This window comes from Pseudanabaena sp. UWO310, from assembly GCF_006861605.1.
GTDB lineage: Bacteria > Cyanobacteriota > Cyanobacteriia > Pseudanabaenales > Pseudanabaenaceae > Pseudanabaena.
Genome location: NZ_SELU01000037.1, coordinates 1 through 55,034 on the forward strand (window position 1 = coordinate 1; position 55,034 = coordinate 55,034).

Annotated in this window: 49 protein-coding genes; 18 read left to right on the plus strand and 31 right to left on the minus strand. The window is 43.7% G+C overall.

Going from position 1 to position 55,034, the window contains the following annotated elements; translation table 11 throughout:
• Positions 1-1,282: 1,282 nt before the first annotated feature.
• From PseudUWO310_RS13310 to PseudUWO310_RS22955, 3 genes are all read left to right on the plus strand, one after another.
• Positions 1,283-2,962 carry an APC family permease gene (locus PseudUWO310_RS13310; protein WP_142602039.1) on the plus strand — a complete coding sequence of 560 codons (1,680 nt, stop codon included), beginning with the start codon at positions 1,283-1,285 and terminating at the stop codon, positions 2,960-2,962.
• A 96-nt stretch (positions 2,963-3,058) separates the two neighbouring features.
• Positions 3,059-3,436, plus strand: coding sequence for a P-II family nitrogen regulator (locus tag PseudUWO310_RS13315; RefSeq protein WP_142602042.1), 378 nt, complete (start codon positions 3,059-3,061; stop codon positions 3,434-3,436).
• 108 nt (positions 3,437-3,544) lie between these two features.
• Positions 3,545-3,697, plus strand: coding sequence for a hypothetical protein (locus tag PseudUWO310_RS22955; RefSeq protein WP_190316018.1), 153 nt, complete (start codon positions 3,545-3,547; stop codon positions 3,695-3,697).
• A 96-nt stretch (positions 3,698-3,793) separates the two neighbouring features.
• Here the strand turns inward: PseudUWO310_RS22955 and PseudUWO310_RS13320 are convergent, their stop codons facing one another.
• From PseudUWO310_RS13320 to PseudUWO310_RS13340, 5 genes are all read right to left on the minus strand, one after another.
• Positions 3,794-5,068: a cation:proton antiporter gene (locus PseudUWO310_RS13320; protein WP_142602044.1), complete on the minus strand. Its 1,275-nt coding sequence runs from the start codon at positions 5,066-5,068 to the stop codon at positions 3,794-3,796.
• A gap of 109 nt (positions 5,069-5,177) precedes the next feature.
• The gene (locus PseudUWO310_RS13325; protein ID WP_009628955.1) at positions 5,178-5,771 is read right to left on the minus strand and encodes an ATP-dependent Clp protease proteolytic subunit; all 594 of its coding nucleotides are present in this window, start codon (positions 5,769-5,771) and stop codon (positions 5,178-5,180) included.
• Positions 5,772-5,827: 56 nt separating this feature from the next.
• Entirely contained in the window at positions 5,828-6,529 is a 702-nt protein-coding gene (locus PseudUWO310_RS13330) for an ATP-dependent Clp protease proteolytic subunit (RefSeq protein WP_040689568.1), read from the minus strand.
• Positions 6,530-6,686: 157 nt separating this feature from the next.
• The gene (locus PseudUWO310_RS13335; protein WP_055077685.1) at positions 6,687-7,454 is read right to left on the minus strand and encodes an amino acid ABC transporter ATP-binding protein; all 768 of its coding nucleotides are present in this window, start codon (positions 7,452-7,454) and stop codon (positions 6,687-6,689) included.
• 143 nt (positions 7,455-7,597) lie between these two features.
• Entirely contained in the window at positions 7,598-9,439 is a 1,842-nt protein-coding gene (locus tag PseudUWO310_RS13340) for a DUF1565 domain-containing protein (protein WP_190316019.1), read from the minus strand.
• Between the two features lie 485 nt (positions 9,440-9,924).
• Between PseudUWO310_RS13340 and PseudUWO310_RS13345 the strand changes: the two genes are divergently transcribed.
• Positions 9,925-11,043, plus strand: a complete 1,119-nt coding sequence (locus PseudUWO310_RS13345; RefSeq protein WP_223805656.1) for an iron-containing alcohol dehydrogenase family protein — start codon at positions 9,925-9,927, stop codon at positions 11,041-11,043.
• Positions 11,044-11,078: 35 nt separating this feature from the next.
• On the opposite strand, the gene PseudUWO310_RS13350 is transcribed toward PseudUWO310_RS13345, so the two are convergent.
• From PseudUWO310_RS13350 to PseudUWO310_RS13375, 6 genes are all read right to left on the minus strand, one after another.
• Complete coding sequence (locus PseudUWO310_RS13350; RefSeq protein ID WP_142602050.1) at positions 11,079-11,519, minus strand: SufE family protein; 441 nt, start codon at positions 11,517-11,519, stop codon at positions 11,079-11,081.
• A gap of 148 nt (positions 11,520-11,667) precedes the next feature.
• Positions 11,668-11,970, minus strand: coding sequence for an HNH endonuclease (locus PseudUWO310_RS13355; protein ID WP_263363441.1), 303 nt, complete (start codon positions 11,968-11,970; stop codon positions 11,668-11,670).
• 111 nt (positions 11,971-12,081) lie between these two features.
• A complete protein-coding gene (locus tag PseudUWO310_RS13360) occupies positions 12,082-12,498 on the minus strand; it encodes a hypothetical protein (protein ID WP_190316020.1) in 417 nt (138 codons plus the stop codon).
• 93 nt (positions 12,499-12,591) lie between these two features.
• The gene (locus tag PseudUWO310_RS13365; protein ID WP_223805657.1) at positions 12,592-12,951 is read right to left on the minus strand and encodes a hypothetical protein; all 360 of its coding nucleotides are present in this window, start codon (positions 12,949-12,951) and stop codon (positions 12,592-12,594) included.
• A gap of 448 nt (positions 12,952-13,399) precedes the next feature.
• Positions 13,400-13,735, minus strand: a complete 336-nt coding sequence (locus tag PseudUWO310_RS13370) for a type II toxin-antitoxin system PemK/MazF family toxin (protein WP_142602052.1) — start codon at positions 13,733-13,735, stop codon at positions 13,400-13,402.
• The gene (locus PseudUWO310_RS13375) at positions 13,732-13,986 is read right to left on the minus strand and encodes an AbrB/MazE/SpoVT family DNA-binding domain-containing protein (RefSeq protein WP_142602054.1); all 255 of its coding nucleotides are present in this window, start codon (positions 13,984-13,986) and stop codon (positions 13,732-13,734) included. Before PseudUWO310_RS13375 ends, PseudUWO310_RS13370 begins: the two co-directional genes overlap by 4 nt.
• A 275-nt stretch (positions 13,987-14,261) precedes the next feature.
• Here PseudUWO310_RS13375 and PseudUWO310_RS13380 point away from each other — a divergent pair, with 275 nt between their 5' ends.
• From PseudUWO310_RS13380 to PseudUWO310_RS13405, 6 genes are all read left to right on the plus strand, one after another.
• Complete coding sequence (locus PseudUWO310_RS13380; RefSeq protein ID WP_142602057.1) at positions 14,262-14,576, plus strand: hypothetical protein; 315 nt, start codon at positions 14,262-14,264, stop codon at positions 14,574-14,576.
• A 424-nt stretch (positions 14,577-15,000) separates the two neighbouring features.
• On the plus strand, positions 15,001-15,597 hold the full coding sequence (gene clpP / locus PseudUWO310_RS13385) for an ATP-dependent Clp endopeptidase proteolytic subunit ClpP (RefSeq protein ID WP_009629573.1): 597 nt from the start codon (positions 15,001-15,003) through the stop codon (positions 15,595-15,597).
• A 383-nt stretch (positions 15,598-15,980) separates the two neighbouring features.
• Complete coding sequence (glmM, locus tag PseudUWO310_RS13390; protein WP_142602060.1) at positions 15,981-17,363, plus strand: phosphoglucosamine mutase; 1,383 nt, start codon at positions 15,981-15,983, stop codon at positions 17,361-17,363.
• A gap of 606 nt (positions 17,364-17,969) precedes the next feature.
• The gene (locus tag PseudUWO310_RS13395; RefSeq protein WP_142602063.1) at positions 17,970-19,985 is read left to right on the plus strand and encodes a PAS domain-containing protein; all 2,016 of its coding nucleotides are present in this window, start codon (positions 17,970-17,972) and stop codon (positions 19,983-19,985) included.
• A 332-nt stretch (positions 19,986-20,317) separates the two neighbouring features.
• Entirely contained in the window at positions 20,318-20,752 is a 435-nt protein-coding gene (locus PseudUWO310_RS13400) for a response regulator (protein ID WP_142602066.1), read from the plus strand.
• Positions 20,753-21,019: 267 nt separating this feature from the next.
• Entirely contained in the window at positions 21,020-23,362 is a 2,343-nt protein-coding gene (locus tag PseudUWO310_RS13405; protein ID WP_223805658.1) for an EAL domain-containing protein, read from the plus strand.
• A gap of 84 nt (positions 23,363-23,446) precedes the next feature.
• Here PseudUWO310_RS13405 and fabD read toward each other — a convergent pair whose 3' ends face one another.
• The 4 genes from fabD to arsB form a co-directional block, all read right to left on the minus strand.
• Positions 23,447-24,328, minus strand: coding sequence for an ACP S-malonyltransferase (gene fabD / locus PseudUWO310_RS13410; RefSeq protein ID WP_142602070.1), 882 nt, complete (start codon positions 24,326-24,328; stop codon positions 23,447-23,449).
• Between the two features lie 116 nt (positions 24,329-24,444).
• On the minus strand, positions 24,445-24,939 hold the full coding sequence (locus tag PseudUWO310_RS13415; protein WP_009628763.1) for an HNH endonuclease: 495 nt from the start codon (positions 24,937-24,939) through the stop codon (positions 24,445-24,447).
• Positions 24,940-25,242: 303 nt separating this feature from the next.
• Positions 25,243-25,635 (minus strand): arsenate reductase, glutathione/glutaredoxin type, encoded by a 393-nt coding sequence (gene arsC / locus PseudUWO310_RS13420; protein WP_142602072.1) that lies wholly within the window; start codon positions 25,633-25,635, stop codon positions 25,243-25,245.
• Entirely contained in the window at positions 25,632-26,726 is a 1,095-nt protein-coding gene (gene arsB / locus PseudUWO310_RS13425) for an ACR3 family arsenite efflux transporter (RefSeq protein WP_223805659.1), read from the minus strand. Before arsB ends, arsC begins: the two co-directional genes overlap by 4 nt.
• Before the next feature lie 88 nt (positions 26,727-26,814).
• Here arsB and PseudUWO310_RS13430 point away from each other — a divergent pair, with 88 nt between their 5' ends.
• Positions 26,815-27,132, plus strand: a complete 318-nt coding sequence (locus tag PseudUWO310_RS13430; protein WP_142602074.1) for an ArsR/SmtB family transcription factor — start codon at positions 26,815-26,817, stop codon at positions 27,130-27,132.
• A 155-nt stretch (positions 27,133-27,287) separates the two neighbouring features.
• On the opposite strand, the gene PseudUWO310_RS13435 is transcribed toward PseudUWO310_RS13430, so the two are convergent.
• Entirely contained in the window at positions 27,288-27,752 is a 465-nt protein-coding gene (locus PseudUWO310_RS13435) for a DUF2214 family protein (protein WP_142602077.1), read from the minus strand.
• 181 nt (positions 27,753-27,933) lie between these two features.
• On the opposite strand from PseudUWO310_RS13435, the gene PseudUWO310_RS13440 reads away from it, so the two are divergent.
• Both PseudUWO310_RS13440 and PseudUWO310_RS13445 read left to right on the plus strand, forming a co-directional pair.
• Entirely contained in the window at positions 27,934-29,175 is a 1,242-nt protein-coding gene (locus PseudUWO310_RS13440; protein ID WP_142602079.1) for a hypothetical protein, read from the plus strand.
• A gap of 57 nt (positions 29,176-29,232) precedes the next feature.
• Positions 29,233-29,646 (plus strand): DUF2358 domain-containing protein, encoded by a 414-nt coding sequence (locus tag PseudUWO310_RS13445; RefSeq protein WP_142602115.1) that lies wholly within the window; start codon positions 29,233-29,235, stop codon positions 29,644-29,646.
• Here the strand turns inward: PseudUWO310_RS13445 and PseudUWO310_RS13450 are convergent.
• From PseudUWO310_RS13450 to PseudUWO310_RS13465, 4 genes are all read right to left on the minus strand, one after another.
• Positions 29,643-30,443, minus strand: a complete 801-nt coding sequence (locus PseudUWO310_RS13450; RefSeq protein WP_142602081.1) for a TlyA family RNA methyltransferase — start codon at positions 30,441-30,443, stop codon at positions 29,643-29,645. The two genes, PseudUWO310_RS13445 and PseudUWO310_RS13450, sit on opposite strands and share 4 nt — an antisense overlap.
• A gap of 293 nt (positions 30,444-30,736) precedes the next feature.
• Positions 30,737-31,399, minus strand: coding sequence for a TMEM165/GDT1 family protein (locus PseudUWO310_RS13455; RefSeq protein WP_142602083.1), 663 nt, complete (start codon positions 31,397-31,399; stop codon positions 30,737-30,739).
• 570 nt (positions 31,400-31,969) lie between these two features.
• The gene (locus tag PseudUWO310_RS13460; RefSeq protein WP_009628928.1) at positions 31,970-32,998 is read right to left on the minus strand and encodes a 30S ribosomal protein S1; all 1,029 of its coding nucleotides are present in this window, start codon (positions 32,996-32,998) and stop codon (positions 31,970-31,972) included.
• Between the two features lie 322 nt (positions 32,999-33,320).
• Positions 33,321-34,673 carry a 16S rRNA (cytosine(967)-C(5))-methyltransferase gene (locus PseudUWO310_RS13465; protein ID WP_142602085.1) on the minus strand — a complete coding sequence of 451 codons (1,353 nt, stop codon included), beginning with the start codon at positions 34,671-34,673 and terminating at the stop codon, positions 33,321-33,323.
• Positions 34,674-34,961: 288 nt separating this feature from the next.
• On the opposite strand from PseudUWO310_RS13465, the gene mraY reads away from it, so the two are divergent.
• Positions 34,962-36,065: a phospho-N-acetylmuramoyl-pentapeptide-transferase gene (gene mraY, locus PseudUWO310_RS13470; protein ID WP_009628930.1), complete on the plus strand. Its 1,104-nt coding sequence runs from the start codon at positions 34,962-34,964 to the stop codon at positions 36,063-36,065.
• A 79-nt stretch (positions 36,066-36,144) separates the two neighbouring features.
• Here mraY and PseudUWO310_RS13475 read toward each other — a convergent pair whose 3' ends face one another.
• The 5 genes from PseudUWO310_RS13475 to PseudUWO310_RS13495 form a co-directional block, all read right to left on the minus strand.
• Positions 36,145-36,597: a pentapeptide repeat-containing protein gene (locus PseudUWO310_RS13475; RefSeq protein WP_142602117.1), complete on the minus strand. Its 453-nt coding sequence runs from the start codon at positions 36,595-36,597 to the stop codon at positions 36,145-36,147.
• Between the two features lie 530 nt (positions 36,598-37,127).
• Positions 37,128-37,238 carry a photosystem I reaction center subunit VIII gene (locus PseudUWO310_RS13480; RefSeq protein WP_071590184.1) on the minus strand — a complete coding sequence of 37 codons (111 nt, stop codon included), beginning with the start codon at positions 37,236-37,238 and terminating at the stop codon, positions 37,128-37,130.
• A 108-nt stretch (positions 37,239-37,346) separates the two neighbouring features.
• Positions 37,347-37,820 carry a photosystem I reaction center subunit XI gene (locus PseudUWO310_RS13485; RefSeq protein WP_009629213.1) on the minus strand — a complete coding sequence of 158 codons (474 nt, stop codon included), beginning with the start codon at positions 37,818-37,820 and terminating at the stop codon, positions 37,347-37,349.
• A 271-nt stretch (positions 37,821-38,091) separates the two neighbouring features.
• Entirely contained in the window at positions 38,092-38,748 is a 657-nt protein-coding gene (gene nth, locus PseudUWO310_RS13490; RefSeq protein WP_142602087.1) for an endonuclease III, read from the minus strand.
• A 310-nt stretch (positions 38,749-39,058) separates the two neighbouring features.
• The gene (locus tag PseudUWO310_RS13495; RefSeq protein ID WP_142602119.1) at positions 39,059-39,730 is read right to left on the minus strand and encodes a response regulator transcription factor; all 672 of its coding nucleotides are present in this window, start codon (positions 39,728-39,730) and stop codon (positions 39,059-39,061) included.
• 519 nt (positions 39,731-40,249) lie between these two features.
• On the opposite strand from PseudUWO310_RS13495, the gene PseudUWO310_RS13500 reads away from it, so the two are divergent.
• On the plus strand, positions 40,250-40,987 hold the full coding sequence (locus PseudUWO310_RS13500; RefSeq protein WP_142602089.1) for a phycobilisome rod-core linker polypeptide: 738 nt from the start codon (positions 40,250-40,252) through the stop codon (positions 40,985-40,987).
• 436 nt (positions 40,988-41,423) lie between these two features.
• Entirely contained in the window at positions 41,424-44,105 is a 2,682-nt protein-coding gene (locus PseudUWO310_RS13505; RefSeq protein WP_142602091.1) for a PAS domain S-box protein, read from the plus strand.
• Between the two features lie 300 nt (positions 44,106-44,405).
• On the opposite strand, the gene PseudUWO310_RS13510 is transcribed toward PseudUWO310_RS13505, so the two are convergent.
• Both PseudUWO310_RS13510 and PseudUWO310_RS13515 read right to left on the minus strand, forming a co-directional pair.
• Positions 44,406-46,103, minus strand: coding sequence for an NAD+ synthase (locus PseudUWO310_RS13510; protein WP_142602093.1), 1,698 nt, complete (start codon positions 46,101-46,103; stop codon positions 44,406-44,408).
• A gap of 248 nt (positions 46,104-46,351) precedes the next feature.
• A complete protein-coding gene (locus PseudUWO310_RS13515) occupies positions 46,352-46,969 on the minus strand; it encodes a CPP1-like family protein (RefSeq protein ID WP_142602096.1) in 618 nt (205 codons plus the stop codon).
• 533 nt (positions 46,970-47,502) lie between these two features.
• Here PseudUWO310_RS13515 and PseudUWO310_RS13520 point away from each other — a divergent pair.
• Together PseudUWO310_RS13520 and PseudUWO310_RS13525 are read left to right on the plus strand one after the other, a co-directional pair.
• Positions 47,503-48,495 (plus strand): sodium-dependent bicarbonate transport family permease, encoded by a 993-nt coding sequence (locus PseudUWO310_RS13520; RefSeq protein WP_009626426.1) that lies wholly within the window; start codon positions 47,503-47,505, stop codon positions 48,493-48,495.
• Positions 48,496-48,594: 99 nt separating this feature from the next.
• On the plus strand, positions 48,595-48,906 hold the full coding sequence (locus PseudUWO310_RS13525) for a P-II family nitrogen regulator (protein ID WP_142602098.1): 312 nt from the start codon (positions 48,595-48,597) through the stop codon (positions 48,904-48,906).
• Positions 48,907-49,028: 122 nt separating this feature from the next.
• On the opposite strand, the gene murJ is transcribed toward PseudUWO310_RS13525, so the two are convergent.
• The 4 genes from murJ to PseudUWO310_RS22960 all read right to left on the minus strand — a co-directional run bounded on the left by murJ (position 49,029) and on the right by PseudUWO310_RS22960 (position 54,790).
• Positions 49,029-50,738 carry a murein biosynthesis integral membrane protein MurJ gene (gene murJ, locus PseudUWO310_RS13530; RefSeq protein WP_142602100.1) on the minus strand — a complete coding sequence of 570 codons (1,710 nt, stop codon included), beginning with the start codon at positions 50,736-50,738 and terminating at the stop codon, positions 49,029-49,031.
• Positions 50,739-51,117: 379 nt separating this feature from the next.
• Positions 51,118-51,420 (minus strand): 2Fe-2S iron-sulfur cluster-binding protein, encoded by a 303-nt coding sequence (locus tag PseudUWO310_RS13535; protein ID WP_142602102.1) that lies wholly within the window; start codon positions 51,418-51,420, stop codon positions 51,118-51,120.
• Positions 51,421-52,365: 945 nt separating this feature from the next.
• Positions 52,366-54,492, minus strand: a complete 2,127-nt coding sequence (gene glyS / locus PseudUWO310_RS13540; protein WP_142602104.1) for a glycine--tRNA ligase subunit beta — start codon at positions 54,490-54,492, stop codon at positions 52,366-52,368.
• A 148-nt stretch (positions 54,493-54,640) separates the two neighbouring features.
• Complete coding sequence (locus PseudUWO310_RS22960) at positions 54,641-54,790, minus strand: hypothetical protein (protein WP_190316021.1); 150 nt, start codon at positions 54,788-54,790, stop codon at positions 54,641-54,643.
• Between the last annotated feature and the right edge of the window lie 244 nt (positions 54,791-55,034).

The window sequence follows — 55,034 nt, forward strand, 5'->3', positions numbered from 1 at the left end:
TGTCCCACCAGTTCATCATTTTTCTTCCCTACTTTTACTTGCTTTTTACTACTTTAACCCCATCCGTACCATCTACCTGAAACCCCCTTCTCGTTTACCTTTCAAAGATGACGTGAAAAGTAAGAAATAAAGTCAGTTCGAGTTAAGCTGGCAAATTGTAAAAAGCCCAAAGGTAAAAGCCTTGCGTAGCAAGGCTTTTACCTTTGGGCTTTGAGAAAGGGTTGGCGTAGCCAACCCTTTCTCAAAGCCCGTTTCAAATTATCCTGAACTGACGTTAAATAGATAAGGATGGGCGGCTTGCCGCCCATCCTTATCGCTTAGATTTAATACCAATTCACGAAAGTGTGACAACATTTTTGTGAATTAAACAGCAAATCCAGTAAGGTTTTGAGATTCCCAAAATGGCATTGCCATTTTGGGAATTGGTATAACTGGGGAATTCTATAGGTTTAGAAACAAACCGTAATATTAGTTTGTAACTTTAACAACAATCTTTAAATTCTTAAAGTCGCAATATTCATATCTATACATATAGAAATAAATATTTTTTCTTAGTTAAGCCTCACCGTAGGGCTTGAATAATGTGATGTTTTAATCTAAAAAACTCTTAGTTTTGAAGCTATAGGAATAGATGGAGATGTCTCTGGGTGTTATTTACCATTTAAGAGATTTGTATCTTAGTTTTGATTGTATTGATAACTACAAACAGACTCTAAGTACCTCAGCATAATTAAAATCCAGATCTAAAACCTGCGGCGCATGCGCAGCGTGCGCCGCAGGTTTTAGGGTTTTATATTTAATTAAGCCCACTTACTTATTAGTATCGAAACTATCTTAATTAAGTATTACTCATGTCAAAGTTAATTCTTGGTTTTTCAAGGATTTTCTGAGGATTGACATGACATTGCCAATTACCTGCCTGAATGCGCTTTCTAAGTCTGTTGGATTAGTAGCAGTTTATAAATCCGCTTTTCTTAAGAGTGATTTGTGATTGCTCGATATCTTCTTTGAGAAGCGTTATCACCTTGTTTTCGTTACTATAAATAGCTCAAAAAGATTGAAATTTAATTTCTTGTGAGTCTATTGTAAGGATGACATTAGGAATAACCTCAATCATAACTAAGTAGTTCGGCATAATTAAAAACTAAAACCAGCGAGCATACCGCCCGCTACGCAGGCAGTATGCTCTTCTAGGTTTTAAGTTTACTTATGCCTAGCTACTTATCACTTAAGTGACTACTTCTCAAGAACTAAATGCTGTATAGATATTTTAAGGTGAACTATGTCTGATGCCAATCGTTCTGGAGGTGGAGAACTCAAGCCAACTCTAGGTTTAATTGGTGTAACAATTAACGCGATGGCGCTAATTGCACCAGGAGCATTCCTATGGACGACCTATCAGCTCCAAGCTCCCAAGGCTTCTGCACCAAATATGTGGGCATCAGTTGCGATCGCCACTGGAATTGCCTTACTTACAGCCAGTTGCTTTGCCACTCTCTCCAAAGCCTATTCCGCTGCTGGTGCTGGAAGTTCCTACTATTATGCTGAAGCAGCCATCATAGCTAAAGAGGAACACAAACACTTCCGATTTGCTCGCATCGTCAAATTTCTTGTGGGCTGGTCATCGCACCTCTACTACTGGGTCTACCCAGGAGTGATGGTTGCCTTCATGGGTACTCTAGTCATATATATCGGTCAGCTATTCAATCCTAGTTTTGCTTCGACTGGAGCATGGCAGGTTGCTATAAGCGTCTTATTTGCTATTTTTGTCGGCATCATTGCTCTTTTTGGTGTAACGGGTTCGACCTTAATCAATATTATTATTAATATTATTCAGATCGTCTCCTTGGTAGTTTTGGGACTTCTATTCATTATTTTTCGATTAGGGCATCCAGAATTCCAGTACGAACATGCTAATGCCCTTAGCGTCGTTTTACCCCATGATTTTCCAGGCTTGATCTTCCAAGTTAGCATCGCAATTTTACTTGTGGTGGGATTCGAGTCAGCTACCGCTTTAGCAGGAGAAGCAATCAATCCCAAACGCGACGTACCAAGAGCCGTTATTCTCTCCTTAGTCATTCAAGCCTGTATCTGCTACTTCTTTGAATATTTTGGAGCTAACTTCTTTATTAGCAATGCCTATGCTGGCGTTATTAATAAGGCTGGCGAGCAAGCCTCCTTTACGGCTGGCTTAGATCCTAAGATTACTAATTTGGGTGAGGCAATCAAAGCTTTGAGCCTTGACGCATCTAAATATGAGGGAGGAAGCATCTTGACTGGTTTTGATGCGGCTGCTCAATCAGGTGCGCCGATTGGCGATATGGCAAGGATCTTAGGAGATACCCTGTTGGGTGGGCATGGATTCGCCCTCGTCCTGATTATGGCGATTTCCGTACTTTTAGCACTGGTTGGTACGACTTTATCTTCTCTTTCAACGGGCGTTCGTATTACTTATGCTATGGGAATCGATGGAGAACTCCCAAGTATATTTGGTAGATTACACAGAAAATTTCGGACTCCCCATATCGGTATAATTTTCTTGACATTGATTTCCGCAGGAATCGGCGGTTATGGCGTACTCAATGTCAATAATTTGACTCAAGTAACGTTGATGTCAAACATAGGCACTTTCATCTTTTATGGACTCACCTGCCTAGTTACCCTAGTCGCTACTTTAGATCATCTACTGGAAGAACAAACCAATCCCATCACAACTGTAGTTATTCCCATCCTTGGCACTATTTTAAACTTTGCCATGCTGTTTGCTGTATTTTACTTTGGGTTTACGGCGGGCGGTGATTCGGCAAGGAACTCCCAGATTGCGATCGGAACTGGTATTGCCTTCTTTGTAGTTGGGTTTGCGTATATCTTGATTCAAGGAGCGGTGAGCGGCAAATCTATTTTCTTGCCTCCTGATATCAGCCATCCTCTCCGTGAAGAACCATCGGAAACTCGCCGCTAATGTAACTTCTATCTAGCTGTGACAAATCTTGCTACGGCTATATTCATCATGCCTATCCTTTCCATTCCCACTATTTAGAAATCAAATCCAAAATCTATGGACTTAATCATTGCGATTATTCAGCCTTCCAAACTTGATGAAGTAAAAGATGAGTTAGTCAAAATTGGCGTTCAAGGCGCAACTGTGACGGGCGCTAAGGGTTTTGGTAGGCAAAAAGGTCGCCCTTTGGCATTCTTGGGACTTCAGGGATTCGATCGCCAACCTTTCTCCGTAGACTTTATCCCTAAGATCAAGATTGAGATCGTGGTCTCTAGCGATATTACCGATACAGTTGTCGATACTATTGTCAAAACTGCTCATTCTGGGAAGATTGGTGATGGCAAGGTATTTGTCATACCTGTAAAAAGAGCGGTACGAATTCGGACTGGCGAAGAAAATGAAGAAGCCCTTTCTCTAGAAGAAGCCCTCGCCTAGATCGAAGAATATCCTGAAAGCAATGACTTATTGCAGCAAGAAGAAGATGTCCCAAAATGGCACATCTTCTTCTTGGGTTTATTTATTATTTATTCAGTATAAGCAGCCATGAAAAAATGGGAAATACAACCCAATCGATGGAATAACTTAACCTTGAGGCAACAACAAAAAATCTATAAATCTGGCTTGCGCCTATCGATCAAGGTGATGTTTGGCATCACAGTTGCCAGTCTTTTAGTTGAAACTATTCTTGGAAAATAGGGTTTTCAAGTTAAGAAATGGCTACGCCATTTCTTAACTTGAAATACCGCCCGCGTAGCGGGCGGTATCCTCTTCTAGCTACTTACCGAAATTTGATTATGTCTTGGCTGGAATGGATAGGATATTAATTAATGGCGAACACATTAAAGTCGTTACGATCGCCATAATTACCATGATCGTAAATAGGGTAGGTGTGATTAATCCCTGCTCCAAACCGATATTTAAAATAATTAATTCCATCATTCCCCTTGTATTCATCAAAGCGCCCACGGTCATCGAATCACGCCAACTTTCACCCGACCACCTCGCGGCTACAGTACAGGCAAGCCCTTTACCCAAAACAGCGATCGCAATGATCAGTAGCGTAATCATTACCAACTGGGGCGTATTTAGCAAGCCTAGCTGCGTATTTAATCCCGAAAACACAAAGAAAATTGGTACGAGTAGAGAAGTGGTCAGGTACTCCAAATGGTGGTGTACGGATTCGGCAAAATGTCCGCGAGGCATCACCGTGCCAAGGATAAAGGCTCCAAAGATGGCATGAACGCCAACAAAATCGGTGTAATAAGCACAGAGCATCATGATGATGAAGACAAAAGTTAAGGTTTGGATTGTCACTTCACCATCGCGGCGCGTCCAGTAGCTAAATACCCGTAGGAATCTCCTACCCACAAACCACATAAACAACACATAGGCTAAAGTGCCGCCGATCGCAATAATGGCAACATTAATAGAGCTTTTAATACTGGCTAGCACTAAAGCAAGGAGACACCAAGCGATCGCATCGTCCAAGGAGCCTGCGGCGAGTACCAAAGTGCCGAGCTTAGTCTTAATTAATCCCCGTTCATGCAAAATCCTTGCTAGCATCGGAAAAGCGGTAATTGACATGGAGGCTCCCATATAGAGCGCTGCTGCCCAAGGGGTAGTCGTGGGACTAAATAAACTGCCCCCATCATGCAACATAAAAGCTGCGATCGCGCCCAGACTAAATGGGGCAATGATCCCCGCGATCGAGACAATGCCCGCACTTCTAGCCCGATTTTTTAATAGATCTGTATTTAGCTCCAAACCTACTAAAAACATATAGATCATTAGCCCAACTTGGCTCAGAGCATACAATACCGACATTGAGGGATTAGGAAATAGATGCATGGCATCAGCAACTATCGGAGTTTTGGGAAATAGCCACTGTTGCACATTTGGTGCGATCGCCCCGAATAGGGAAGGACCAAGCATGATCCCCGCCAACATCTCTCCCACCACATCGGTTTGTCCTAAATAACGTTTACCGATATATGAAACGCCTCGGCAAACTGACAAAATCACAGTCAATTGCAACAGCAGCTTAAGCAGTAATTCCGAATTTGTCATAAATCCCTGCAATTTTGTATGGCTCAGACAATAAAAAAAGTATCCTTGTGCAAGGATACTTGAATCATACAAAAAAGCAGCGAGGGTTCTTGATTCCCTCTTTGTTTTTTTATTGCGGCGAGTCAAGTACGCGATCGATTAATCCATACTCAAGCGCTTCCTGTGAAGACATGTAATAATCACGGTTCATATCCCGTTCGATCTTTTCTAAGGGCTGTCCAGTACGTTTAGCATACTCAGAATTGAGCTTTTGACGAATCCGAATAATTTCCCTAGCCTCAATCTCGATATCTGAAGCTTGACCTCTCGTCCCACCCGATGGTTGGTGAATCATGATGCGGGCATTGGGCAGCGCATAGCGCTTACCCTTTGCACCAGCCATCAGTAAATACGAACCCATAGATGCAGCTAGTCCGACGCAAATAGTGGTTACATCAGCCTTAATATGCTGCATCGTGTCAAAGATCGCCAATCCTGCGGAGACAGAGCCCCCAGGAGAGTTGATATACATGTAGATATCCTTGGTTTGATCTTCCGAATCAAAGTACAGCATACGGGCAATCATCGAATTTGCCATCCCATCTGTAACTTCGCCACTCATAAACATAATGCGTTCTAGTGACAAACGTTCGTAGATATTGATCCACTGCGTGTAGGAATCACCAGGATAGCGATAGGGAACTCTAGGAACACCGATAGGCATGATTTTGAAATTGGTGGTTGATGGTTGGTGATTGACTTTAAGCTAATAGCTTTTAGCTAAACAAGAGCTGGAACGGCTTTCGGTAGGTCTTTGGTACTTTCAAGTACGCGATCGATCAAGCCGTATTCTTTTGCTTGTTCGGGAGTCATATAAAACATGCGATCCATATCCTTAGTGAGGACTTCGGATGATTTTCCTGTAGTACGGGACAGGATTTTTAACATCGATTCGCGATTGGTCAGTACTTCCTTTGCCTGAATCTGTAAGTCAGAGGCTTGTCCTCTAGTCTGACGACGGGCTTGGTGGAGAACAATCGTGGCATTGGGAAGGCTAGCGCGGAAACCTTTAGTTCCACTGGCGAGAATCATTGCTGCTGTTCCCATCGCCTGTCCGAGACAAATAGTATGGACGGGGGGCTTAATATAGTTAAGGGTGTCACAAATGGCAAAGGCTTCGGTTTCAAAGCCGATCGCATCACCTGTGTACCATGATGTGCCTGTAGAGTTGATATACATGAAGATCGGTTTTTCAGGATCTTCGTATTGTAGGTAGAGAAGTTGAGCGATGAGCAATTCTGTAACATCGACTCCAAGCTGCTGTTTGTATTCGTCGGGAGATACAAGAGGCAACCCAAAGTAAATAATTCGCTCTTTTAATAATAGCGAAGGCAAGTCAGGCGGCGGTGTGCGTCCGTATGACGAATCCCCTGAATAGGCGGCTTGTGCGGCTTGGGGAACAGAGCGAGAAGGTCGATCCATGTTTATTCGTGTTAATGACACTAACATTGCTAGCTTATCACAGCGATCCCACTGCATTTGGAAACAATAGCCAAGTTTGAGGTAGGGTTAGCCGTCTAATCGCCATCAAGCCAGCGGCTCATTGCGTAACTGCTATCGCCGCTTAGCTACTTAGCCGCTATAAAATTTGGGACAAGAATTTTTTGGTGCGTTCTTCTTTGGGATTTTGAAAGAATTCTTCAGGGGTTGCCTCTTCAACAATTATGCCGCCATCCATAAACACGATGCGATCGGCAACTTCACGGGCAAAGCCAACTTCGTGAGTAACGACGACCATAGTCATTCCTGAATCGGCGAGCGATCGCATTACATCTAGAACTTCGCGCACCATTTCGGGATCAAGGGAAGAGGTCGGCTCATCAAAGAGCATAACCTTGGGCTGCATTGCCAAGGCTCTGGCGATCGCTACTCGCTGCTGCTGTCCGCCCGATAGCTGTAGCGGATATTTGTGAGCCTGTTGCGAAATCCCAACCCTCTCTAGTAATTGGATGGCTACCTCTGAAGCTTTGGTCTTTGACCACTTGCGTACCCATGATGGCGCAAGGGTGATATTTTGCAAAACCGTAAGATGGGGAAATAGATTAAATTGCTGAAATACCATGCCAACTTCGCGTCTGATCGCGTCGATATTGCGATGATTGGCAGGTGACAACTCAAATCCATCCACGAAGATTTTGCCCTGTTGATATTCCTCTAAGGCATTAAAAGTTCGGGTAAATGTCGATTTCCCCGAACCAGAGGGACCCATAATTACGACGACTTCCCCACGGTTTACCGTCAGACTCACCCCTTTAAGAACGTGAAAACTGCCATACCACTTATGTACGTCTTGAGCAATAATCATCGGCTCGGTCATGGATGGCTTGGAATCTATTGTTTCTTGCATATTGTTGTCACACTTTCGTGAATTGGTATTAAGTGCTAGGAATAAATAAACTTAAAACCTAGAAGAGCGTACCGCCCGCACAGTGGGCGGTATGCTTTCTGGTTTTGGTTTTTAATTATGCTGAACTACTTATCTCATGAGGGCTAAAGGTTGCCTTGGTAAACTACACGGGCATCTACACCGATCGCCGATCGCATTAGTGTCTTTAATACTTCAGCCCGATCGCGATCGGGATAACCTTGCACCATAATAATATTGCCAAATCGTGAAGGAATAATTCTGGCACTAGGGACAGCACTGCGTACCCGATTGAGAATCTCATCGTCGGCAGAGGGAATCACAACTAAATAGGGGGTCGTATCCTTTGCTGGTGGCGGCACTAATGCGGCTAGTTTGGCATTGTAGGGAACTGGGTAGGGAACTGGAGTTTGGATGACGGTAGGCGTGGTAGGCGTAACGGGGGGAGTTTGGGCTGGTGGATCGTTAGGAATAAATTGCGATCGCGGCGGGGTAACTGGTTGAGGTGGAATGACGGGGATCGGATCGCGATCGATCAGTATTTCATTGGGGTTTTGAGAAATCTTGGATGATGGAGTTACGGTTGCCTTGATTGAATTATTGCTTGGAGGAATGGTCGTCGCGCTTTGATCTGGGGGCGTTTGCGCTGATGTCGTCTGAGTAGAGGTGAGTTGACTAGAAGTGACTGCTGGTACTTCTGGTAAAGGCTCAATGAAGATACTGCTCTTGGATGGGGCTAGGGCAGTCGGGGGCGTAACGGGACGATTAAAACTAGGTTGGGGCGATCGCGTGATTTCGACGCTATCGAGCCCCGTGTTACCATTACTGCTGCCTGTATTGGTAGTAGCAGTCGGATTAGTAATAGCACTGTTGCCATTAACGCTCGGTAATGCTGATGTAGTCGCAGGGACAAAGGGCTGAGTCGGCGTTTGTGGAGCAGGGGTAGTGGGGGCTTCTCCGACAAAAGCAATATCGCCAGCAATTTTAGTAGGATCGAGTTCGTTCCCCACCGCCACTTGTGTAACTCCAGAGTTATTATTCAAGTCTTTCCCAAGGTTATTGCGAAAGATATTTTTGCCGAGGCTGGTCGAAGTACCTAAGTCGGGCGTGGGATAGCCTTTACGATCTTTGAGGATCACCACTCCATTCCGCTGACTGTCAGTAATTAAGTTATTGCGTAGGGTGGGAGCCGATAGATTAGAAATAATAATTCCATCGGTATTATTGAGAATATTGTTATTGCTCACGGTTACCTGTGATTTCTGACCGATCGCCAGTCCAAACCCCGTACTCTCAAACGTATTATTGCGGATATCGCCCGTACTACTACCCACAGCCGAGAGTCCATTTGCCCCATTTTTCTTGAAGAGGTTATTGTCAACGATCGCCTCGGCATTTCCCGTTAAAAATACCCCTTCGCGATCGCTATTTATAAAAGTATTATTACTAACTGCTACCTGCTTACTCGATTCAACCCAAACTGCTGTTCCCCTAGTATTAGGATTCGTAATCGTTAACCCTTCAATACGCGCACCATTGTCCGTAAGCACCGTAATATTTTGACTGGCAAAGGATGGACTAATAAATTTGCCTCCTCCCTTAATTACAGTATTTATACCCCGCACCGTTGGTTCACCCCGAAGGGTTACACCTGCGGGGATTCTCAAAGGAAACTCTTCCCCAGTCTCGGCACTGTAAACTCCCTGTTGTAGCTGAATTACTGTACCCGCGATGGGTTTATTGGCTAAAGCTGTGGTAACGGATGAGTAGGGATTATTGGACGAACCATCTCCCTTAGGATTGGGATTGGGTGAGACATAGATTAATGGGGTTGTCTGTGGTAATGGGTTGCCGTCCTGTTGACTGATTTTCCAAGCAGGAATCGGCAATGGATATGCTGGTGGCAATATGACCAACCCCGTTATGCTTGTGGCGATCGCGCTGAAGAAAATAGGCTTGCATCGCATACAGAATATCCTCATTAACCAACAGATAAAATCACATCAAAAATCACATCAAAAATATGTGATTTTGCCAATCAAAATACACGAAAATTCAACTACTTGCAAAGTTATGGCTGTCGCCAAGTTTACCAGATCAAAAAGCCAAGAATTGATGGGCGGCGCTTTGCGCCGCCTATCAATTCTTGGCTTTTTAGTGCAGAGCATAATTAACACCCAGTATCAAAACCTGTAGCGCACGCGCAGCGTGCGCTACAGGTTTTGGGGTTTTATATTTGATTGTGCCTAGCTACTTATACCAATCCCCAAAAGTGTAGCTACACTTTTGGGGATTTAAAACCAAACCCAGTAAGGGTTTTAAAATCACAAAATGGCGTAGCCATTTTGTGATTTGGTATTAGCTGCGGAAGCGAAGATCGAGCGATCGCAGGAATGCAGATTTAGAAGCAGAAGAGATAGAATAGGATTTATGTTTACCATGTCTTAACCTAATGTCAGACACACTTATGGTGGAAGCATTGCCGAGCCTATTGCCGATCTTGGCGATCGCGCCAGCCCAATTATTACGGGGAAATGGAATTTTATCGCAGCTCCCACAATATCTATCTCGCTACGGGAATAAAGCTTTAGTAATTGCAGGGGAGAAAGCGAAGCAAGCCACCGCCAGCCATTTCGGAAACACTACTCTAGAAATCATCTATGCACCTGCGATCGCCGATTGTACCGATGCAAATTTAGCAATATTGCGCCAAATCGTTCAGCAGGAAAAGCCCGATGTGATTGTGGGTATCGGTGGTGGCAAGGTATTAGATACGGCAAAATTGATCGCCCATCAGCATCAATTACCGATCGCGACCGTTCCCACTACGGGTGCAACCTGTGCCGCATGGACAGCGTTGAGTAATGTCTATGACGAGCAAGGAGCCTTTGCCTACGATGTAACCCTCGATCGCTGTCCCGACATCATGTTTGTGGACTACGACGCGATCGCGACTGCGCCTAAGCGCACCCTCGTTTCAGGAATTGGCGACGCGATCGCTAAGTGGTACGAGTCATCGGTCAGCAGCGGCAGCAGCCAAAAAACCATGGTGATTGCGGCTGTTCAAGAAGCAAGAATTCTCCGCGATATTTTGTTTCAAAAGTCAGCCGAGGCGATCGCTAATCCCCACGGTGGCGCATGGCGAGAAGTTGTCGATGCTTCCGTATGTTTGGCAGGAGCGATCGGCGGTATTGGGGGCGCAAGCTGTCGCACTGTGGCGGCTCATGCGGTTCACAATGCCCTCACCCATCTCCACCAAACCCACGGCACATTACATGGTGAAAAGGTTGCCTATGGCATTCTCGTCCAGCTTCGCTTAGAAGAATTTCAGGGCAATCAACTAGCGACAACATCTCGCCATCAATTGCTTAAGTTTTATGAAGAAATCGGTCTGCCAACCTCTCTCGCTGATCTGGGCTTGAGCCAAGTTACCCTCGCCGAATTAGAGCAAATTGCCGCGATCGCCTGTCAGCCCAATTCTGATATTCATCGTTTACCCTTCACCGTTTCCCCCAGTCAAGTTCTGGCAGCGATGGTTTCCACAACCAGTCCCATTACCGCCACCATTTAAAGCAAAAGCCTCGCCAAGCGAGGCTTTTGCTTTGTTTAGCGAAGGCTGGGTAATTCAATAGCGATCGCCTGTTGCTGCATTTTTTTGAAGACGTTATAAAAGCCATTGGCACGGGATGGCGTGAGGCTAGCGACTAAACCTGTATCCTTAATGAAGTCGGGGGTAAGCAACTCAATTTCCTTTTGCGTTAAGCCACCCATACAGACCGATAGCAAGCCGACAAATCCTTTACTAATCAACGCATCCGAGTCCCCTGCAAATAGGACTCGTTCGTTGGCATCTAGTTTTGCTACCACATATACCTGTGATACACAGCCCTGTACTTTGTTTTCAGGGGTTTTGAGAGTTTCGGGAAACGCCTCGAGTTTCTTCCCGTATAAAATCAGTTGTTCATAACGTTGCTTCGGATCGGAAAGCCTGTGAAATCGCTGGACAATGCGATCGATGGCTTCAGGTAAATGGGTCGGGCTTGACATTAGCTTTGGAAATATTTGGAGATGATTTTCAAGATTTAGACAGAAAATCTTAGAGCTATTCCAGTTTAAAGGATCTGATCGCATCTTGTGGGGCGATCGCCTAAATCCATCATCACCAATTAGCAAGGCGATCGTAGTTGATGTAAATCTAAGGGTAAAGTTTCTGCAACATTAAAGCTTGTCTGATCATTAAACGCTTGGGTTCATTTAGCTTCAATAAAAATATTGTAGTTCTGCCAATAGTAGTTTTTCCTAAAATATAGCCTTGATCGATTTGAAAATGTTCATTCCATTCGTGCAATCGAGGGTTAAATAGAACCATAATTTGTTTGGTAATTGGATCGATGCTGGTTAAATCTGAACCTTTATATCGATTACATGGCAGGCAAGCCAGTACTAAATTTTCTTCGGTTGATAAGCCGCCATGCTTGACTGCTGTGGCATGATCCACTTCATGACTATAAATGGAAAATGGAGAAATTTTGATGGATTAGACAATATTCGCATTTCCCATCTGCGCGATCAGTTACTAATTGTCTAAGCTGATTGGAAATATAGGAGGTCATGCTGAATGCGAAACACTGGAATTTTTAGTTTGTATTGCGGTATAGGATCGGATTTTTAGCATTGTCATTAAAACATCAAGCTGTTCGTAGAGATTAAGTTCAGCTATTTCAGAGGGGAGCAGATTTGAATCTCGATTCTTTTGTAGAAGTTCCTGTAGGCGAGTTTGCGATCGCTCGGAAACTTTGAAGTTAGCAATCTGTTCGGATGTGGGACGATTTACTAAAAAGTCAATAATTTCTAGATAGGTTGGGAAGTCAGTGGGTAAACGATTGCTGGGCAATTCAAGACTATCTATAGCTTTGTTGAGGAGTGAGGCATTAATTAGACGCGCAAAAATTTCTGAGATTTGATTTTGATATGGGGCTAGCCTTTGGGCTAATTCGTCTGGAATGTCAATGGTTAGCTGTGCCATTTGTTTGTTTTGGGCTGCAATGGTTACATTATAGGCAAATATCTTAATGGGGTGATCGCCTAAATCCATCATCACTAATTAGCAAGGCGATCGCTATTTAGATTTTGAAGATCTAAGGCGTTGTTTTGCAGAATCATAGGCGGGATCATGTTCGTCAAAGCTAATGATTCTAACGGTTTTAGGAAAAGGAGATTCAACTACTCGATAAATTAGTCGATATGCACAGTCTCCCCAATCAATCTCTAGCGCTCGATAGTTTGCCAAATCCCCTTTTAATGCGTGATTGGGAAAATATTGATTTGTTTGTAATGGATTTGTCGATAGAAGTTGTTTGAGACTGGGATACAAGTTCTGTATTTGCACTGGCAGCTTTTGGATATCCTGTTGAATTACCAGTTGATTTTCCTGAATTGCGTAAAGAGACTTCGCTTTGCGTTTTTTGTTTTTTCCCACTAGCTTTGAAAATACTTATTTGTTGCTGCAAATTATCTAGATCTATTTCTTCGCCTCTTTCAAGAGTTGTTACCCACTGAGAATCATCAGCTTCTAGCGGAAGCCTTTGAATTGCTTTGCCTTCAGCCGAATAGGGGTTAAGCTTTGCTAGTGATGAATTTATAGTGGTTTTCATATTCATAACTTTGTGGTGCTGTACAAGTATTCTATCAGAACGTCATATAGCTTAATAGCGATCGCCTATACCCATCACCACGAATTAACAAGGCGATCACTGAGGTCTTTAATCGTAATGCCCCCCAATGGACTTAGGGAAGAATAAGACTCCTGCTATGGCGATCGGGCTATATCATCGACCGCTTTCCATGCTGGAGTTGCTCTCACTACGGGGCTTTAACTCCCTCACGATTTAACTGACCAGTGCCCATTATTAGAGATCGCAAAATTACTAGGGACTAAATAGAGTAACAATCCTAGCCAAAACATCATCAACGATCGCGTCTGGAAGACTCTCCAACCTTCGAGCCTTACGCGCAGATAAATCAATAGGACGGGGTTGATCGCAACGAACTAAACCTTTAGTGCGGGTTCCCGCAGAATCTAGAGAAACAGCAAAACCTGCGGTTCTTGCAAAACTTCCACCCGATGTAATTGGAACCACGATTGGAACTTTGGTTAAAGCATTGAATTTATCGGGAGAGACAATCAGAACTGGTCTAGTACCCTGTTGCTCATGTCCTTCCGTTTGGTCAAGGGAAACAAGATAAATATCACCACGTTTCATAGTTCATTTCCCACAGGCTCGACATCTAGCCAAATGCGATCGTCTTCCGTTATCGGAGCATTCGGATTGCATTTTGCCAAAAGCTCATCCAGTGAATATTGTGGTTTCGGTTGAGGTTCAATAATCAGTCTGCCATTGTCAACCGCAACCCCCACAGTTGTACCTGATTGCAGATTCAAAATTTCGAGAATGGCGGGAGGAATCGCCAACATAATTGAGCCACCGACTTTACGAAGATTTGTGGTGTGCATAATTTCTCCGTTAGTTATATTTAAATATAACATTATAGCTACAGTCACTTGACTTAGGACAAATCAAACCCCAAGAATTGACTGGCGGCGCGAAGCGCCGCCAGTCAATTCTTGGGGTTTATACCCTAGTACAATTGGCGACAGCTATAGCAAAAACCTTAAGCCTCATTACAGCCCCAAAAATAACTTGAACCTTTTGGCTAGGAGCAAATGTCTAAACCAGCGTAAAGCGTTAAACATTCGATTTAAGGCGATCGCTAAAGGTAGGTAATATTATGAAAAGCTTGATTCTGCCCATTCTTGCCATTACTTCTGTAGTCAGCACCCTCAGCCTAGTCAATCCCAGTTCCGCCTCCGCAGGCACAATCTATAATCGCGAAGTCAATCAACAGGAACGCATTTATAAAGGCGTGCAACAAGGCACAATCAGCCAAAGCGAATACAAAAATTTAGAAAAACGTGAAGCGCGTATCGAAGCCCAGCGTCGTAATTATCTCAGTGATGGACATTTGAGCCGTCAAGAAGCAGCCCGTCTCACCCGCGAACAAAATCGCGTTTCTAACGCAATTTATCGCGATCGCCATAATTAAGAAACCATTTAAGAATTACTTTCTGCGGTCAAAAACTCTAAAAGATCCCCCTCAATCCCCCTTAAAAAGGGGGAAGAATTTAATTCTCCCCCCTTTTTAAGGGGGGCTGGGGGGGATCTATCCAATTCTTAAATGGTTTCTAACGTCAATTCTGGATAATTTGAAACGAGCTTTGAGAAAGGGTTTGCTACGCAAACCCTTTCTCAAAGCCCAAGAATAAAAGCCTTGCGTAGCAAGGCTTTTATTCTTGGGCTTTGCAGATTTGCCAGCTTAACCCGAACTGACGTTAATTAATCAAAAAAGCAGTACTTGGTACTGCTTTTTTGATGAGATTGCTACACGGGGTGAAATCCGAATAGAGACAGAGGTTAGCGGTGATTACATATCAGTACAATAGACTGAGAGTAAACCGTAAAGATAAACTATGATCCCAACCGTAATCGAACAGTCTGGTCGTGGCGAAAGAGCCTTTGATATTTTTTCGCGCCTACTGCGGGAGCGGATCGTATTTTTGGGGCAACAGGTTGACGATAGTATTTCTAATATCATTGTTGCTCAGTTGCTTTTCCTTGAAGCCGACGATCCCGAAAAAGATATTTTCTTGTATATCAACTCTCCTGGGGGATCTGTGACCGCAGGTATGGCTATTTACGACACGATGCAGCATATTCGTCCCGATGTTTCGACAATTTGTGTAGGGCTAGCGGCAAGTATGGGTGCTTTTTTGCTCACTGGTGGCGCAAAGGGCAAAAGGCTATCATTGCCGCACACAAGAATCATGATTCACCAACCTCTTGGTGGCGCTCAGGGGCAGGCAACGGATATTGAAATTCAAGCGAAGGAGATTCTCTACCATAAGAGCCGTCTCAATGAATTGATGGCTTTCCACACAGGGCAGCCGATCGATCGCATTGCTGAAGATACCGATCGCGATTTCTTTATGTCTCCCTACGAAGCGAAAAATTATGGACTGATCGATGAAGTTGTTACTCAACGCCCCAAATTTGAAGTAGCAGCATAATCTTTTAAAAAAATGGCTCAAATTTTGAGCCATTTTTTTGAGTTATTTTTTTGAGTTATTTTTTTGAGTTATTTTGAGAGCTATAGCAGTAGCCAGTTATGTTCGGACAAAAACAAAACCCAGAAGATTGTTGCGGCGCTTCGCGCCGCAACAATCTTCTGGGTTTTATGTCTTAACTTATTTGGCTATAGCTATATTTTATTTTTGATTTTATTTTTGATTTTATTTTTGTAAGTAGCTGAGCATAATTTAAATCCAGATGTAAAGCCTGCGCCGCAGGATTTAGGATTTTATATTTAATTGCGCCCATTGGTATAAGAATAAAGCACAAAATAGCGTAGCCTTTTTGTACTTTGGTATAAGGTGTGAGTGGAGTAGAGTTTATGAAATTGTTTGGTACAGATGGCATTCGCGGTCATGTCGGTGATTTTCTCACAGCGACATTGGCTCTTGAAGTCGGTATTAGTGCAGGCAAAATTTTAAAGGAACGGGTCGAACAAGATTGCGCAGATCTCGCGGATCAAGCCCATGCGATCGCAATAGGGCAGGACTCCCGAACTTCAGGAGATATGCTATCAACAGCGATTTCCGCAGGATTAACCGCCGCAGGTTGGGATGTTTGGCATATTGGGCTATGCCCCACCCCTGCGGTAGCTTACCTAACTGCGAATTCCCCTGAAATTTTTGGCGGTGTCATGATCTCAGCTAGCCACAATCCACCAGAGGATAATGGCATTAAGTTCTTTGGGGCAAATGGGACAAAACTTTGTAGCGAAACTCAGAAGGCGATCGAGGCAGTTTTAGAATCGCGAGACCATGCCAATCTATCTCAGCCCTCTCAGGATTGGGGTAAATATCAGGAAAAATCCCATTTAATCGATCGCTACCAAGAGTCTTTACAAACCTCGATCGCTACAGATTTAAGCGGGTTGAAGGTGGTGCTCGATCTTGCCTATGGTTCGGCAACCCTTGTATCGATGCAAGTATTTCGGAATCTGGGAGCGGAGGTTATTTGTTTGCACCAAGATCCCGATGGCGATCGGATTAATGTGAATTGCGGTTCTACCCATCTTGAACCCTTACGCGCAGCCGTGAAAGAACATCATGCGGATATGGGCTTTGCCTTTGATGGCGATGCCGATCGCGTTTTGGCTGTTGACCGTCATGGTCGGATCGTCGATGGCGACTATATTCTGTACCTATGGGGACAGGAGTTGATGGAAAAAAATCAACTGCCCAACAGTGCGATCGTGACCACGGTAATGGCAAATCTGGGCTTTGAAAGAGCTTGGCAAAAACTAGGTGGTAACTTAGTACGGACAGCCGTTGGGGATCAGTATGTTCACGCGGAAATGGTGCGATCGGGAGCCATGCTGGGCGGAGAGCAGTCGGGGCACGTGCTATGCCGTCACTATGCAGTTAGTGGTGATGGTTTGCTAGCAGCACTACATCTCGCCGCTCTTGCGAAACAAAAAGCCCCCCTCGACGAACTAATGGATCGCAGTTTTCATCCTTTTCCCCAATTACTCAAAAATGTGCGCGTGGAAGATCGCGACCAGCGCCGCAATTGGCAATCCTGCGATGCCCTAGTCCAAGCGATCGCCTTAGCCGAGCAAGATTTAGGCGATCGGGGCAGGATTTTAGTTCGTGCTTCTGGTACAGAACCACTGATGCGTGTAATGGTCGAGGCAGAAACCTTCGACTTAGCAAATCATTGGACAAATAGTTTGGTCGGGTTGATTGAGAAACAATTTGTTAAGGCTTAAAAAAACAAGCGAAGAATGGCGGCGCGTAGCGCCGCCATTCTTCGCTTGGGCAAACGTTTCTAAGTAACGTCAGTTCGGGTTAAGCTGGCAAGTTTTAAAAGCCCAAAAATAAAAGCCTTGCGTAGCAAGGCTTTTATTTTTGGGCTTTGAGAAAGGGTTTGCGTAGCAAATCCTTTCTCAAAACTCGTTTCAAATTATCTCCAACTCACGTTATATAGCTGTCGCCAATTGTATTAGGACATAAACCCCAAGAATTGACTGGCGGCGCGAAGCGCCGCCAGTCAATTCTTGGGGTTTGATTTGTCCTCATTCAAGTGACTGTAGCTATACCAAAACACAAAATGGCGTAGCCATTTTGTGTTTTGAAAATCCTTACTGGGTTTGGTTTTTAATTCACAAAAGTGTTGTCACACTTTCGTGAATTGGTATTAAATATAAAGAATAAAATAATTAACAGAATAAAATCCGATCCTTTGCTGATCGTTGCATGGGAAATACCCGTTTTTTTCGCTACCTTTTTATAATCAAAAGAATCATAGGATTTTTCAACTAGGGCAATGCATTGTAATTAACAGTCTTAAATCATCTTCACGGAAGGCTAGCCGAATGAGTCATGCTGAAGTATCCATCCATAAATCCGATCCTCTGCACAATCAGATTTGCGATCGCATTATGGATAACCTTGATGAGATGATTTGGTCGTTAGCTTTACCTGACTTAAACCCAATTTATTTCAATGCAGCGGCTATCAATTTTTTCCAACACTCTCCCCAAGAGTTAATGGAGCATCGACATCTTTGGCTAGAGGCGATCGCGACTGAGGATCGTCGCAAAATACAACAAGAGCTTGAAAAAGAACAGAAAACAGATTTATCCATATTTACCTTTCGCATTCAGCTTCCTACAGGGAAATTACGTCACTTCCATGCTCGTTTAAAAGTATTTAAGGATTCTTCAGGTTTGCCTATAAGGCTAGATGCGATCGCCTATGCAGTCCCCTCTAGCGAGAATGCCTCAGATAGAGATTTACTTGATATCCCTCAGTCAAATATCGATCTAGAAATTGATCTAGAAACCGATCTGGAAATCGATCTGGAAATTGATAGAGAACAAGTCGATTTGACAAGTGATTTAACTTTACTCAATGAAGAATTAGAACGGCAGATCGGGGAGAGCGATAGAAATTTACGCGACAAAGAAAGCCGTAATCTGTCCATTCTCCATGCCTTGCCAGATTTGCTGTTACTACTAAAGCCCGATGGAACCTGCATAGAATGCATCATTCCTTCGGGTTGTGACAAGGCAAAATATTTGCCCATTCAGCATCATATTTCTGAGGTCTTACCCCCTGAGACTCTAGCCGCCCAATTAAAGCTCTATGATCAAGCGATCGCTACGGGAGAAGTGCAAATCTATGAACATCAACTCTTCAAATTTGGCAAACTTGTCCATGAAGAAGTCCGCATTGCTCCCTACTGTAAAGACGAGCTAGTGGTAATCGTTCGGGACATTACGGAGCGGAAGGAAACCGAACAACAACTGCAAAATCTCACCGATCGCCTAACTCTCGCGCTAAAGTCTGCGGCGATCGGCATATGGGAAAGGGATCTCGTCCGCGATCAATTAGTCTGGGATCGTGGCATGTATGAGCTATATGGAGTAAGTCCCGAACAATTTACAAATAACCGTCTGACTTGGTTAAATTATGTATATCCTAGCGATCGCGAAATCATCGAATCGGCATCGCAACTAGCCTTGCAAGGAAAGAAGGATTACGATATCGAGTTTCGGATTGTCTTACCGAATGGAAGCATTCGCTACATTCAAGCCTATGCTCTCCTCCAACGTGATGGGGAGGGAATCCCTCAACGCTTCATTGGTATTAACTTTGATATTACCGAGCGCAAGATCGCCGAAACCAAAATCATCCAAACAGCCCGTCAGCTCGCCAATACCAACCATGAATTGGAGTCCTTTAGCTATTCCGTTTCTCACGATCTGAGAGCGCCATTACGACATATGAATGGGTTTGTGATGGCTTTGCAGCAGCAACTCCAAAAACATGAAGCTTTAAACGACCCTAAAGTAGAGCATTACTTACAGGTAATTGCCAAAAGCAGTCAAAAGATGGGACATTTGATTGATGGATTACTCACCCTCTCACGCTATGGGCGAAGATCCCTAGAATCGACCCAGATCCCCGTGCGCGTTTTAGTTGATGAAGCAATCGCCATCCTGCGTAATGAGCCAAGTTATAACCCGATGGTCAAATTTTCAATTGGTGACTTACCCGTTGTGATTGGCGATCCGATCCTCCTCCAACAGGTCTTTTGCAATTTGATTGGGAATGCCGTGAAATTTAGTCGTACCCGTGCTAATCCCCATATCATAATCGACAGCTTGCCCGACCAGACCATTAGAATTCAAGATAATGGTGTGGGTTTTCAAATAGAATATGCGGAAAAGCTCTTTGGAGCTTTTCAAAGACTGCATAATGAAAGAGAGTTTGAGGGCACTGGTATCGGCTTAGCGATCGTGCAAAGGATTGTGCAAAGGCATGGTGGATCGATCTGGGCTGAAGGATATCCCGACCGTGGAGCCACATTTTTCCTTAAGATTTAGGACTGTCCTAGAAAATTATATCTACAGTCACTTAAATGAGGACAAATCAAATCCCAAGAATTGACTGGTGGCGCTTCGCGCCGCCAGTCAATATACACTTGGCGACAGCTATAACATTCTAAAATCCAGATCTAAAACCAATTCACGAAAGTGTGACAACACTTTTGTAAATTAAAAACCAAACCCAGTAAGGGTTTTCAAAACACAAAATGGCGTAGCCATTTTGTGTTTTGGTATAAAACCTGCGGCGCAGGCTGCCCCTGCGCCGCAGGTTTTAGGGTTTTATATTTAATTTAATTAAACCCACTTACTTAGTTACTAAGTCTAAATATATGGAACCCACTAGAATTTTGCTCGTAGAGGACGATCCTAACGATGTCGAGCTCATCCAAATTGCCTTAGATAACTATAACTTTGTTAATAAAATTGATGTTGTATCAGATGGCGAGCAGGCTGTTCACTATCTATTTGGTCGTGACGGACAGCCGCCGACTCAGCCCTTACCCAAGCTCGTACTCCTAGACTTAAAACTACCTAAAATTAATGGCGTACAGGTCTTAGAGAGAATTCGCAAATCTCCCCTTACTCGAAATCTCGTCGTTGTTGTCATGACTTCTTCCGCAGAGAATAACGATTTAAAAGCTTGTTATGATTTAGGGGTGAATAGTTATATTGTTAAACCTTTAGACTTTCAACAATTCGTAGAAATGTCACAAAAAGTAGGGTTTTACTGGATGATGCTCAACAGACTTCCACCTCTTGATTGAGCCTAAATACCTCAGCACAATTAAAATCCAGATCTAAAACCTGCGGTGCAAGCGCAGCCTACGCCGCAGGTTTTAAGGTTTTATATTTAATTAAGCTCACTTACTTAACTTGTTTTCATTTACCTTGAAATACTGTTAATTTAAGTAATTTTTTATATATACTTTGTTAGATGCTGAGTATGTAGTCGCGGTTAAGCAAATAGTTTTAGATAGTTGAGAATAACTATAAATACCAACTCTAAACCTATACTTTTACGTTTGTAAACCATGGGAAACTTGATGCCAGAGTTTGGAAAATTTGCAAAATTAGAGGAGCAACGATCGTCACAATCGCTGAGAATTTTGATTATCGAAGATGTTGTTGCTGATGCTGAATTAACAATATTGGTTCTCGAATCATCAGGGCTATGCTTTACCTGCGACATCATCGCCACGGAGATCGAATTTCAGAGATATCTCCAAGACAAATACTATGATGTGGTTCTGTCAGACTATCGACTACCTAGTTTTAATGGTTCACAAGCTTTTGATTTTCTCAAACAATCTGGACAAGATATTCCCTTTATTTTGATTACGGGAAGTCTTGGAGAAGAAGCGGCGGTTGAATGTATTAAGGCTGGGATGACTGATTACGTTTTAAAGGATCGGTTATTTCGTCTGCCTAGCGTTTTAGAAAGAGCCTTGCAAGAGTTTGCTTTGCGGCGGCAGCAAAAAATGGCGATCGCCCAGATCGAGCAACAAGCATGGCGGGAGACGATCATCAATCGTATTGTCCAATCGATGCGGGAGACCCTCGTCTTAGACGATGTATTACAAACAACGGTGGATTTGCTGTACGAGGCTTTACAGGTGAGTCATTGTTTGATCTTTCAGCCAGACAATGCGCAGCAAATGCGGGTATGTTACACCAGTAAAAATAATGCGGCTTGTAGTGAGGATGTAATTGGTCTGTCCTGCGATTTTTATGCTCATTTTCGCGACGAGTTGATCCAAGGAGAGCAGATCCCACTGCATCGCATTACTGACGATCTCCCAGAGGGAATCAAGGATTTAGCCACAAGGTATAGCATTCATTCCCTTTTGATTACTTCTCTGTGTTACCAACAGACCTACTTAGGTGGAATTAGTCTCTACCAATGCGATCGCGAACGAGTATGGTCGGACAATGAAATTTCCTTAGTTAAGGCGATCGCCGATCAATGTGCGATCGCCATTCATCAATCAGCACTCTATCAAAGTGCCCAATCAGAATTGTCGGAGCGCAAGAAAATGGAGGCTCAACTGCGGCACGATGCCTTCCATGACACTTTAACGAACCTCCCTAATCGGTCTTTGTTTCTAGATCGCCTCAACCATGCCTTACAACTATCTAACCGTCGCCTGTACCTAAACTCAGACAATTCTCCCGAACTGTTTGCCGTCCTGTTTTTAGACTTAGATCGCTTTAAGATGATTAACGATAGTCTCGGACATTTGGCAGGAGATCAGTTGCTCAAGATTGTTGCCAAGCGTTTAGTGGCCTGTTTAAGGGGAGGAGATACCGTTGCCAGACTAGGGGGCGATGAGTTTGTGATGCTACTCGAAGAAATTGAAAATGTTAACGATGTGATTGAAGTTGCCCAAAGGATTCAAGATTCGCTAAAAGTGCCAATCTCGATCGATGGCAATGAAATATTTATCAGTACGAGTATTGGCATTGCCCTGAACTCTGCTGGCTATACCCAGCCCGATCAATTGCTGCGTGATGCCGATACTGCCATGTATCGAGCGAAAGAACAGGGGCGCGAGCGCTACGAAATCTTTAACCCTGCCATGCATACGGAAGCACTGAAAAAACTAAGGCTAGAGAACGATCTACGGCGAGCGATCGAGCGGCAGGAGTTGTGTTTGCATTATCAACCAATTGTCGATTTGCAGTTACATAAAATCATCGGATTTGAAGCCCTCGTGCGTTGGCAACATCCAGAGCAGGGCTTGATTGCTCCTGCGGACTTTATTCCATTAGCCGAAGATGTCGGATTGATTACAGCAATTGACTTTTGGGTATTGCATGAGGCTTGTCATCAATTAACCCAATGGCAGTCGCAATTTCCCATAGTGACAAAGCTGACGATGAATGTAAACCTATCGGCAAAACAATTTACGAAGTCCGATTTACCCAATCAAATTGAGAAAATTCTTCAGGGATTTAACCTTGATAACAGTCGGCTCAAGATAGAAATCACCGAAAGTATTCTCATCGAAAAAACCTCTTTAGCCTCGCAAATCTTAAGCGAACTCAGCGAACGCAATATTCAAACCTGTATTGATGATTTTGGAACGGGTTATTCTTCGTTGAGTTATTTACATCGATTTCCAATTCATACTCTCAAGATCGATCGCTCGTTCGTGGCGCGATTAAATCAAAATCCTGAAGATGGCGAAATTGTGAAAGCGATCATTATTTTGGGGATAAATCTAGGCTTAACTGTAATTGCTGAAGGGGTAGAAACTCTCGACCAGTTAGAATTTCTGAGAACTCATCACTGCCATGCAGGGCAGGGATACCATCTATATCAACCATTAGCATCGGATGCGATCGCGACATTAATTAGCTCGCTAAGTACGTGAGCTTACTGCGCTTTGCGCTCAAACCCTGAAACCTGCGGCGCACGCGCAGCGTGCGCCGCAGGTTTCAGCTCTGAATTTTAATCATTAAAAAGCGATCGCCTGTTCTAAGGTACTGATATTAACAAGGGCTAAGCTAGGAGCCGATCGCTTGACCAGTCCCGTTAATACCTTGCCAGATCCCACTTCGATCACCTGTTCATATCCCTGCGCCGCCAGATACAAACAGATTTCCCGCCAGCGTACGGGGGAAGTCATCTGTTGGCAAAGGCGATCGCGGAGTACCTGCCCAGAGGTCGTTGCATCATTTGGTTCAACGTTAGAAATAACCGAGATTTCGGCATCATTAAAAATTGTCTGTTCCAGCACCTTGGCAAACTTTGCTGCGGCTTCAGCCATCAATGGTGAATGAAACGCGCCACTTACGGCTAGCGGAATTGCTCGTTTGACCTTTACTTGTTCGCAGATAGATTTGACAGCGGCTACGGTTCCTGAAATTACCACTTGGTCAGCGCTATTGTCATTTGCCAGAATTACATTTTCAGTTGCGGCGATTTCTGTTTCTAGGGCATGGCGATCGAAACCAATCAGGGCGGTCATCGCACCACCACTCGCTTCAGCCATCAATAGCGATCGCTGCTTCACCAATTCTAAACCCGTGGCAAAGTCGATCACTCCCGCACAGTAGAGGGCATTGTATTCACCCAAACTATGACCTGTGACCGCATGAGGGCTTAAACCCTTGGTCTTTAATATATCCGTTAGAATTGCGGAAATCACGTATAGGCAAGGCTGGGTAAACTGAGTTTTGGCAAGTTCGGCGGCATCGGTTTGCACCTTTTCTAAAACCGACCAGCCTAAAATTTGTGCTGCTTTTGCAAACTTATCCTTGCCGACTGTCTCAAGGTCTAAACCCATTCCTACAGCCTGAGAGCCTTGTCCAGGAAATATCCATACATTTTTGGTCATTTTTATTAAATATTTATTTGTTTAAATAATTTTGTGTTTTCAAAGTTTACAGCGCTTTGCGCTGCATCAAAAGCATGTTAATTAATCGAAAAGGCTTGCAAAGCAAGCCTTTTCCGTTAATTAATAATATATTTTTGCCACTCGTCATGATTGCCCGATCGCAAATATTTAGTCACCTCAAAGTGCAACCCACTATGGGGGCGGCGGGGCTGCTTGCGTAGAGGCATAGCCGCTTCCTTGGGGGTGCGATTGCCCTTTTTGACATTACATCGGACACAGGCGGTAATAATATTGTCCCAACTATCAACACCACCCCGCGATCGCGGTAACACATGATCGAGGGTTAGGTCATCACCTGTATGCCCACAATACTGACAGGAATGGGCATCACGGTGGAGGATATTACGACGGGTAAGCGGAATTTCTTTGTAGGGAATACTGATATATTGCAGCATCCTAATCACAGTGGGCAAAGGCATTCCAGGATAGATCATCTTGCCATTATGTTCGACCTGTTCGGCTTTGCCTTTTATGAGCAAGACAATAGCTCGCTGCCAATTGGTAATGTTCAGCGGCTCATAGGATGCGTTTAGTACTAGGACTTTTGCCATTACTATCCAGCGAACTTACATGAGATGCTAGCACAGCTAACTCAAATCAGCCACAAAAATGTTTAGCGATCGCAATTTATCGCAATTTATTGCCGCTTTAAACTTTTTTATAAGTAGCTAGGCGCAATTAAATATAAAACCCTAAAACCTGCGGCGCACGCTGCGCCGCAGGTTTTATATCTGGATTTTAATTATGCTGAGGTACTTAGCGATCGCCACTGGTGTTAGGAAAACATAAAAAAAGAAAAAAATAAGAAGAGAAGAGCGTCGCTCTTCTCTTCTGGAGGTAATTGCAAAAGATGTTTAATTGAGGGAATTAAGCAATTTTTGTACTCTTTCCTTTAATTCGTCACGCACTCTAGGGAAAATTGCGGGGTTTTCCGCAGGATCATCTAATTCCCAATCTTCAAATACCTCTCTAGTCCACCATCGAGGTGGTAAAGATATGCCGCAACCACAGAGGGAAACGACGATATCGAAGTCTTCATAATGAAAGTCACTCAGGGCTTTAGAAGTGTGGTGGCTGATGTCAATGCCGACTTCTTGCATGGCAGCGATCGCTTCGGGGCGAATTTGACTGGCTTCTAACCCAGAACTCGTTATCTCAAACTTCTCACCACCCAAAGCTTTAGCGAATCCCTCAGCCATTTGCGATCGGGCTGAATTTTTTTTACAGACAAACATAATACGTTTCATGATTTATGCTCTTGAATATCTTGAATGTTTTTTTGAATGGAATTAGGATCAAAGTAATTGCGCTTGAACCAAAACGCTAAATTTACGAGGCTAATTAATACAGGCACTTCGATCAAAGGACCAACCACAGCGACAAAAGCGGCCCCAGACCTAATGCCAAACACACCAACTGCAACGGCGATCGCGAGTTCAAAATTATTGCCTGCGGCGGTAAAGGCAACGCTGGCGGCTTTGTCATAATCCGCCTTGATGAGCCAAGCAAGATAGAAGCTGACTACAAACATCACCACGAAGTAAATCAACAATGGGATCGAAATTTTGACAACATCGAAAGGGATTTTTAACATCAAGCTTCCCTTAAGACTGAACATCACCACAATCGTAAACAGCAATGAAATCAGGGTGATCGGGCTGATTTTGGGAATAAATACCTGCTGATACCAATTTCTACCCTTAGCTTTACTCAGGAAAAACCTTGTCAAAAATCCTGCGATAAAGGGAATGCCGAGATAGATAGAAACAGTCTGTCCAATCTCGATGATGCTCACGTTGACTACAGTACTTCTTAAGCCAAATAGCGGCGGTAATACCGTAATAAAAATCCAAGCATAGAAGCTATAAAACAGCACTTGGAAAATGCTATTAAAGGCAACTAAACCCGCCGTATATTCAGAATTGCCCTTAGCGAGATCGCTCCATACCACTACCATCGCGATACATGGCGCAATCCCGATCAGCATCAAACCGACCATATATTCGGGCGAGTCTCGAAAAAAGGCGATCGCCAAGAGAAACATAAAACTCGGCGCAACTATCCAACTCTGAAATAGGGCAAGCGCTAGGATTTTGCCATTGCGAAAGACATCGCCCAATTCTTCATAACGCACCTTGGCGAAGGGTGGATACATCATCAAAATTAAGCCGATCGCGATCGGGATATTTGTAGTGCCAACTTGAAACCGCTCGATCAATTGATCGACCGCAGGGAAGAATGCGCCGATCGCCACACCTAAGACCATCGCCAGAAAAATCCATAGCGTCAAAAAGCGATCGAGTATGGATAGCCTTTTAATCGACTTAGCTTGGGACATAAGAAAATCCTTAAACATCGACAGACATCAATATTGATGTCTGTCGATATATTGTCACGGAGATGCGATCCATGTCAATATAAATTTTATGAATCCAACTACCTGCTGTCCACCACTCCTAAAAAGCCACCTTAACTCGGATGATGCCATCTATTTAGCAGAGATCTTTCGAGTATTAGGCGAGCCAGCCCGATTGCAAATCCTCAGTCTGATTGCGGCTCAGTCTAGTCAAGAGGTATGTGCTTGTGAATTAGTTGAATCATTAGGACTAGCTCAACCCACGGTGAGTCACCATCTCAAAGTTTTGTATGGAGCGGGTTTACTCAGCAAAGAACGGCGTGGAACTTGGATTTACTATCGCATTTTGCCTGAAAAGTTAGCGATGTTACGAGATGCTTTGTCTTAACTAATACCAAGTTAAGAAATGGCGTAGCCATTTCTTAACTTGCAAACCCTTACTATTCCCTTCCCAGTGAAGATTAGACATTGCGACGCTTCGCGCCGCAATGCCTGATTCTTCACTCTACTTAACTAAAGTGTCGCAGAGCGACACTTTAATGATTAATGAAACCAGTTTGCGCCGATACCCCTTGCCATCATAGAGGCGAGAAGCGGAATTAAACTAAAACCAAACAGCTCCACATGAACGATGGTTCTGAGGATTTTGATTTTTTCTGGACTTACTTCGGGGGGCTTTTCCGCACGGAGATTTTTAATCCACATCAAGAAGGAAAAGGTGGGATATAACGATAACAAGCCAACTACAATAAATACGGATATTTTCATCCAGAAAACTGGCTGGTGGGTGTAATATTCAGCGCCCTTCTCGAAATATAAAACCCTTAAAATTCCTGTTGTTAGGACGGTAATCCCTGCTAGCCCATAGATACTATCGGCAATGAGAACTCGCCATCCTTCTTTATTGGTTAGATCTTGTTTGAGCGTAAATAATTCCGTCGATAAGCTGGCAAAAATTAGCCCTAGGCTCAAATAATGGAGATAGGCAGCGATCGCATTAGCCCACATAGAATCTTCCTGAAGTCAACAGTCTCAAGGTTACCATTACAATTGGGATTTACTTGGGACTTACTATGATTTACTGCAAAAAATGATGATAACCTGTGATATAAGTGAAAATATGTGAGATTTCGACTTTATTGATAACGTAGTCTCTCGATTACAACTTTAAGCCTAATTATGATTTGATATGGCTCCTCGGAAAAAATCGATAACGCCTAAGTATTTTGGTCAGGGGGGAGTTTCTGTCAAAATTCCTAGAATTGCATATACAGCTAATGCTCTGCGGTTTCAATCAGAGGAAGATTTAGAAATTTATATTGAAAATCACTTTGATGAACTTTTCCCTGATTTAGAGCTATTACAACGTCAATTTCGATTAAAAACTAATCGCTATGATTTACTGTGTCGCCATAAACAAACACGTCAAGCAGTTATTCTAGAATTAAAAAATGAAGAAGACCGCAGTATTATTTGGCAATTAGTTAGGTATAGAAAACTAATTATTGCTGAACGACCTTTCTCAGATCAAATAGATTATTCATGCCCTGTTGAGTTAATTGCGATCGCACCATCTTTTCATGAAGATAGCTGGATAGATAAAGAAGCCTGTAAGTTTGAAGAAAATATCAAATTATTGACTTTTAGTTTTGTGATTGAAGATAAAATTCTGGATCTAGCAGGACACAAGCACACTATTCCATATTCAATATCTGGGTTCTCTGATGAGCCTACACCAGAATTTGCTTTGATTTCTAGAAGTCTCTATCAAGAAGTTCCTGCCTTATCAAATTTCCTGAGTAACCTTGGAAATCAAGAATATCAAAATGATTTTTGGAATTTGCGAAATCTATTTTTAGCTCAACCAAAAGTGAAAGAAATTATCAATCCTTTGAGTAACAAAGTATTCTACGCCACAAGCACTAGAGAAGGCAGTAAAACTCTAGCAGAAATCAATATTTTAGATAGAAAAGTATTACTGTTTTTACATCTACCTATGTATCATTCTTCTTTGTCTTCTTCATCCTCTTATAGGTCAATACAAAATCCTATAAAATTAGGAAGATTCATAATAATATCTATCGAGAACTCTAATTTATTAAATCTTGATAGCCGTATAAATTATTTAGTGATACGTTCATCTGGAGGACTAAGTTTGAAAGAAAAAGAAAATGTATCTTTGGCATTTGAGAAAAATCGTTTAAAGTCAATTAGAGAAGGAATGCCAAAATGGATCATGGCTGAAGGTTATATATCTATATTAAGTTATACAGTTAGAGAACCTAAGAACCCTATTGTTTTTAAAGAGTTATATCCCGATTTAGTGTCTGCTAACCCTACAGGTTGGTGGCAAGAATTTCAAACTCAAGAAACTGATAAATTGGGATGGTTTGTAGATCTAGCGATTCGAGCTTGGCGCTATAAAATTTAGATTTATCCTATTTTGCACAAAGCTCAGCATACTTATTTTTATGAAAGGCGATCGCAAATGACCAATATCCTCGACATCATCAAGGCAGATTACGCAAAATTCCCTGAGGCGCAGACCTATAGCATCTATAACGAAGATGTTTATTTTAAAGATCCTGTCTATAACTTTCGCGGGATTAAGCAATATCAAAAAATGATCGGCTTTATTACCTTCTGGTTTAAGAATCTCCAGCTTGAACTCCATGATATTTCCCGTAGCGAAAACCTCGTTAAAGCTCGTTGGACAATGAGTTGGGATGCGCCCTTACCTTGGAAGCCTCGGATTAGTGTTACAGGTTGGAGTGATCTAACTGTGGATAAATTTGCAGATACCTTGGTCAATGGCGAAGGCGATCGCGAATTAATTATTTCCCATATTGACTATTGGGAATGTACCAAATTTGATGTGATTAAACAGCACTTTGTTTTCTAGTTTAAGCCTTTGGAAATTTCCAGAATGTTCTCAAAACTAGGGATAGGTATTTCTGAAGTGTGATCGCTCAGCCATAACCAATATTCATAATTGCCAGTCCGACCTTGAATCGGGGAAGGAGTCAAACCTTGAAATTGCCAACCTAAACCTTGAGCCGTCGCGAGAACATTGGCGATCGCCTCAGCCCTAATTTTGGGTTCGCGCACAATGCCATTTTTGCCGACTTGTCCCTTACCTGCCTCAAATTGGGGCTTCACAAGCAATAGCGTCTCACGGGGCGATCGCAATAAATTCCAGAGGGAAGGCAAAATTTTTGTCAGCGAAATAAACGATAGATCCAAAACCGCAAAATCGGGAACGATATCGCCATCGGCATACAAATCTTCGGGCGTAAGATGTCTTAAATTGGTGCGCTCCCGCAACACCACCCGCTCGTCGCTGCGAATTTCCCAAGCCACTTGCCCATAGCCCACATCAATACCATAGACCTTGGCGGCTCCCTGCTTGAGCATACAGTCCGTAAAGCCACCCGTCGAGATGCCGCCATCGAAACAAGTGCGATCGCGCAAATCCATGCCGAACTTAGTTAAGGCTCCCGCCAATTTTTCGCCACCACGGGATACGAAAGGGGATTGCTGCTTCACCAAAATTACAGCATCCTCTTTGACTTCCATGCCAACCTTATCAATCACCTGTTGATTGACCTGCACCCAACCAGCCCGAATGAACTTCTGAGCCTGCTCCCGCGATGGTGCAAGCTCCAAGTCAACTAATAAAACATCTAATCGCTTTTTCAAACCCTATCCAAACTCTCAAGCTTTAGCGCTGAGGTAAAAAATAATTTCATTAAAATAATTCCATTAAGTATCTAGGTGTAATTAAATATAAAACCCCAAAAGCTGTAGCGTACGCGCAGCGTGCGCTACAGCTTTTGACTCTGGTTTTTAATTATGCCCAGCTACTTAGTGATCTATAGCAATCCTAAATCATTTGTCTTTAGCTATGAAAGTTTTGATTAGGATAATTAATGGCGATGTGCTTTGCATCACCATTAATTTTTTGGGTTGGGAATTATTTAAACCCTTATATTTTAAACACCTTGAAAATAGGCAGCTACACCAAAAATAATAAATAAAACCCCACCGATCGCTGTAATTATCTGTTCGGAAATCCTACCTGCGATCAGACTACCACCAACTACAGCGATCGCCGTGCAGATCCCATGTCCCAAAATTGCGCCGAGGGTCACAAAAACTGGATTATAGGAAGCAGCTAGGGCGATCGTACTAATCTGAGTGCGATCGCCCCACTCGGCAATAAAGGTCATCACAAAAGCTTGCAACCACAGTCTTAGCCAAGAATATTTCAATAAAATATTTCTCAAAGACTCGCCAAAGACGGGAATAGAGGCTAAGGCATTAGGAGAGTCTTGGGTTTCTATAAACTCTTCTGCTTCGTGAACGATTTCTGCATCCGACTTTGCCGACATCTTGGATGCGTCATAAAGTAACTTCAATCCCAACACAAGGAATAAAACAATCTCACCATAGTGAATGTATATTTTGGGAAATAAAGCCATTACCTGTCCTAAAGCAACAGATAGCACCGTCATCAAGGCAAGCGCCGCAAACACAGCCGCAAATACCGTACGGTGCGGATGACGCATCGCCAGAATTACGGCAATAAAAAACGTCTTATCACCTAATTCAGAAATGGTGATCAATAATAAGCTTGCTGTAAAAGCGGTTAACACTCCAAAAAACTCCTTCAGGTGTCTGAAAAGTCCTGAATGAGCTTGAAGAGATACGCAAGACCTCACCAAGCTCACATCAGGTGTGAACTTAGTGAAAGTCTCGCTGCCAAGCTTTTACTTAAAAGTAATTAAAACTTGTTACTTGAACCAGGCGGTTAGCCAGTATGTTGACTCAAGTTGACTCACTTTTAGCTGAAAAACTTTGCTTTTTTGCTTTTGCTTTTTTGCTTAAAGTAAGTAGCTACTCCCTTTCATATAAATTAAGTTTACTATAGATCGATTCAAAAGATCCATGCAAAAAAACAGAGGTGGCGCAATGCACCATCTCTGTTTTTAAATCGATTTTTAAATCCATCTAATGCCAATTCACTGAAGTTATACAAAGTCACAAAATAGCGTAGCCATTTTGTGACTTTAAAACCCTTACTGGGTTTGGTTTTCAATTCCCAAAAGTGTAGCTACACTTTTGGGAATTGGTATAAGGTTTTGAGATTTCCCAAATGGCAAAAAACTAAAAGGAGTAGCGTGCGCTACTCCTTTTGATTCTGGTTTTTATGCCCAGTAATAAACTTAAGCTACAACTTCTTCCGTAGCTTCAGCTACGACTTCCTCAGGGATTTCAGGCTCTTCCATAGCATCAGGAACTTCATATTCTTCCTCTTCTACGGCTGCTACAGGGATTTCCATAACAGCAGGAGCAGCATTGAGTTGTTCGCGATACTTCGCAGCCATCTCTTCCGCCTTGGAGTAAACGAGTTGGGGATCTCTCACCATGTCGCCAGGTTCTGCTTCGAGTTGCTTGGTAGAGAGGGAAATTCTACCGCGTTCCGCATCGAGATCGATAATCATGACCTTCACTTCGTCATTGACGTTGAAAACGTTGTGAGGAGTTTCGATATGCTCGTGGGAGATTTCGGAAATGTGGAGTAGACCACTTACACCACCGATATCGATGAATGCACCGTAAGGCTTGATACCACGGACTACACCGATAACGACTTCGCCAACTTCAAGCTTGTTCATCTTCCGCTCGACGAGGGCGCGGCGATGGCTGAGAACTAGACGGTTACGATCTTCGTCCACTTCCAAGAACTTGAGTGGCAATTCCTCGCCCACCAATTCTTCCTTAGGCTTGCGGGTGCTGATATGAGAACCAGGAATAAATCCACGCAGTCCTTCAATTCTGACCAAAGCACCACCACGATTGGTCGCGAAAATAAGCGATCGCACGGTTGCGTCTTCTGCTTGCAACTGACGTACGCGCTCCCATGCTCTCATGTACTCGATACGACGGATCGAAAGAGTTAGTTGTCCTTCTTCGTTTTCGTCGGCGAGAATGAAAAATTCACGGGTTTCATTATTTTGTAAAACTTCTTCAGGCTGATCGACACGGTTAATCGACATTTCCTGAATCGGGATGTACGCTGCTGTCTTTGCACCAATGTCAATGAGTGCGCCTCTTGGCTCAATGCTGAATACGGTACCAGCAACGATGTCGCCAGGGCTGAAGTGATAGTCGTATTTATCTAAAAGCTTAGCAAAGTCTTCATGTGTGAAGCCGACATTGGTGGTTGTAGCAGTTTTTGCCCGATTGATCATAACTAAATTTTTCCTTGTTCCTGTTTTGAATTTATCTGGTTTCCTCCCAGAAATGTAAGAGCATTAGCCATTAAGGTTTTTGCGGTTTACATCCTACGCCTATTGATGTTGTTAATATGTTGTTGATATTTAGTAAAATGTATAGGCATAGGTTTGTAATCTTAGCATATTGAGGTTGGATCAATAAAGTATTAAAAATAATTTTTACTTTTTTACCTTATAGAGTCCACGTAAGGTTTGCTTAGGACAAAATTAAACCCCAAAAGAGGGTTGCCGCGCGGAGCGCGGCAACCCTCTTTTGGGTTATGTCCTGATACAGATGTTAGGCTCTTTTTTGTAGTTTAACCATGAAAAAACCATCCATATTGTGTTCGTGAGGCAAGACCTTTACCCAGCCGTGATCGCTTGCAAAATGAGCCGCAGGATTTTCGGCACTTGGTGGGACGATTTGCCAATCAGGATGATGCGTTAAGAACTGCTCGATCACCTCTTCATTTTCGGCACGATGCATAGTGCAGGTGCTATAGACGATGACACCATCTGGCTTAACCCATTGCATAGCCTGAGCAAGAATTTCCGATTGAGTTTTCGCTAACTTATAGGGTTCCTCGGGAGTTTGTCGCCAACGGGCATCGGCATGGCGGTGCAATGTCCCTAAACCTGAGCAGGGGACATCTAGTAATACGCGATCGCATTTGCCTTCTGGGATACCTGCAAATTCACGGGCATCCAATTCAATGGTCTGCACATTGGTGATCCCCAGACGAGCCACATTTTGTTCGACCTTTTTTAAACGACTTGCCAAACGGTCTAGAGCATAAACCTTGCCAGTATTTTTTAAGCGATCGCTGATATGCGTAGTTTTACCGCCAGGAGCCGCGCAAGCATCGACCACGATTTCATGGGGCTGGGGATCCAAGAGATAGGTAACTAATTGGGCACTGGCATCTTGGACTGACCACCAACCCTCTTTAAATTTAGGCAATTGACTGACCTCGCCCGCCCCTTGCCCCATGCGAATACCATCGGGAAGGTGAGGAATTGGTTCGGCAACAATGCCTGCTTCCGCAAAAGCGGCTAGGACTTGATCCCTTGTGGCATGGAGTAGATTGACCCGTAAATCAAGATGGGGAGTCTGATTAAACCAATTGCCAATATTTGCGATCGATTCTTGACCAAATTCTTTTTGCCATAGATCGATTAACCATTCAGGATAGCTATAAAAACTTGCGGGATCGCTGATATCGGCAAGAATATCTCCCTTCTCTTTCGCTCTGAGTATGGATCGCATTACCCCATTTGCAAAGCCAGACAGCCCTGCTAGCTTGTTTTCTTTAACTAGTTCTACGGTGGTATGAACGATCGCTGAGGCTTTGATGCGATCGAGAAAACATAGTTGATAGACACCAATCTGTAAGATTATTAATAGGTCTGGTGGTAATTTTGCGATTGGCTTTTGCGAGAAGTTTTGCAAAACTGCTTGCAGGGTTTTTTGACGGCGCGTACATCCGTAGACTAACTCCGTGATCAGACGGCGATCGCTTTCTAGGAGAGTGATGTTTGCTTGTCGAGCTTTTGAAAGCGTGCAGTCGAGCGCTACATCAGCATAGGCATTGCGTCTTTGGATTAAACGCAATGCTTCAAGTGCAATCTGTCGAGAATTTTTACTCGTCATCGGCAATTTAATGGCAACTTAATGGCAATTTAATAAAGTTAAAGGGCTATTTACAGAGCTATTTAACTGGGCTATTTACAAGGCTATTTACCAAGATTGACTTGGTTGAATCAAAGAATTATCAAAATTCAATGGTTGTACTGTAGACAAATGCGATCGTAATTTGGTATCTAAGAGCGTAGATTCGGGTGATCTTTAATCATCTGTACAAAAGCCGTAAAAAAGCTTCCGATCTAAAATTTCGATCTAAATAAAGTGTGATGGTTACTGTGGGTGTGAGGAGCGGCAATGGTTGATACTGGTGTAAGAGTTAGGAAAGCAAAATTTCCAACAGGAAGTAGCCTAGCACTTGGGTTGGCAATCGGTTTAATAAGTTTAATTGTTGGTGTCGATCTTTTCCTAAATCCTAATATAAGTTCAAAGCTATTACTGCCATTTACTTTAGGTGGTGCAGGAGTGGCTCTCTTAGGTTCGTTTGCAGTGCCTACGTTACGTCGCCTCAAGGCAGGGCAGGTGATCCGCGAAGACGGTCCCCAAGCCCATCTGAAGAAGCAAGGCACGCCAACGATGGGGGGGATATTCATTATACCCGTTGGGATCTTATTAGCGTTGGTATGGTCAGGATTTGATGGCAAGGTATTAGCTTGTAGCTTACTAACATTATCTTTTGCGTTTATCGGTTGGTTAGACGACTGGAAGATCCTGCGTCGCCACTCGAATAAAGGCTTATCTCCTCGAGCCAAGCTTTTACTCCAAGCCTTTTTTGCCGCTTGTTTTTGTGGTTGGTTAGTCTTAACCCAAGACTGGCAAGCGATCGCCACTATTAATTTGCCACTGCATCTGATGATCCCGCTTGGTGTGCTGTTTTTCCCACTAGCTTTATTTGTTTTTCTAGGTAGCAGCAACGCAACTAACCTTACCGATGGCTTAGATGGCTTAGCGGGTGGGACGGGAGCGATCGCCCTATTTGGGATGGCTTTATTGCTATTTCCGCAAAACAAAGAACTTGCCATTTTTTGTATGTGCCTGAGTGGTAGCTATCTAGGCTTTCTCTGGCATAATCGCTATCCCGCTCGCGTATTTATGGGGGATACGGGATCGCTAGCTTTAGGCGGGGCACTCGCCTCCACGGCGATTCTGGGCAACCTGCTCTGGGCATTTTTAATTGTCGGTGCAATTTTTATCTGGGAATCAATTTCAGTGATCGCACAGGTTAGCTATTACAAGGCAACTAAGGATGAAACTGGTATGGGCAAACGGCTGTTCAAGATGGCCCCTTTTCACCATCATCTAGAGCTAAGTGGCTGGCACGAGTTGCATGTCGTCCGATTCTTTTATTTAACGGGTGGGTTTTTAGTGGGCGTTGCGCTTTTGATCAGTAAAATTCCATAAAATTATTTTCCTAATGACTTATTTTTCTAATGACTAAGGATGCGACTAAAAATCCCTACAGGGCTTTTTAGTCGTATCCTTAGTCACATTCTAGGGATTCTCTTGTGTTAATACCTGTCTTGGCGTTAATGCCTTTTGCCTTAGAGCAGAGCCATTTACGCTGTGCGCCATCCATAATGGCATCGGTAAAATCAGCACCATCTATATTCACAAAATCAAAGGTACTCCGTAACAGGATGGTCTCTACTAACAGGGCATTACTGAGATCGGCTCTCGCAAAATCAGCTTGATCTAGTAATCCCCCAGAAAAATCCGTACTTTTCAGGTTTGCTTTGCGTAAAATTGAAGCGCTAAATACCGCCCCACGCACATCGGCATTTTCAAAATTTGCTCCCTCCATATTGGCATTCGCAAATCCCGACCCGACGAGATTCCTGCCTGAGAAATCCCTATTTTTTAGTTGAGCATGGCTAAAGGACAGGGTTTCTGCTTGAACAGGCTGCGGTAAAGTTAAAAAACAAGCGATCGCCATAGTCATGGCGATCGCTAGATATAGAGACAATCTCAAAAATGAACTTAAAAAATTTTTTAAAAATAACATAAGTATCTGGGTGCAATTAAATATAAGCCCCAATAAACTGTGGCTCATGTGTGGCTTGTCCCATAGTTTTTGACTATAGATTTTAATTATCCCCAATTATACCAATTCCCAAAATGGCAACGCCATTTTGGGAATCTCAACACCTTACTGAGTTTGGTTTTTATAGCTGTCGCCAAGTGTACTGGGACATAAAACCCAAGAATTAATTGGCGGCGCAAAGCGCCGCCAATTAATTCTTGGGTTTTATGTCCTAATTTAAGTGACTGTAGCTATACTTCACTTCACAAAAGATGGGATTAGACATAAAAAATAGGAGCGGATTACGCTCCTATTTTTATGTTTCAGGGCGATCGCCCCGAATCTATGGGATATGTAATTAAGAATAAAATACGAAGGACGAGTTGATAACTTGGGAATTAGGAAGACAACCTAATTTGCAAATGGGATAAATTTAATTCCCGTTAGTTCTCGATGTAGTTGAGAAGTAGCCCCATGGTGGCGATCGGGAGGATTACACCAATGAGAGGTACGAAAATGAACGAAACGTAGTAGTGAGCGTAGTATCCAGTCATGGTTGTGGTTGTCCTTGAATAAGATATAAATTTTAAAGACAGGGGAATTTGGCGCAAATTATTGGCATAAATTAATTTAACTTTGGCGAGCCTAAAGTTAAGATTAGCTTAAGACCAAAGTAAACCAAGGAACTTCTGCATTGGCTCAAGGTAGTTGAGGAAGTATGCAAACGCAGCACCACCAGCACCACCAAGCAAGAAGCTGCTAGCGAATTCGCTCCAGCCAGCAGGAGTATTCAATTCCGCAGGAGCTTCTAGAGCCGAGCTAGACTGTAGTTTGGTAACAGTTTGACCATGCAGCGACAAACCAACGGTCAATAGGACTACGGCGGCAACGGTTGCCAATAGCCCTGCAAGGCTTCCCAATTCGGTATTTCTCAAAGGACCAAGCAAAGCAAAAGGTCCATAGATGAAATAACCATGTGCCATACCGATTTCTAGACCACGACGGCTAGCCGATAGTCCTGGACGATAAGCAGGGAGATTACCGATGAAGGCCTTGACGATCGCTGAATCGCTAACTGGTGTAGACAAATTCCCTAGTTGGGGATCGTTCTTGAAGGGTTTTACAAAATCTGTCATAAGTCTTTATTAAGTTAAAGATTGCAGGGAGAATTTTGTCTTCATTTTAGGGAATAAGCGCGGATGTCACTGCATAAAGGGGGAGTATCTTTAGAAAACTTCACAGATTTCAACCTAATAACTAAGTAGCTAAGCATAAGTAAACTTAAAACCAGAGAGCATACCGCCCGCGTAGCGGGCGGTATGCTCTCTGGTTTTATTAATTTTAAGTAAAAGCCTCAATACCTCAATAAAAGATTCGTGACAGCGCAAAGCGTCACGAATCTTTTATCTAGGCTTTTGGTGCAGAAGGACATAAATCGGCAAGTTCACAGCGATCGCAAGCAGGCTTGCGGGCATTACAGATGGCGCGACCGTGGTAAATAATGCGGATCGACCAATTTTCCCAGTCACGTTGGGGCAACATTGCCATGAGGTCGCGTTCGACCTTGAGTGGTTCCTCAAATTTTGTAAGTCCCAATCTCTTAGTAAGTCGCTTGACATGGGTATCGACGGTCACGCCTGCATTAATCCCATAGGCATGAGCTAAAACCACATTAGCGGTCTTCCTAGCCACTCCTGCTAACTTAAGGAGACTATCCATCGTATTCGGGACTTTGCCATCAAAGTCGCGGACGATCATTTCACAGGCACTTCTAATATTTTTAGCTTTATTGCGATAAAAGCCCGTCGAATGGACTAATTCCATCAGCTCATCCAGATCGGCATTAGCTAAGGCGATCGCATCAGGAAATCTGGCGAATAGTTTCGGAGTGACCATATTCACTCGCTCGTCTGTGCATTGCGCGGAAAGAATTACCGCCACCAAAAGCTGTACAGGGGTTTCGTAATCCAGCGAACAAGTCGCATCGGGATAAAGACGTTTGAGGCGAATCAGAATTTCGTTAGCCCGAATTTTTTTAGATGACCGCTTCGTAATAATGCCCAATGGAGATACCTTCCTTGAGAGACTACTGTAAGAAACGTAATTAGCTTAAGAAACGTAATTAGCTTGAGTAGGCTCGCAATACTTAATAATACTTAATGTGATAGCTGTCGCCAAGTATAGCAACATAAGGTTTGCTTAGGACAAAAGATGAGTGGCGGCGCTTTGCGCCGCCACTCATCTTTTGTCCTCTTGGTTCTGAATTATAGCTGCCACCAGTTTTGTTAGGACAAAATCAAAACCTCAAAGAGAGTTGCCGCGCGGAGCGCGGCAACTCTCTTTGGGGTTATACAGTTGGCGGCAGCTATATGTCCTAATGATTGAGCCGATAGCCCATGCTGTGCACAGTCTCGATCAAGTCTTCCTTAGCTCCTGCGGCTTTAAGCTTTTGGCGTAACCCGCGAATATGAACTTTCACGGTATGCTCTTCTGGTGGTGACTCCAAAGACCAAACTCGCTCGATCATGACACTGCGGCTTAATACCCGCCGACCATTGCGTAATAGCAATTCTAAAAGGGCATATTCCTTTGGGGTTAAATGGATGGGATTGTCTCCATAGACTACTTCGCAGGTACTGGGATTAAGCTGTAATTCCCCCCATTCCAAAATTGGCGAGCCACTCAAATTTCCTCGGCGCAAGAGCGCACGGATTCTCGCAAAGAGTTTTTGTAAATCGACGGGTTTAACAATATAGTCGTCGGCTCCCACATCTAGCCCATTAATCTCATAATCGATCGTGTCGCAGGCTGTCAGCATGAGGATCGGTAAGCGATAACCATGCGATCGCAGGCGGTGACAAAGACTAAGCCCATCTAGCTCTGGCAACATCAAGTCCAGCAAGAGCAAATCATAATCCATGGATCTAATATGCTGCCACCCAGTTTCTCCATCTGTCGCGATGTCAACAACATAACGCTCGTCAATTAGGGCTTCTGCCAAAGTTTCGGCAAGACGTAGATCATCTTCAACTAAAAGAATCCTCATATCACGGATTTTGGGGGCAGCGACTGTCATGATTTTACAAAAGGTTGTCTCCAAACTTACCGATCGCCATGATGAAAGTTGTTATAGAGGGATGTGGCGCGAAGCGCCACATCCCTCTGTCCGATTTTTTGCGTTCAAATCCAACCCAAGAAAATCCCTGAAAGTTTTGCTTTGCAAAACTTTCAGGGATTTTCTTGGGGTTCTTTCAATCAAAAATTGTTGGAACATACTCCCTTCCCAGTCAAGAAATAGCAGCAGCTAATACCACAGATTGCAGTTATCTATTTCAAATAAATACAACGAAATATCAAGATTTATTTATTTGAAGCAATCTTTCCGTTTTCTTTACAATTTACTGACCTGTTTCCTTACTTTTGACATGGGAATATCTAAGGCTAAGTAGCTAAGCATAAGTAAACTTAAACCCTAGAAGAGCGTACCGCCCGCGTAGCGGGTGGTACGCTCCTTAGCTCCTTAGAAACATTTTAGAAAAATTAATTCCCTTTAAAAATCACCTATATGGCAATCTCTCTTTTAGAGTACAATCCCCTATCTCAAAATCAGCGTGTTTCAGGATTTGAAATCCCTAATGACGATCTTCCTCGGATTTATACTACGGATAATCTGCTTACTGACAATGAGCTAGATACGTTAATGATGGCAGCCTATCGCCAAATCTACAACGAGCAACAGATGCTATCCAGCCACCGTCAATTATGTTTAGAATCGCAATTATGTGCGGGGCAAATTACGGTTAGAGGTTTCATCCGTGGTTTACTACTGTCTGATTCTTTTAGAAGACTAGTTTTTGAATGTAATAATAACTATCGCTTTGTGGAGATCTGTATTCAGCGCGTTTTGGGGCGTAATGTCTATGGCGATCGCGAAAAGATTACTTGGTCAATTGTGATTGCCACTAAGGGAATCGAAGCCTTTATTGATGCATTACTCGGTAGCGATGAATATCTCAATAACTTTGGTGATAGTACCGTTCCCTACCAGCGTCGTCGGATTTTACCCAGTCGGACTAAGGGAGAAGTGACCTTTGCCCATACAACCCGTTATGGATCTGACTATCGCGATCGCTTGCCCAAGCAAGTCTTTAAGGGAAATAAAGGTGCGGCAAGGCTAGATTATCTCCGTTGGGAATGGCAAAAGAGCCAACCTGCTATCATCGGTAAAATTGGGGCTGGCTTTGTATATGCTGGAGCGGGATTTGTCGGTATATTGATCTTGGCAGTTTTCTTAGGCTTTTAATTTTTGCGATGTATAGTGATTTTCCCATGGGTGTATATTCATGGGAAAAATAAAAAGTCAATCTTACTCCTTTCCCACCAAAGAAACAGATATCACAAGCCAAGGATTAGTGTAGCGGCGCTTCGCGCCGCTACACTAATCCTTCACAAGCCAAGAATTAGCATAGTGGATCTTCGCATCGCCATGTCTAATCCTTCACAAGCCAAGAATTAGCGTGGTGACGCTTCGCGTCGCTATGTCTAATCCTTCACAAGCTAAGAAATTAACGTGGTGGATCTTCGCATCGCCACGTCTAATCTTTCACTAGCTAAGAAATTAACGTGGTGGCGCTTCGCGCCGCCATGTCTAATCTTTCACTGGGAAGGGAGTAGCAAGGTTTTGGATTTTTCATCTCGCCTACTTTTCATTGCGCCGACTAAGTAGTTCAGTGTTGATTATGACCAGTTTTTTTGTGATTGGAACTTGCTTTAGTTTGCTTTTTGTATTGGCAATTGCCACCTTTTTGGTAAAAGAAAGAAAACGCCGCTATCGCACAGAGAAATTACTAATACAGCAAAGCGATCGCGAGCGACTGGTCACCCAAATTGCACTCCAAATCCGTCAATCCCTTGATCTCGATCGCGTCCTATCCACGACGGTAAGAGAGGTGCAGCGATTTTTACAGGCGGATCGGGTCTTGATATATCGCCTGTGGTCTGATGGAACGGGCAGCGCGATTCATGAAACGGTCTTACCTCCCTATCCCAGCATTCTGGGTCAGGTATTTCCTGAAGAGGTCTTTCCTGCGCCATACCATCGCGCCTATTCTCTGGGTAAAATTCTGACGATCGCTAATGTCGAACAATGTGAAATGGAAGTTTGCTTGAGAGACTTCGTGAAGCAATTTGGGGTGAGAGCAAAATTAGTAGTGCCCATCATTCAAGAAAATCGCGATCGCTCACAAGCTCAGTCACAGGATTGGGAAAGCCCCGATCTCCATCAGACATACTCTTCAGATCCCCATCTTTGGGGCATATTGATCGCCCATCAATGCAGCCAATCGCGGACTTGGGAACCCATCGAAGTGGAATTAATGAAGCAACTTGCCACTCAGGTAGCGATCGCTATTCAACAATCAGAGCTTTACAAACAACTTCAAGAAATTAATACCCAACTGGAGCAAAGGGTTCAACAACGAACAATAGAACTTGCTAGTGTTAATACTTCCCTTCGGGCGGAGATTCTCGAACGACAACGAACGGAAATCGCCCTAAGACATACTAATGAGACTTTACAGGCTCTGGTCAATGCATCGCCTCGCGCCATTTTTATGCTGGATCTAGAGGGAAAAGTTAAAATTTGGAACCCCGCAGCCGAGCAAATGTTTGGCTGGAAGGAAGCGGAGGTAATCAACCAGCCTAGCCCGATTCGTTTAGACGATCGATTGGATGATTGTTTAGAGGATTGCACTACTCTGCAAAATAGCGTTCTCCAAGGGAAGACCTATACGAGAGTAGAACTGTCTCGCCCTAAAAAGGATGGTTCAGAAATCGATATCATTTTTTCGGCGGCTCCCTTGACTGACGTTAACGAACAGATCGGCGGAATCGTTGCGGTGATTGCGGATATCACCGAGCAGAAGCGACAGGCTGAACAAGTGCGCTTATTACAGTCAGTCGTCGTCAATACCAATGATGCGGTAATCGTCACAGAAGCGGAAACCATCGATGCTCCAGGCCCTCGGATTCTCTATGTCAACGAAGCCTTTACCCGCATCACAGGCTATCAGCCCCATGAAGTTCTCGGAAAAACACCTCGGATTTTGCAGGGTGTAAAGACCGATCGCACAGAATTACAAAAAGTTCGCAAAGCTCTTTTAGCTTGGGAATCCGTCACCGTTGAAGTAATTAACTATCGTAAAGATGGCTCAGAGTTTTGGAATGAATTTAGTCTCGTTCCCGTCGCTAATTCTAAGGGTTGGTACACGCACTGGATTGCTGTGCAACGCGATACAACTGAGCGAAAACAAGTCGAACAGGCTCTACGCCATAGCGAGCAAAGCTTCCGATCGCTGATCGAAAATGCCCTAGACATTATCATGATCATTGAACTAAGTGGGGCTATCAGTTATGTCAGTCCTTCCGTCGAAAAAGTCTTAGGTTATAGTGTTGCCGAGATGGTCGGCGCGAAGATACAGGATTTCGTTCATTGTGATGATTGGATGATTACGCGCGATCGCCTTACCAATATTGCCCCCCATCCTGACCTACAGCGTCAGATCGAGTTTCGTCATCGTCATCAAGATGGAACTTGGCGAATTCTGGAAGCTATCAGTCAGCCATTTGTTGATAGTGCTGATACGCTCCTTGTTATGGTCAATGCTCGCGATATTACCGAACGCAAACGACTCGATGAAACTCGCCTAGCCCTAGAACGCGAAAAAGAACTCAGCACCCTAAAAACTCGATTTTTCTCGATGGCATCCCATGAATTTCGCACGCCCCTAAGCACGGCTCTAGCGGCGGCACAGGTACTCGAAAACTCTCCCCATGAGTGGGACAACACCGAGAAACGCTTGCGGAACTTACATCGAATTCAAGATGCAGTGAGGAATATGGTGCAGCTCCTTGATGATATCTTGACGATCAATCGTGCTGAGACGGGAAAATTAGCTTTTAATCCGAAATCCCTATCCCTTGAAGCCTATTGTCGGCATTTTGTTGAGGAAATGCAACTCAATGCAGGCAATCATCACAACCTGACCTTCAACTGTCAAGGTAATTCTCAAAATGTCTATCTCGATGAAAAATTATGGCGATCGCTTCTTGCTAATTTACTCTCTAATGCTATTAAATACTCACCGCAGGGCGGCGATATTTCTCTCGATCTAGAGTTTCAGCTAGATCGCATAATTCTCACGGTTGCAGATCGAGGTATTGGCATTCCCCTAGAGGATCAAAAGCAATTATTTGAACCATTCCATCGAGGTAAAAATGTAAAAACGATCTCTGGTACTGGTTTAGGACTTGTCGTTGTCAAGAAATGTGTAGATTTACATCAAGGAACAATTGAGATTAAGAGTGAAGTGGGATTAGGCACAATTTGCAGAATCGCGATTCCCATGCAATTTTATAATTAAGTAGCTAGGCATAATTAAAAAACAAAACCAGAGAGCGTACCGCCCGCGCCGCGGGCGGTACGCTCTTTATGCCTAGCTACTTAGCTCAGCATATGATTTTGTTGGGCACTGGTCAGTTAATGGGGGATGGATTCTGAAATGTCCATTTCATGCCAGCAAAAAAAGCGCAAATATGTCGATCACGCTTTATTGCGGTTTTCAAATGAGTGCGTACTCATTTGAAAACAAAAAACAATTCTAGTAAGGCTATTGCAGTTTTCATTTTGCCGTAGGCAAAATGAAAACTGCAATAGCTAACCATTACCGTTGACTGGCGATTGGCATTCTCCAGCCAGAGCCAAAGGCGCGATCGCTTATTTTGAGTCCGGGGGCGGCTTGGCGACGTTTGAATTCAGCGATTTTGACTAAACGAATTACGCGATCGACGATCGCGCGATCGTGCCCCAAGGCGACGATTTCAGCCGCAGAAAGATGTTGACTGATGAGCTTGTGTAAAATGTCATCGAGAACATCGTAGGGAGGAAGGGAATCGCGATCGAATTGATCGGGCTTTAGTTCGGCGCTAGGAGGCTTAGTAATAATATTTACGGGAATAACTTCTGCTTTTCCCTCTTTAATCGCTAGAGGCGAATTGGTGAGATTGAGCCAATTACAAAGCGAAAATACCCGCGTTTTGGGCACATCAGCGATCGCCGCCAGTCCTCCATTCATATCTCCGTAGAGAGTACAGTAGCCCACCGATACTTCCGATTTATTACCCGTTGATAGCAATAAATGACCAAATTTATTGGATATCGCCATGAGCAAACTACCACGTATCCGAGATTGCAAATTCTCTTCCGTTACATCACTCGCCCGATCTGTAAATAATGCTGACAAACTCTGCTCGAAGGACTCCATCATGGGTTGAATTGGAATCGTTTGTGTCGAAATTCCCAAATTATGTGCCAAGGCGATCGCATCCGTAATGGAATGCTCGGAACTATAGGGAGAAGGCATGAGTACGCCCAGCACATTCTCTTTGCCGATCGCTTCGGTAGCGATCGCCGCAACTAACGCCGAATCAATACCGCCACTCAGCCCAATTACCACTTGACGGAATCGACATTTCTGCACGTAATCGCGAACTCCCAACACCAAGGCAGCAAAGATCTCGGCATCATCACTTTCATACATAGAAGAAGAAGTATCCGCACCTTCTTCGAGATCCACGATTAGCAAATCCTCTTCAAAAGCCTTAGCGCGAGCAATTATTTGTCCTTGGCAATTAAATGCCATGCTGCGCCCATCAAAAATTAGATCGTCATTTGCCCCCACCTGATTAGCATAAATTAATGGCAAGTTATGGACGATCGCACTATGGCTGAGCATCGCTTCACGCAACTTCTGTTTGCCGATCGCATAGGGGGAAGCCGATAAATTGAGCAACAAATCAACTTCCTTCTGCGCTAACTCGGCAACAGGATCGTCGATATAGTTGCGCTTATCCCAAAACTTTGCATCGTTCCAAATATCTTCGCAAATGGTGACCCCAATCCTTAGCGATCGCCCTCCTTGGCAATGGAGCGTAAAAACTTGACTCCCAGTCCCCACGGCAAAATAACGATCCTCATCGAATACGTCATAGGTTGGCAACAAGCGCTTGTGAAAAGTTTGCTGAACTTGACCACCCTGTAACAGAGCTGCACTATTAAATAAGGGTTTGCCCCCTGCGCGATCGGCCTCGGGATTGGTGGAAACAGTTCCCACGAGTACCGCAACATCATGGGGGAGTTTACTGGCTAGATCTGCGATCGCCCTGTCTAGATCGCGCACAAACTGCTGGTTCATCAACAGATCGCGCGGAGGATAGCCACAGATCGACAATTCAGGTGTCAGCACAAGCTGCACCCCTTGGGCTGCTAATTTCTGGACAGCGATCAATAAGCGATCGCAGTTCCCGACCAGATCGCCGATTATCGGATTAAGTTGCGCGATTCCAAAAATTGCAGAAGACATAGTATTTGAGATTTTTGAGATGGTTAGCTGTTGGCTATTAGCTATTGGCTTTTGGCTATTAGCTATTAGCTATTAGCTATTAGCTATTGGCTTGTATATATTTTAAAAGCCTTGCATTGCAAGGCTTTTAAAATATATGTGATATACGTGAGCTTACCAAAAATTATAGGTAGAAACTAAAAGCTAAAAGCCAAAAACTAAAAGCCAAAAGCTAAAAGCCAAAAGCTAAAAGCTAAAAGCTAAAAGCCTCATTTCAAGAAACAAGCGTGAAGCCACATCACCAATAGGATAATTACCATCTGGATCGAGCTAGGGAAAAATCCATCACCAACTAAACGGGATAGGACTAAGACTTGATTGGTTAGAGCTGCTAATAATACCCCGATCGTAATTCCTGATAGGGAGATCAATAACGCCCGTCCAAATCGGTTTTCTTTGCGGGTTAATAAGTACACACTGGCAATTAATCCGAAGGATAGCCATGTGGTGGCAGCAGATACAAAAAAGCTCACTGCACCCAATCCAGCAAAAACTCCCAACGAAATATAAATATCTTTTTGTTTAGGCGTATCTAGCAGCTTTGACAACCAAGATGGGGCGCGACGCTGTGTATTGTTTTGCAGAGCCGCAGGTATCGCAGTGGAGAGACGTTCGGGATAGCGAATGCGATCGGGTACAGCAATTTTGCCTTCTTTGCGCGCACGCAAACGATCCATGAGGATGGCATCGTAGGCTAATTCGATCGCTTCTTGTTGAGACTCATCCCCCTCATGTTCGCGCAATAGGCGATCGCGTGCATCACGCACTTCTTCAAAGGAGGCTTCGTCGTTGACTCCTAGTTTTTCGTAGGGAGTTGGTTCGCTCATTTTTCCAACTATGAATGTTTGTAATGTTCGCTAGATATTCGCTGAGAAAGTAGCTAAGCAACCGAATCAGAAAATATTATGCAGCGTAATGTTTAACCATAGTATAGCGTCTGCTTCAAAATACTTGTCTAAACTTTTAGATGTCTTATTGATGTCTTGGTTTAATGTCTTGATTTGATATAAGTAGCTAGGCGCAATTAAATATAAAACCCCAAGACCTGTAGCGCATGCTGCGCGTGCGCTACAGGTTTTGATTCTGGGTTTTAATTATGCCCAGCTACTTAGCCGTAAGTAAACTTAAAAACCAGAAGAGCATACCGCCCGCTGCGCGGGCGGTATGCTCTTCTGGTTTAGCTACTTAATAAGAAAAAATAGGGCTGCGACTTCGCTCAGCCATTGGGATACGATGGCTGAGCATAGAGAAACCTAAATATATAACAAGACATAACCGTCGATCGCTATACAATTCGGTAGACTGTCATCATGTACGAATTGCTTTAACAAATCATTTTATTTTTAATGGATCTGTCCAAATGGATTTAGACCTAATCGTTTCTAACGTTCTTAACCCGCCGATCCTGTTCTTTTTTCTGGGCATGATCGCGGTACTGATCAAGTCGGATTTGGAAATACCACCACCTATTCCCAAATTATTCTCGCTGTATTTGTTGTTAGCGATCGGATTTAAGGGGGGGGTCGAACTAGTCAAAAGTGGCATCAGTCAAGAAGTGATTTTGACGATGGCAGCAGCAATCCTGATGGCTTGTGTCGTTCCTGTCTATTCATTTTTTATCCTCAAAATCAAGCTGGACTCGTACAATGCAGCCGCGATCGCCGCAACCTATGGCTCGATTAGTGCGGTTACCTTTATCACGGCAAGTTCATTTTTGAGCCAATTGGGGATCGCTTTTGACGGTTACATGGTGGCAGCCCTTGCCCTGATGGAGTCTCCTGCCATTATTGTGGGACTAATCCTCGTCAGCCTTTTTACGGCTGCCGAAAAAGCAGAAAAAGGTGAAAATCGCGAATTTGCTTGGGAAGAGGTATTGCGGGAAGCTTTTCTCAATAGTTCAGTATTTTTGCTCGTTGGGAGTCTGATTATTGGTTGTCTAACTGGAGAAAGAGGCTGGCACGTACTATCGCCCTTTACCCAAGACATGTTTTATGGCGTACTGACTTTCTTTTTGATGGATATGGGCTTAGTTGCGGCTAAGCGAATTAAGGATTTGCAAAAAACAGGCATTTTCCTAATTGCATTTGCGATTTTAATGCCAATCCTCAATTCGGGCGTAGGTATTGCGATCGCAAAGTTAATCTCCATGTCGCAGGGAGATGCCTTGTTATTTGCGGTGTTATGTGCCAGTGCTTCGTATATTGCCGTACCTGCGGCGATGCGGTTGACAGTGCCCGAAGCCAATCCTAGCCTCTATGTCTCCACTGCTCTGGCGGTGACCTTTCCCTTCAATATTATTGTTGGCATTCCCTTATATATGTACGTAATTAATTTGTTTTGGGCAACAACTTAGACGACATTAGGCAGCGTGAGACGCTGCCTAGGGTTGGATTTATGGAAATTTTTTAACACCAATTTAATCAATTTATTTAGTTATTTAGAGATAAAAATCATGCAAGCGGTCAAAAGAATCGAAATCGTATCTGATTCGGTCGAATCTCACAAAATCATCAAGGTTTTAGAAAGTGTCGGGGTTTTAAACTACACAGTAATCCGCAATGTCATTGGTAAGGGCGTACGGGGTACTAATTCTGGCGATCTTGATATGAGTATGTTGGAAAATGACTATGTAATTGCTTTCTTTTTAGAGGAAAAGACCAAGGCACTGGTTGAAAAACTCAAGCCAGTTACGAAGAAGTTTGGCGGAGTTTGCTATATATCTGATGCGATGGCAATTCATGCGGTACAAAGTATTAGCTCCTAATCCCCAAATTACCCCAAGGAATAGATAACCCAAAGATATAGATCCCCCAAAGGATAGATCCCCCAAAGAATAGAGCTGTGATGAGTATAGACTTTTTTCTTTGGGCGAAATTATCGAGAAAATTATCGGGAAAAGCGCCGCTTGATCTGTGCACTCAGCAAGGCAATCTCAGGAATTTTCATTTGCATAGCGATCGCGCCAAAGATCGTTAATCCAACTACACTAGCGATCGCCAGTCCTCCTAATTCAGCACTAAACTTGGCTATGGCACTCATGCTAGCGAATCCCTGACTGAGCAATTTATAGACTCCCCAACTCGCTCCCCCTGCGATCGCACTAGCGATCACTAGCCCAAAGATCGTTATGCTCCAACTTTTTAAGGGCATTCCATTAAGACGGCGATCCAGACAATACATCATGGTGAGCATCGACAGCACATTCACCGAAACCGTCGCCAGCACGATTCCAGGCGCACCAAATTTTTGAACTAGGAAGTAATCAAATAGTCCATTTAAAAAAATATTGGCGATGCTGATCTTAAAAGGGGTATCTCCATCACCGAGCGCATAAAAAACCCGCACCAAGACATCGCGCCCTAGATAAACAAACATCCCAACGGAATAAGCCATTAAGACTGCCCCTGTCAACTCCGCATCCTCTGTGGTGAAGGCATAGCGCTCATATACTACCTGTGCAATGGGAAAAGCCAAGGCTACCATCAAGGCACTAAGGGGCAGCATGGTTAAAGCCGTGAGCATTAATCCTTGACGAATCCGCTGCTTAAGTTCATCCCAGTTTTCGGGATCGGTGAGCTTCGACAACACAGGAAAAAGCGGTACGAGGATCACATTCGACAAAATCCCTAAGGGCGTTTGGACGAGCAAACCTGCATAACCCATCGCGGACACAGCCGCCGCTGCGTTAGGAATGAATGAAGCAAAAAATAAATCCGTCCACACATTAATTTGCAGCATTCCCGATGAAAAGGTGGCAGGAAGCATGATTTTCATTACTTCTTTAACTTCAGGTCTCTGGAAGTCAAATCGCAGTTTGAAGCCACCCATACCAGATTTAAGCTGTACGGGCAATTGCACTAACCATTGCAAAATTGCTCCAGCAAGGGTTGACCAAGCTAGGACTGCCCCGCCCAGCATGGCATTTTCTGGCAAGAGGATCTTGCTGCCCAAACTCCAAAACAAGCCACCGATGCCAATCAATACGGTCAAGCTAGAAAAGATGGGACTGACGGAGGGTAACCAGTAAGCGTCAGCCGCATTTAAGGCTCCAAAGCCGATCCCCACCAGTCCCGCAAGGACTGCCATGGGAGCCATGATCTGAAACTGCTGAATGGCAATATCTTTGGTGATCTTCAGATTTTGAATGGTTTCAGGAGTAATTCCTTTAGCTAGTAAATTGGCTTCGGGTATGAATAGTCCGGGGGCAACTAGGTGCATCAATGGTTCTGCAAAAATGATGAGGGCGATGCTCACCAACAATAAAATTCCTGTAACGATAGTGGTGATGCTGTCGATGATGGTGGCAACTTCACGCCGATCTCGTTTTGCTAAAACACTGACGATCGCGCTATGGAAAGGACCATTAATCCCCCCCAAGAGGATCAACAAGAACCCTGGAATCACATAGGCAAAGTTATATGCGCCATAGGCGGTTCCATTGCCAAAGGCTGCGGCGATCGCGACTTGACGCAGTAATCCAAATATTTTGCTCAATAACGTAGCAACTGCTACAATCGTGGCGATATTGAGGAGCGATCGCTTAGTTGATTGTAGTGGTTGAGTTTCAGTGACGATATCTTCTTCGTTACCAGACAAAATTTGTGCTGCCCCTTACAGTTTAGACTCTGAAAAATGTAACACCAAATCACAACCTTATCCCAATTTTAGGATAGTGCTTTTCATTTAGTGGGGATATATCTGGCTGTCGCCAGTTTTGTCAGGATCAAAACCCATAAGACCAATGGTGACGCTTCGCGTCACCATTAGTCTTATGGGTTTTGACAAGCTATAGCTGTCGCCTGTATTAGGACATAAACCCCAAGAATTGAGTGGCGGCGCTTCGCGCCGCCACTCAATTCTTGGGTTTTGATTTGTCCTCATTCAAGTGACTGTAGCTGTATATCAAAAAACTCCGATCGCCAAACTAATTACGTTCAGAGATCGGAGCTTTTAAAATATTTAAGAAAAGAAGCGATTAGTAGAGAGCTTCTTCTTGATGGGTCAAGATTTCACAATCAGACTGAGCGTAGGTTACGCAAAGGAGAGCATAACCAGCTTCGATTTGCTCATCATCCAAGAAGGACTGATCGCCTTGGTCGATTTCACCCTTAATGATCTTGCCAGCACAGGAAGAGCAAGCACCAGCGCGACAGGAGTAAGGCAAATCGATACCTTGAGCTTCAGCAACATCAAGGATGTACTCATCAGCAGGAACCTCGATAGTCTTATCAAGACCGTCGGCTTCGTTAATTAGTCTTACTTTGTATTTATCAGCCATGTTGTGTAATAAACCTCTTAAAGATTGCAGACAATAATAAATGCTGAGTTGAATTAGCTCCAAGAAGAGGGTACTAACCAATTGGCATTTATTTCAATCACCCACAAGGGCATTAAGACGCATCATATCGCTCTTGGCATCCCAGCGAACAACTAGGTTTTTATTTCTGCCATTAGTTATAGGTGATAGTTATCGGTCGGTTTCAAGCAACTCTAAACGGCTAAAACCTAGTCAATAAAAGGCTCTAAGGCATTTTGTCGCCCTATAAAAATGATGAGTTTTCGTTTATAGTTTGATTTATTTAATAAGTTTTTTTAATCTTATCGACAGACATAATCATAGCCAATTTTTTGATATGAAAATTCAATCAATGAGTACTACTTCCTAGCCATAAAAGCAGCCATAAACCATAAATAAACGTCAGTTCGGGTTAAGTTGGCAAATTTTCAAAGCCCAAAAGTAAAAGCCTTGCTAAGCAAGGCTTTTACTTTTGGGCTTTGAGAAAGGGTTTACATAGCAAACCCTTTCTCAAAGCCCGTTTTAAATTATCTCGAACTCACGTTATAGCTACAGTCACTTGACTTAACCCCAAGAATTGATTGGCAGCGCGAAGCGCCGCCAATCAATTCTTTTATGTCCTATTAGACTTGGCGACAGCTATATAGCATTACCAGTTATACCAAATCACAAAATGGCAACGCCATTTTGTGATGTGAAAACCCCTACTGGTTTTGGTTTTTAATTCACAAAAGTGTTGTCACACTTTCGTGAATTGGTATTATGTTAGGACAAAAACAAAACCCAGAAGAGTGTTGCGGCGCGAAGCGCCGCAACACTCTTCTGGGTTTTATGTCTTAACTTATTTGGCGACAGCTATAAATAAAGATGTACTGCTAAAAATAAAAACTAGATGCATGGCATCTAGTTTTTATTGGGCGGGAAAGTTTAGCCTCGAATGGTACTGAAATCGGCAAGTTGACGGCTGTAGTTGCGGATAAAGCCCAGCAAGTTGAGACGATTTTGACGCACTTGCGGATCTTCTGCCATAACCAGCACATCATCAAAAAATTTCGCGAGGATAGGCGCGATCGCTTTAATCCCCTCCATCAACTGAGCATCACTAGGTTGGCTGGGTAAAGCGGCGATCGCTTGATAAAGGGCTTGTTCGGCTGGGTCAGTTAGGGTGTCAGCATTGACGGCGATCGCGATATCTAAAGTTGTGCTATCTAAATTGCCCTGAACGGCGAGGCGGGAAGCTCTCACGATGGGCTCGTAGATTGCACCAAGGGTGGAGTTGTCACGGGACTGTTGTAAGAAATGAGCCCTTTCTTTGAGGCGGATGAGATTGCTTAAACCTTGCAAAGTATAGGCAAGATCGTCAGCGCCCATCACCGCATCTACTAGATCGTACTCAATGCCCTGCTCAGCAAGGATAGTTTCGCAACGCTGCTTAAACCATTTGTAGAGGTTCTCTAAGACCGTTTCGGCGGGACTTGCTAATAAATTTTTGTCCGCATAAACGGCGATCGCCGCTTGCAATAGTTGGGGCAAATTGAGGGAAAAGCCACTTTCCCAAGCGATCTGGACGATCCCCGTAGCCGCACGACGGAGGGCAAAGGGATCGGACGACCCCGTAGGAATGATGCCTAAACCGAAAATACCAACGAGGGTATCAAGGCGATCGCTAATGGCGACGATTTTTCCCGTTAGAGCTGTCGGTAATGAATCACTAGCGCCACGGGGTTGATAATGTTCGCGAATACCCGTCGCCACGGCAAGAGGCTCTTGGCTAGATAATGCGTAGTAATAACCCATTTGACCCTGTAGTTCGGGAAATTCCTTCACCATTTGCGTTACCAGATCAGCTTTTGCCAACTGAGCTGTGCGATCGATGAGGACTTCATCGGCGGCGGTGATAGGCAGATTGGCGATCGCTGCTATTACAGATTTAGCGATCCCCCGAATGCGATCGACTTTTTCCGCCACGGAACCAAGTTGGGCTTGGAAAGTGACTTTTTCTAATAGGGGTAAAAAAGTTTCTAAGGATACGGCGCGATCGCTATCGTAGAAAAACTTCCCATCGGAGAGCCGCGCTCTGATCACGCGACCGTTACCCGCAGCAATTAACCGCGATTTATCGGGATCACCATTAGAAATGGTAATAAAACGAGGTAGTAATTGATCGGGATTTTTGAGGGAATAAACGGGAAAATAGCGCTGATGACTCACCATTTCGGTTTTAATCACAGGCTGAGGCAGTTCGAGAAATTCCCGTTCAAATTCGCCAATGACTGCCGTAGGAAATTCCACCAGATAAGTCACTTCTTCGAGGAGATCTTCGGGGATTTCTGCTTTACCGCCAAAAAGCTCGACGATGCTATTAATTTGGTTGACAATATGTTTTTGGCGCTCTTTTCCATCAACCAGCACAAAGGCTTCTCGCAAAGTTTCCACATAGTCTTGAGCCGTGTCAATAATTACCGATCGCGGATGCATAACTCGATGACCTTGGCTCAAGCGATCGGATTGCACATTTTCTAAAGCGATCGGTAAAACTTCGGAATTAAATAATGACACCAACCACCGAATTGGACGTGGAAATTTTAGATCGCCATTCCCCCATCGCATCAGACGCTTGCCATCTAACCCTGTAATCCAAGTAGGAGCCAACTCTTGCAAAATATCCTTTGTTTGGCGACCAATAATCTGTTGCTGAGCAAAAACAAAGGCTCCTTTATCGGTTTCTTTAATAAAAATATCTTGAATAGCGATTCCCTTCGACTTGGCAAATCCTAACAGCGCCTTAGTCGGTTCGCCTTGAGGATCACCATTCACAAAGGCTGACCCTAGGGCGGGTCCCTTTAGCTCGACAAGGCGATCGCTTTGTTGAGTGGCTAACCCTTCGATTAATACTGCTAAACGTCGCGGCGTACCATAAACACTGACCTTACTCGTAGTTAGTTGATGTTCATCTAAATTTTTAGGGATACGTTCTTGCCATTGGCGCAACGCATCAACAACAAAACTAGCAGGTAGCTCTTCAGTACCGACTTCTAACAGAAAACTTGCCATAACCACTTGTTGAGGGACTAGAACAGTTTAACGCTTTGGCGTGCAATATAAGTAGACAAGCGCAATTAAATATAAAACCCCAAAAGCTGTAGTGCAATCGCAGATTGCATTACAGCTTTTGACTCTGGTTTTCTTTTGACTCTGATTTTTAATTATGCTCAGCTAAGGGACTTGCGAGAAAATAAGATGCCAATCCAGATTTACCAGAATCGGTGGCGCGGCGGAGCCGCGCCACCGATTCTGGTTTTATATTTGGTACTTCATTAAATCGCAAGTCCCTAAGTAAGTAGCTAGACATAGTTAAACTTAAAACCTAGAAGAGCATACCGCCCGCGCAGCGGGCGGTATGCTCTCTGGTTTTGTTTTTTAATTATGCCGAACTACTTAATACCAATTCACGAAAGTGAGCCAACACTTAAATGAATTAAAAAGCAAACTCCATAAGGTTTTGAGATTCCAAAAATCGCAACGCCATTTTTGGAATTGGTATAAGTGGGCTTAATTAAATATAAAATCCTAAAACCTGCGGCGCACGCATAGCG

Bases quoted from the DNA above. Each gene is read 5' to 3' on its own strand.
- PseudUWO310_RS13310 (WP_142602039.1), top strand. From the start codon at position 1,283: ATGTCTGATGCCAATCGTTCTGGAGGTGGAGAACTCAAGCCAACTCTA.
- PseudUWO310_RS13315 (WP_142602042.1), top strand. From the start codon at position 3,059: ATGGACTTAATCATTGCGATTATTCAGCCTTCCAAACTTGATGAAGTA.
- PseudUWO310_RS22955 (WP_190316018.1), top strand. From the start codon at position 3,545: ATGAAAAAATGGGAAATACAACCCAATCGATGGAATAACTTAACCTTG.
- PseudUWO310_RS13320 (WP_142602044.1), bottom strand. From the start codon at position 5,068: ATGACAAATTCGGAATTACTGCTTAAGCTGCTGTTGCAATTGACTGTG.
- PseudUWO310_RS13325 (WP_009628955.1), bottom strand. From the start codon at position 5,771: ATGCCTATCGGTGTTCCTAGAGTTCCCTATCGCTATCCTGGTGATTCC.
- PseudUWO310_RS13330 (WP_040689568.1), bottom strand. From the start codon at position 6,529: ATGGATCGACCTTCTCGCTCTGTTCCCCAAGCCGCACAAGCCGCCTAT.
- PseudUWO310_RS13335 (WP_055077685.1), bottom strand. From the start codon at position 7,454: ATGCAAGAAACAATAGATTCCAAGCCATCCATGACCGAGCCGATGATT.
- PseudUWO310_RS13340 (WP_190316019.1), bottom strand. From the start codon at position 9,439: ATGCGATGCAAGCCTATTTTCTTCAGCGCGATCGCCACAAGCATAACG.
- PseudUWO310_RS13345 (WP_223805656.1), top strand. From the start codon at position 9,925: ATGTCAGACACACTTATGGTGGAAGCATTGCCGAGCCTATTGCCGATC.
- PseudUWO310_RS13350 (WP_142602050.1), bottom strand. From the start codon at position 11,519: ATGTCAAGCCCGACCCATTTACCTGAAGCCATCGATCGCATTGTCCAG.
- PseudUWO310_RS13360 (WP_190316020.1), bottom strand. From the start codon at position 12,498: ATGGCACAGCTAACCATTGACATTCCAGACGAATTAGCCCAAAGGCTA.
- PseudUWO310_RS13370 (WP_142602052.1), bottom strand. From the start codon at position 13,735: ATGAAACGTGGTGATATTTATCTTGTTTCCCTTGACCAAACGGAAGGA.
- PseudUWO310_RS13375 (WP_142602054.1), bottom strand. From the start codon at position 13,986: ATGCACACCACAAATCTTCGTAAAGTCGGTGGCTCAATTATGTTGGCG.
- PseudUWO310_RS13380 (WP_142602057.1), top strand. From the start codon at position 14,262: ATGAAAAGCTTGATTCTGCCCATTCTTGCCATTACTTCTGTAGTCAGC.
- clpP (WP_009629573.1), top strand. From the start codon at position 15,001: ATGATCCCAACCGTAATCGAACAGTCTGGTCGTGGCGAAAGAGCCTTT.
- glmM (WP_142602060.1), top strand. From the start codon at position 15,981: ATGAAATTGTTTGGTACAGATGGCATTCGCGGTCATGTCGGTGATTTT.
- PseudUWO310_RS13395 (WP_142602063.1), top strand. From the start codon at position 17,970: ATGAGTCATGCTGAAGTATCCATCCATAAATCCGATCCTCTGCACAAT.
- PseudUWO310_RS13400 (WP_142602066.1), top strand. From the start codon at position 20,318: ATGGAACCCACTAGAATTTTGCTCGTAGAGGACGATCCTAACGATGTC.
- PseudUWO310_RS13405 (WP_223805658.1), top strand. From the start codon at position 21,020: ATGGGAAACTTGATGCCAGAGTTTGGAAAATTTGCAAAATTAGAGGAG.
- fabD (WP_142602070.1), bottom strand. From the start codon at position 24,328: ATGACCAAAAATGTATGGATATTTCCTGGACAAGGCTCTCAGGCTGTA.
- PseudUWO310_RS13415 (WP_009628763.1), bottom strand. From the start codon at position 24,939: ATGGCAAAAGTCCTAGTACTAAACGCATCCTATGAGCCGCTGAACATT.
- arsC (WP_142602072.1), bottom strand. From the start codon at position 25,635: ATGAAACGTATTATGTTTGTCTGTAAAAAAAATTCAGCCCGATCGCAA.
- arsB (WP_223805659.1), bottom strand. From the start codon at position 26,726: ATGTCCCAAGCTAAGTCGATTAAAAGGCTATCCATACTCGATCGCTTT.
- PseudUWO310_RS13430 (WP_142602074.1), top strand. From the start codon at position 26,815: ATGAATCCAACTACCTGCTGTCCACCACTCCTAAAAAGCCACCTTAAC.
- PseudUWO310_RS13435 (WP_142602077.1), bottom strand. From the start codon at position 27,752: ATGTGGGCTAATGCGATCGCTGCCTATCTCCATTATTTGAGCCTAGGG.
- PseudUWO310_RS13440 (WP_142602079.1), top strand. From the start codon at position 27,934: ATGGCTCCTCGGAAAAAATCGATAACGCCTAAGTATTTTGGTCAGGGG.
- PseudUWO310_RS13445 (WP_142602115.1), top strand. From the start codon at position 29,233: ATGACCAATATCCTCGACATCATCAAGGCAGATTACGCAAAATTCCCT.
- PseudUWO310_RS13460 (WP_009628928.1), bottom strand. From the start codon at position 32,998: ATGATCAATCGGGCAAAAACTGCTACAACCACCAATGTCGGCTTCACA.
- PseudUWO310_RS13465 (WP_142602085.1), bottom strand. From the start codon at position 34,673: ATGACGAGTAAAAATTCTCGACAGATTGCACTTGAAGCATTGCGTTTA.
- mraY (WP_009628930.1), top strand. From the start codon at position 34,962: ATGGTTGATACTGGTGTAAGAGTTAGGAAAGCAAAATTTCCAACAGGA.
- PseudUWO310_RS13475 (WP_142602117.1), bottom strand. From the start codon at position 36,597: ATGGCGATCGCTTGTTTTTTAACTTTACCGCAGCCTGTTCAAGCAGAA.
- PseudUWO310_RS13480 (WP_071590184.1), bottom strand. From the start codon at position 37,238: ATGACTGGATACTACGCTCACTACTACGTTTCGTTCATTTTCGTACCT.
- PseudUWO310_RS13485 (WP_009629213.1), bottom strand. From the start codon at position 37,820: ATGACAGATTTTGTAAAACCCTTCAAGAACGATCCCCAACTAGGGAAT.
- PseudUWO310_RS13495 (WP_142602119.1), bottom strand. From the start codon at position 39,730: ATGAGGATTCTTTTAGTTGAAGATGATCTACGTCTTGCCGAAACTTTG.
- PseudUWO310_RS13500 (WP_142602089.1), top strand. From the start codon at position 40,250: ATGGCAATCTCTCTTTTAGAGTACAATCCCCTATCTCAAAATCAGCGT.
- PseudUWO310_RS13505 (WP_142602091.1), top strand. From the start codon at position 41,424: ATGACCAGTTTTTTTGTGATTGGAACTTGCTTTAGTTTGCTTTTTGTA.
- PseudUWO310_RS13510 (WP_142602093.1), bottom strand. From the start codon at position 46,103: ATGTCTTCTGCAATTTTTGGAATCGCGCAACTTAATCCGATAATCGGC.
- PseudUWO310_RS13515 (WP_142602096.1), bottom strand. From the start codon at position 46,969: ATGAGCGAACCAACTCCCTACGAAAAACTAGGAGTCAACGACGAAGCC.
- PseudUWO310_RS13520 (WP_009626426.1), top strand. From the start codon at position 47,503: ATGGATTTAGACCTAATCGTTTCTAACGTTCTTAACCCGCCGATCCTG.
- PseudUWO310_RS13525 (WP_142602098.1), top strand. From the start codon at position 48,595: ATGCAAGCGGTCAAAAGAATCGAAATCGTATCTGATTCGGTCGAATCT.
- PseudUWO310_RS13535 (WP_142602102.1), bottom strand. From the start codon at position 51,420: ATGGCTGATAAATACAAAGTAAGACTAATTAACGAAGCCGACGGTCTT.
- glyS (WP_142602104.1), bottom strand. From the start codon at position 54,492: ATGGCAAGTTTTCTGTTAGAAGTCGGTACTGAAGAGCTACCTGCTAGT.
- PseudUWO310_RS22960 (WP_190316021.1), bottom strand. From the start codon at position 54,790: ATGTCTAGCTACTTACTTAGGGACTTGCGATTTAATGAAGTACCAAAT.